Raw genomic sequence first — 55,714 nt, 5'->3', positions numbered from 1 at the left:
AACATTTGCATCTGCTCAATATTTGCGTCTAGTATTTGCTATGACCAAAGCCGAAATTGAAGCCGTCTTAAAAGCAGCTTTTGGCGAGTGTGAGGCTGCCGGATACCCACTTGAGGCTGAACAAAAGCAAATTCTTTTGGCGGCAGCGATCGCCCTGAGCCAAAGTCAGTCAGCAGGGACAGCTTCACAGAACGGTAGTAGCGAAATAGACTCCCCCCCAATTGAGCCCGAGAATCCGCTAAATGAGCTAACGCCTGAGCAGCGAACAGCTTTGTTGCAATTCATCCAGATGCAAGAGCAAGAGGGAATTCCTTGGAAGGTGCAACTGCTAAACGACTGGCTGGAGGGGCGTGAGTCAGGGGCAATTCAATTTATCCGCGATTTGTATGGACCGCAATGGTTAGAGCAAGTGCAGCCTTTCCACGTCGCGGAGTATGCAGAAACCGCTGTATCGCTGAAACTGGGCGATCGCATCGAAGTGTCTAACAATCTCTGGGAATGGGTGCAGGAAGAGGGACCTTGTAGCCGAGAGTGGTTTGGCTGCACAGTGATTCACGTCAGCCAAGCTTCCGATAGCAACGGCATCATGCCTGCAAGCTATAGCACCTACACAAACTGCATGATTCGCTTTGACAACGGCATGGAATACGAAATCCAGGGTGTTTACGAATGGAATCGATATAACTGGCGCTGGCTGAAATAGGAAAGACGAGGATAAACTCAGACCTCAAAACTCAAAACTTCTTTCAACGCTCGCCGCATCACCTCCACAGGAACAGGTTGACCGAGCCAAAGCTGGAGAGCAGCAGCCCCTTGCTGTATGAGCATTTCCAAACCATCAATGGCGATCGCTCCTTGTTTCTCAGCGAGCTGCAAGAAGGTTGTAGGGCGTGGTGTATAAATCAGGTCATAGGCGATCGTCTCTACTTTTAGCAGCTTCATCTCATCTAGCGTTAACGGAGAGGCATCGTTGTGTGGGTGCATTCCAATCGGCGTTGTGTTGATCAGCAGATCTGCCTGGGGCAGCAGTTGGGGCAGTTCCTCCCAGAGATGAACAGAAAGCGTAGGAGAAAGGGGAGAATTCGCCCAATCACGATGAAAGGCCTCGAGCTTTTGGCGATCGCGTCCCACCACCTGCACCTGGGTACAGCCAAGTTGGGCACAACCTGCAACAACGGCTCTGGCGGCTCCACCATTTCCCAAAACAACGGCAATATTTTGGTTCCAGTGCCGCTGGTGGATGTAGAGGGGAGCTAGAAATCCGGTTACGTCGGTGTTAGTGCCGCCCCAGCCTCGCTCAGTGCGGTAGACCGTATTAACAGCTCCGACTGCTTGAGCAATCTCAGAAATTTCTGACAGAAATGGTATAACTGCCTGCTTGTGGGGAATAGTGACGTTAAAGCCCTGTACCCCAGTTGCAGCAAAGCCTGCGATCGCCTGCTCTAGATATTCGGGCGGCACCGGAAAGGGTAAATAAGCATAGTCAGCTTCCAAATGGGCGATCGCGGCATTGTGCATGACGGGGGATAGCGAGTGAGCGATCGGGTAGCCAATTACCCCTAACAATTTCGTTGTTGCCGTGATCCTTGTATTTTTAGCCATAGGAAGATTAACCTAAAAGTTTAGGGTCTTGATGCCGATCTAAGATTCTGTGTAAGAATCATTAAACATGCACGTTGAGCTACCATGCTAGGGACGTTACTGGGTGGGCGATACAAACTCATCACCGCATTGGGAGCTGGCGGATTTGGTCAAACTTATCTCGCAGAGGACATTCAGCATCCCGGTGGTTTGCGCTGCGTCATTAAGCATTTTAAGCCTGCTAGTCGAGACAGCAAATTTCTTGAAGTAGCTCGTCGCCTGTTTGACACCGAAGTTGGGGCCCTTGGCAAACTGGGACAACACGACCAGATTCCTGAGCTATTGGGCTTTTTTGAGGAAAATCGAGAATTTTACCTGGTTCAAGAATTCATCGACGGACATCCGCTGAGCGAAGAAATTTCTCGTGCTAGCCGTTTGAATGAAGCAGAAGTCGTTGCTTTACTCAAAGATGTGCTGGGCGTGCTGGAGTTTATCCACAAAAATCAGGTCATCCATCGCGACATCAAACCTGGCAACCTGATTCGACGACGACAAGATGGCAAAATTGTCTTGATCGATTTTGGAGCCGTCAAGGAGATTCGCACTCAAATTCAGGGCGAGTCAGGACAGACAGGTTTCACGGTCGGCATTGGTACTCAAGGTTACACACCGGGCGAACAGCTTTTAGGTAAACCTCGTTTTAGCAGCGACATTTACGCATTGGGTGTCACCGCAATTCAGGCAGTAACGGGCTTGCAGCCCTCCCAACTGCCCGAAGACCCAGAAACTTCTGAACTGATTTGGGAAGATTACGCCAGCATTAGCCCCGGCTTAGCGTTTATTCTCAGTCAAATGGTGCGACACCACTTTAGCAAGCGCTACCAGTCTGCGAGTGAGGTGCTGTGGGCGCTAGATCGGCTATCTGAGTTGCCTACAGACCTGACTTCCACGCCACAAGCCTTACTGCCATCAATGCTCATGCCAGAAGCGATGATGCGTGAGCAAACGATGCTGGCACCAGCAGAAACTTTGACACAGCGAGTTAAGTTGGGGTTAAAAGTGGTGGCGATCGCTACCCTCGCTATCACCAGTATGGTTCTGGGTGCCCGAGAAATGGGTTGGCTCCAGAATCCAGAAATTGCGGCTTTTGACCAGATGACGCGGCTTCGCAAAGATGCCCCACCAGACCCTCGGCTGCTGGTCGTTGCCATTACTGAAGCTGATCTTCAAGCGCTAGGGCGGCCTACCCCTTCCGATGCCTCTGTAACTCAGGTGTTGCAAACCTTGCAGGGTTACCAACCTCGTGTGATAGGGCTTGATCTATATCGGGAGCTACCCCAAGAACCCGGACATCAAGAGCTATTGCAAGTACTTCAGCAGTCTGACGATATTGTCGCCATTACAAAACTGGGCACCTCTGAAGCAGATTACATTCCGCCTCCGCCGGGTGTGCCTGAAGAGCGAGTTGGATTTAATGATTTTGCGATCGACAACGATGATGTCATCCGTCGGCATCTGCTGATCGGCAGCAACGAGCAAGGAGTATATTACTCTTTTGGACTGCGATTAGCTTTTAAGTACTTAGCAGCAGAAAATGTCGAGCCTCGTCCAAGTGAAGCTAACTCTGACAATATGCAGTTGGGCGATACGGTATTTCTGCCCCTAGAACCGACGGCAGGTGGCTATCAGAAAGCAGACTGGGGTGGCTATCAGGTGATGCTGAACTACCGTGCTGCGACAAATGTAGCTAGACAAGTTTCTTTCACTGATGTGATGAACGGCAAAATTGAGCCGGACTGGGTTCGCGACAAAATTGTGTTAATCGGCACAACTGCTCCTAGCGGCAAAGATTTGTTTAATACGCCCTACAGTGCCGTCCGGCAGACTGACTATCGAATGCCAGGAGTCATCGTCCATGCTCAAATGGTCAGTCAAATTCTTAGTGCTGCGATGGACGGGCAACAGCCTTTTTGGTACTGGCCGGATTGGCTGGAGATGATCTGGGTAGCAGGTTGGGCGATCGCGGGTGGCTGTGTTGCCTGGATGGTTCGCCATCCCGTGAGTTTAGGCGTAAGCAGCGTCGGGATGCTGATCGTGCTCACCGGAACGGCACTGTTTATCTTTGTCATTGGTGGCTGGGTGCCCGTTGTAGCTCCTGCGATCGCCTTGGTGTCCACCATCAGCGTAGTAACTGTTTATCGCAGCTATAAACCTCAACCGCCGCTGATTCAAACTAAAGTAATGTGGCAAACGGTAGAGACAAGAACGTTGCCCCGGGGGAGGGGCTAAGCTCTATTTCCCATGCGTCGGGCAGGGAGGTGCTGAGATACTGCGATCGAGCCATCCGGCAGCTTGCTGTAGTCTGAGCAAGGATTCTTCGGACTGGTCGCTGAGCAAGTATACCAGAGCGATCGCCGTCTGTTCTGCGGCTCTCGCCTTGCGGTTTGACTTGAGCCGATGCCAGTCATTGGGGGCGATCGCCAGCCGTTCTGCTAGTGCTTGCGCCAGTTCTAACGTACTCAACTCCGACACGTTGCCCGTTTTGGCAGTGGATAGGGGAGAAAACTGAATCGAATGAAGCGGTGAGTCAGGCATACTATTCATGAGCTAACTGTCCCTACTCTACTACGCCAGCATGAAGCCGTCCCAAGATTCTCCTTCACCATCTCCCGATGAGACTGACGATCGGGAATTTGAGCAAACATTAGCTGAGGTGGAGCGATCGCTACAAGCTCTAAAAGCTCGCTATGCTCAGGTTAAAGCCGACCAACAGCGGCAGCTTCAGCTTCAGCAACGGCTCAGCCAAACACAGCGAGAACTCAAGCAAATCCGTTCACGAGAGCTAAAAGCTGAGCTTCAGCAAATCCAACAACAGCTAGAGGAATTAGAAGTTGCGCTAGAAAGCCAACTCTTTTCCTGGAACGGGCTAAAGGAGGTATTTTGGCAGGCAGTCCGATTTGGTGGGCTGGGAATTGTTGTAGGTTGGCTGCTTAGATACTTTGCTGAGTAAGTCTGGGGTTAAACAGCGATCGCCCGTCCCGCCAAAATTGCAACAGCGGCTGACAGGTTGTCGATATTCACAGGCTTTGGCAAATAACCGCTAAACCCTGCTTCTAGGGCACGGGCACGTTCTTCATGCCCTGCGAGTGCTGTGACGGCGATCGCTAAAGTTTGCTTGCCTCGACGTGCGTCTAGATCTTTAACCTGACGAAGCAGATCATAGCCCGTAGCACAAGGCATTAAAATATCGCTAACCACTACATCCGGCTGATGCTGCTCAACGGCATCCATCGCCTCATCTGCCGAAGCTGCCACAATTACCTCTGCTCCATCTTCTTCTAAGACAAGGGCAAACAGGCATCGGGTATCTGGATCGTCGTCTACAATCAATAACCGCAACCCATTAAGCAACGGCACATTTTGAGAGGTTGGTTCATGAACACTGAAATCGTCCCTGACAGGCAATGTCATTAGTTGCTCTACCCTTTTCAAGCTACATGGTTGAAAGGCTAGGTGGAACCAAAGCGTAAATTAGCAAACGCTAATAACTCGCTTGATTGTGGAGTTAACTTGCTTAGAGCGACACGCAGCAATATAGCCGATGAAAAGCTCTTTAATCCGGGTAGAAGTTTTCATCTGCACTGGATCTTAGAAACTGCACGATACACGTGCATAACCTTCGCATCAGTTTTCTATGACGGCTCTACTAACTCAAGTTGACTCACAAATCTCCCACCTGATGCATTAACGAACTTTCAGCTAGAACTTATTTAAGACAAGATGTAATAAAACTCGCAGCAGAAAAAATGCTTTCTACAAAGCTAACCCTACACTCACATCTGCTGACTTAGACAAATCTGGAGAAGAAAGAACAACTGAACTACTCTCTATTCCTACAGACCTCAACCGAAACGAGCAGAAGTAAGCACTAACGAGCCTAAGCAACTTTTTCAAATTTAGTATCGGTAATAAGATACTGTCCGACTCGGTATTTGTCTGTTCGTCTGCGTACATATAGCAGCCTAAGCAGAGGGTGCGATCGCCTCAACTAGACGAGCTTATTTAAGACCAATTCCTCTTGAGTCCTAATAGCCGATTAAACTCACCACTAATCACGTTGTAGCACTCGCAGGACTTCTCTCTAAGCCGTTCCCGATTGAGAATCGTGATCTTGCCTCGGCTATAGCTGATGATTCCCTGCTCTTGCAAACTTCCGGCAGCCACGGTAACGCTAGCTCGGCGGGTTCCCAGCATTTGCGAAATAAACTCCTGGGTCAGCGGTAGCTCATCGGCTTCCAAGGAATCTTGAACAGATAGCAGCCAGCGTCCCAACCGTTCATCTATAGTGTGCAAACGGTTGCAAACCGCATTCTGTGAAACTTGAGTGAGCAATGCCTGGGTGTAGAGCAACACCAGCCTTTGCAAATATTCGCCCCGTTCAAATTCGGCTTTAAAGATATCGGCATCTAGCCTCGTTCCAGTGCCAGGAAGCTGCACGATTGCTTGGTAGACAGTTGCTTTGCCGCCTAAAACAATAGGCAAACCAATTACGCCCTCAGCACCCACCAGCCCAACTTCAACGGTTGCTCCATCTTCCATCGTCGCAACGAGGGAAACCATCGCATTATTGGGAAAATAAACTGCACTAGGAGTTTCACCTGGCTCATAGAGGATTTTTCTCAACGGGAGCTGAACCTCCTCCAGGTGAGGTAAGAGGCGCTGGTAGTCTTCATCAGGCAGGGCAGCCAGTAAGTGATTCTTGGGTTTATTGAAAATTTCAGGCTTAGACATTGGGCGTTTCTAAACTAAGCCTTACTTAAGAAGAGAATGGCAGACAGTATACAGGGAGAAACATATATAGGGAAAAACATTACCGTTTTCTCATCTCTCAAGGTTAAGGGTCATTTTTCAGTCACTTCCGCTCAGCTAAACAGAGAACTACCACACTGACTCTGTACCCGAATTATTGGTTAGGGGCGTAAACCTGTCTGTTCGGTAACGTACTCTGAAACTCGGAGTAAAATCGCTCTTTAACGAGAGAATGCTTGCATTTCCTAGCTTTTTCATTTTTCACACCTGTCGCTCTTCCCAGGAAGCAGTTCTTTTTGCCACAGAACTCTAGCTCTCTGAGGCAATATGAGAAAAGGAATTTGCGTTCTTTTCCAAATTCACCATTCTTCTAACCTTGTGATTTCCGCTATGACGACTCAACGCATTGCAACACTTTTAAAGACCGGACAGCCTGACGAAGCGGTCAAAATTCAGGGCTGGGTGCGAACTAAGCGGGAATTGAAAGGGTTTTCCTTTGTTGAGGTGAATGATGGCTCCTCTCTGGCTAGCCTTCAAGTCGTGATCAATCAAGATTTGCCGGATTATGCCGAAGTAGTTCGGCGGTTGAATACGGGCGCTGCTTTAGAAATATCGGGAGTGTTGGTGCCATCTCCGGGCAAAGGTCAACGGATTGAGATGAAGGCAGAAAGCGTCACCGTTCAAGGGGAAGCCGATCCAGAAACCTATCCGTTGCAGAAGAAGCGCCATTCGTTTGAGTTTTTGCGAACAATGGGACATTTGCGATCGCGCACCAACACGATTGGAGCTGTACTGCGGGTTCGCAATGCCTGTGCTGCCGCCATTCACCAGTTCTTTCAAGAGCGAGGCTTTCTGTGGATTCACACGCCAATCATTACTGCAAATGACTGTGAAGGGGCAGGAGAACTGTTTACCGTTACCAGCTTAGATTTACAGAAAATTCCTTTAACTAAAGACCAGAAGGTAGATTACAGTCAAGATTTCTTTGGCAGACAGGCTTACCTTACCGTTAGCGGACAGCTTCAGGTCGAGGCAATGGCGCTGGCGTTCTCCAATGTTTACACGTTTGGCCCAACTTTCCGAGCCGAAAACTCGAATACATCACGCCACCTGGCAGAGTTTTGGATGGTTGAGCCGGAGATGGCTTTCTGCGACCTGGAAGGCAACATGAACCTGGCAGAAGACTTTCTCAAACACATCTTTAAGCATGTGCTAGAAGCCTGCCCAGAAGATATGGAGTTCTTTAACCAGCGGATTGATGACTCGGTGCTGGCAACAGCAGACAACATTATCAATAACGAGTTTGAGCGAATTACTTATACAGAGGCGATCGCCCTATTGGAGAAGAGCGATCGCACCTTTGAGTATCCCGTTTCCTGGGGCTTAGACTTGCAGTCCGAACACGAGCGCTACCTGGCAGAAGAGCTATTCAAAAAGCCGCTAATCGTGACGGACTACCCAACTGAGATCAAAGCCTTTTACATGCGCCTCAGCGACGATGAGAAAACCGTTAGAGCAATGGATGTGCTAGCTCCTAAAATCGGTGAAATCATTGGTGGTTCCCAACGGGAAGAGCGTTTTGACGTGCTGGAACGGAGGATTCGAGCACAGGGCATGAATCCTGAAGACCTCTGGTGGTATCTTGACCTACGCCGCTATGGCACAGTGCCCCATGCCGGATTTGGCTTAGGCTTTGAGCGGGTTGTGCAGTTCATGACGGGGATGAGCAACATCCGTGACGTGATTCCTTTTCCCAGAACTCCGCTTAGCGCCGAATTTTAGACACATTTCGCTGGTACTCAAGTTAGCAAAAAAAGGCTTAACCCTCTCCCATTTTTTCCTAACTCTCGTGATACCCAATAGCAAAGGGGCGCACTGTGTGCGCCCCTTTGCTATTGATGAATTGTTAACTAAACTTGGCAGGAATAATTACATCAAGCCCAGTTGAGAGAGGATGCCCTGACCAGTCACATATTCGGTAGCCAAACCCACGACGAAACCAATCATTGCCAAGCGACCGTTCCAAGTTTCAGCAAACCGGGTAAATCCAAACTTAGGCTCTTGAGCTTCCATGACAGCAATCCTCAGTTAAGTCAACTCTTGTAAATAGAAGTTAACACGGAAGTTCTTGGAGTTGCAATATTTCTTTACAAAAGGGATTGTTAAGTAAGGGATTAGGGACTGGGGGCTAGGGCATATTTCCTTCTACTTACCTTTGTTGCCGAGTCTTTGCAAGTTTTTACCTGTTCCTAAGCTGGGCTTGGGAACTACGGAGGCAGAGTCTTCAGAAGGGGCTTTAGCGCTCCCCTAGCCCCTAGCCCCTGCCCCCTAACCCTTTAGCTCAACACCCAATTCACCAACGTCCGAACCGGGAAACCCGTAGCTCCGGGGTTGTTGTAGCCATTTTCCTTTTCCTTCCACACAGGCCCAGCGATGTCTAGATGAGCCCAGGGGGTTTCTTTAACGAATTGTTTGAGGAAGAGGGCGGCTGTGATTGCGCCTCCAGCACGCGGGCCGGTATTCTTCATATCGGCTACAACGGACTTTAAGCCGTCGAAGTATTTTTCTTCCATAGGCATTCGCCAAAACTTTTCGCCAGAACGTTCGGCAGCTTGGGTAAGCTGGGTGGCGATCGCCTCATCTTCGCTCCACAACCCGCCAATATCATCCCCTAGTGCAACAATGCAGGCTCCGGTTAGGGTTGCCAGATCGATAATGGCATCTACGCCTAGCTTTTCGGCAAACACCAGCGCATCTGCCAGGGTCAAACGGCCCTCAGCGTCAGTGTTATTGACTTCAATGGTTTTGCCATTAGAGGCAGTGAGAATGTCGCCGGGGCGCATAGCCCGACCACTGATCATGTTCTCGGTTACAGCACTGATGAAGTGAACTTCAACATCGGGCTTGATCTGCCCGATCGCCTTTGCAGCACCGAGCGTTGCGGCAGCCCCACCCATGTCGGTCTTCATCATTTCAACGCCGCTGCCTGGCCCTTTGATGTTAAGTCCACCAGAGTCAAAGGTTAGCCCCTTACCGACGATCGCCAATTTCCGTCGAGGTGTCCCCTCAGGACGATAGGTGAGGTGGATAAATTTAGGCGGCAGGTCAGAAGCTTGAGCAACGCCCAAAAAAGAACCCATTCCCAACTTCTCGCAGTCTTCTCGCTCCAGAATCTGTAGCTCTAAACCATATTCATTGGCGATCGCCTCTGCGGTTTCTGCCATGACGATGGGGTTAACGATATTGGCTGGAGCTGCCACCAGTTCCCTGGCGAGAATCACTCCCAAAGCAATCTGGCGGGCGCGGGTAATCGCCTCATCCTGACCGTTAAAGCCAAGCAGATCGATTTGCTCAAGCGGAGGGGCTTTGTCTTTATCTTCGTCTGACTTAAAGCGATTGTCCTGGTGCAGGGTGAGCTCGATGCCCTCGGCGATCGCCTGAGCACTTACCGCTGCATCGCTATTCCACAGAGGCAGACTTAACCCCACCGTTTTACTCTTTTCTTTCTTCGCTAGGCGAACGGCGGCTGCGGCAGCTCGACGCAGACTTTCTAGCTTCAATGATTCGGGTTTACCTAAACCCAATACTGCAATCTTGCGAATGGGGCTACCTGCGCCGACTCGGGTCACTGCGCTGCTGCCTTCTTTTCCTTTAAACTCGGCTTCTCCGATCAGTTCGGTTAATGTGCCGGACAGCTTGGTATCTAGCTCTGCCAGATCGCCTGTCAAATCTACAGCATCTTCAAATAAACCAATGACCAGCAAATCCCCAGACCAACTTAAGCGTGGCGTATCTGTCCCTAGAAGATTCATTTCTCCCGCTACCTGAAAGCATCAATACGTCCAGTATTGCTCAATTTTGATTTGACCTGAGTTTGGGCTGCATCAGGAGAAGGGCGATCGCTGTCTAAAGACGGTCACAATCAATTAAGGATTGTTATCATGCTGTGAAAGACAGAACGATCCTTGGGACGCTAGCAGTCATTCAATCTAGGAATTGCAGGTTTAGCCAGACTTCATGCTAAAGCAACGTAAGAATCAGGTTTTCTTAGCTGTTGGCGCAGGGCTGGCAGCTTTAACTATGGGTGCCACTTTCTCTGCATCCAGATTGAGCGATTTAGTCTTAGAGCAACCCCTGGTCAAGCAATGGTTTGTCACCGAGCAGGCAACCGGTGAACTGGATTTGAGCCAGGATACAACCTCCGCTGTGTTGCCCCTGGTGTCAGTATCAGTGACAGAACGGGCCGTTCAACTAGAGGAAATTGCGAGCGGTTCCCCTTCGCCCGATCGCAATCGAGCACGGTATCTTCTCGCCAGTGACTTGATTCAGCAGGGACAGGCAGGGTCTGCGCTTCCTTGGCTGGAAGATCTGGAGCAAGACTATGCTGCTCTGGCACCGCAGATTCTCTACAAGCGGGCGCAAGCACACACGGCAAGCGGCAATCCGGCAGCAGCAACAGCAATGTGGCAGCAGCTTTGGACGGAATATCCTGATGATCCGGTTACAGCGGAGGCGTTATTTGCGCTGGGGCAGAGTGACCCGCAGTACTGGGATCAGGCGATCGCCAAATTCCCCGCCCATCCCCGCAGCATTGAAATTGCTAAAACTCGCCTCAGCCAAGACCCAAACCAGCTTTCAATGCTGTTGGTTCTGGCGAAGCATGGGCATTACTTACCCGAAATTACTTCCATTTTGGATCGGTTGGTGAATGAGTACGGTAGCCAGCTTCAACCTGAAGACTGGGAGGCGATCGCCTTTGCCTACTGGGAAAATGGTTATTACGGCAGTGCTGGCTCAGCCTACGCCAAAGCGCCTCGCACTTCCCTAAATGCCTACCGTACCGGGCGGGGTGCTCAGTTAGGAGAACGCTACTCTGATGCACTCAGAGCTTACTACCAGCTAACGCAAGAATTTCCTGATGCTGACGAAACCGCAACCGCTCTGATTAAAATGGCAGAGCTAACTGACAAGCCACAGGATGCCTTAATTTACCTGGATACTGTGATTGAGCGTTTTCCCGACCGCGCTGCTGAAGCACTCGCAGAAAGGGCAGACGTGTTGGAGGCAATGCAAAGCCCTGAGTCTGCAAGTCAGGCACGGCAGTCTATCTTGACTCAGTACAGCAATTCTGAGGCAGCCGCAGAACTGCGCTGGAAGCAGGCAGAACGAGCGGCGACAGCAGGCGATGCCCGAACAGCATGGGAATGGGCACGGCAAATTGTCACCGAAAATGGCGACAGCGAATTAGCCCCTGAAGCTGCTTACTGGGTAGGCAAATGGGCAATTCAGATGGGTCAGCAGGCAGAAGCAAACAAAGCTTTTGAGTATGTCCTGACGCACTATCCCGGGTCTTATTATGCGTGGCGAGCGGCATCCACACTGGGTTGGGATGTGGGCAACTTCACTACCGTGCGGCAACAGATTCCGCAGGTGGTCAAACCGATTAGCCAACCTGTCCCACCTGCCGGGTCAGCCGCACTACAGGAGCTTTATCGTCTGGGACAATACCGCGATGCCTGGTCCATTTGGCAAGTTGAATTTGACAACCCGGTACAGCCTACCGTTGCTCAACAATTCACTGATGGGTTAATGCGTCTTGGCGTGGGAGACAATCTAGACGGCATTTTCATGGTTTCTAGCCTGGAGTGGCGCGAAAAGCCAGAGGAAGAGCTTGAATATCAGGCACTCAAGCGTCAGACAGGCTACTGGCAAGCACTTTACCCTTTTCCATTTTTAGAACCGATCAATTCCTGGTCACAGCAGCGGCAGCTTAATCCGATGCTGGTGACCGCTTTAATTCGGCAAGAGTCTCGATTTGAGCCCAAAATTGAATCCGTGGCGGGTGCAGTTGGGCTAATGCAGGTGATGCCAGATACGGCAGACTGGGTTGCCTCGCAAATTGGCTTGCAAGATTACACGATGAGTGACCCCAACGACAACATCTCTCTGGGCACCTGGTATCTGGACTATACCCATCGGGAGTACGACAACAATTCCCTATTTGCGGTTGCTAGCTACAATGCTGGACCAGGAAGCGTTGCCGATTGGATCGATCGCTTTGGCTTTAGCGACCCTGATGTATTTGTTGAACAGATTCCCTTCCCCGAAACGAAGGGCTATGTCGAGTCTGTGTTTGAAAACTACTGGAACTATTTACGCCTCTATAACCCAGAGGTTTCCCAACGTTTGGCTCAGTATTCTGAAGAACACGCCGAGACAGTCGGCTTTCTGCCCGAGTAGCCCGATCGCAGTTTTCAACCATTGGGTTCAACTATTGGGCTAGTTACCAAAATTAGGCGAGAAGGCAAGGCTTCACCCTGCCTTCTCTCTTAACTCTTATGAATAACTCCGTTACGTGGGGGACAAAACATAGGGTTCACCGTAAGGAAAGAGAGGATAAATCAGGACAGGTTGAAGATGCCCGATCGGTATAGATGCAGTCAAAAAAGACTAGAGCGTCTGAGCCTGTTTGAAAGCCGCCTAACCTCACTGTCCACCCTTCAGGGCGAACTCTTTGTCGCAACTCTCGAACTGTCAGATAGTACCTGATCTCGTCATCATGGTTCAAGGTTCTCCAGAGTTCATAGACATAATTATCTTCTCGCCCATTGGCGACCTGAAAGTCATCTGAGGTTTGTAGGCTAGGCAGAGATTCACAAGCGACATCATTTCCGTCAAAATCCAACGTTTGCAATCCCGTTGACACGAAATAGGATTGAGCCGCTTCTTGAGTCAAAAAATTTCTACAAGTTACGTCTTGAGATTTGGCTGGAGAAACTCCAAATATGCATAAGACTGGAGCTAATAGTGCGATCGCCGAAATGCTGCTGAGCTTAAACATACAAACATACTCCTCCTAGCTACTGTTTAGAAAAGCTAGGCTATTCAGGGGTTACGTTCACTCTTCGCTAAAACAAGAATCACAAAAAACAGGTTAGTTAACATCACCTATCAAGGTGAAATCAACAATACCTATCTTCTGCTACTGCAAGTCTGAAGAGTCTTAAAGAAAATAATTTTGAGGAGGGCGATCGCTCAGAAAACTACCCTTCTATAGACATTGGATAGCGGAATCTGCAATGGAACTGTAACCAGACACAGTACTGCATCCAGTTGCTCATACTCAGTCATCAGCCATTGATTGTTTGCAGTTTTTGAGCAATGTTCCACATGCACTTTGTACTGATCCACCAAGACGTACTCTCGAAAGCTAGCTAAAGTCCTGTAAAACTCAAATTTTTCGCCTCGATCGTAATTTTTCGTGGAATCGGACAAAACTTCGACAATTAGCAAGGGATTTGTAATAGTGTCTTTGCGTCCTTCTACAAAGGACAATTCTCCTTCAACGACCATGACATCTGGATAGGTATACAGTCCTTTGCGAGGAATCCAGAGCCTCATATCGCTTATAAAAATGTCATAGTCTTGCTCAGTTAAGGCAAGGCTTAAAGCAGAACCAAAATTAACCGTGATGCGATTGTGATTTGGTGTTCCCCCTGCCATCGGAAAAATTTGCCCATTACAATATTCGCTCCTGAACTCAGCAGTTTCCTCAAGCGCTAAATATTCTTCCGGCGAATAGTGAGGCTGTTCTTTCGCTTGCATAAAGTATAGAAGCGTCGTTCGCACCCAGTTTATCTTTTAGTCCAAACTAGCTGTTGCAAAAAAAGGTGAGACAGAAACAAGCGCATCCGACCTATATCAATTTATTGGTTGCTGTAGTGCTGACCTTTACCACGAGCAAGATGAAACTTGCTTTTAGGCTGAGCGTAGTAGCGGAGCTTGTAGCCCGTGGCGTTGCTGAAGCTGATGCATGTGGTTAAACAACTGCCAGCAATATTGCTCTGGCAGACCGCAAGTGACAGCGCCCCGTAGCACCACGTTGAAATACCAGTCATTTGGAGCAAGCTCTTCAGTTAGCTTCTCTAAAACAACGTAGGTGCGAACATTCTCATATTGCTGACCTTGATGATGAATGGTCACAATTTCGTGCTGATAGCCTTCTTCACGTAAATCTAGGCGATCGCTCAACCGCTGCGGCAATCGGTACAAAACGCCTTCGACAAATGCAGTCGGGTCTTTAACTACATCTAAAACGCCGCAGTTTCTTAAACGCGATTGGCGAAAAAAGCCCAACCGATAGCCTCTTAGCGTGGCAGCCCCAATCACATGAGCGTGAACATTTTCACCGAGCGATCGCTTCAAATCTACCGGACACATGCAGGAGCCGTAGGCAAAATAATAGAACATTGGCTCTCGGAATGGTTCTGAAATCGTTGCCTGAACAAAACGGGTCTGAGCAGGTACTCCTGTCATGGTTACAAATCTCATGGGTTAACCACTTTTAACCTGTGATTGTAACAGAGCAAATTCTAAATTACCACCTATCCCGACGTGCAAACCGTAGATTGAAGTTCTAACAGATTGGGTGATTGCCAAGCGCTATCTCTGTAAGAACAGCTATCGAACTATGATTTTTTCACAGTTCGATGAGCATAAAGAGGTTAAGAGCAATTTCTCTACCGAGTGGGTCGTCGTCTCTGCAAAAACTCAGGAATATCCAAACCGGGTTTGTTCTTGGGTTCAGAAAGCGTGGTTGGAGGTGCAGGGGTGATGGGGGGAGCGCTAACACTCCGTTTTAGAGTTGTCACTCTAGATGTAGGTGCAGCTTGTGGCTCAGCTGAGAAACCCGTCGCAATCACCGTAATTCGAACCTCACCCTGAAGGCGATCGTCAATCACCGCCCCAAAAATGATGTTTGCGTTGGGATCAACTGCCTCGTAAATAATTTCCGCTGCCGAATTGACCTCGTGCAGCGTCAAATCAGAGCCGCCCGTGATATTAAACACAACCCCGCGCGCCCCATCAATTGAGGATTCGAGCAGTGGCGAGGAAATTGCGGTCATTGCGGCCTCTCTAGCCCTAGACTTGCCAGAGCCAACCCCAATACCCATTAGCGCAGAGCCTGCATCCGCCATCACTGCCCGCACATCGGCAAAGTCAACGTTGACTAACCCCGGAACCGTGATGATGTCTGAGATGCCTTGAACACCTTGACGCAAAATGTCATCCGCAACCCGAAACGCTTCCTGCACGGGGGTCTGCTCTGAGATCACCGACAGCAGCTTATCGTTGGGGATCATGATCAGCGTATCGACTCTGCTCTGCAAAGCTGCAATCCCTTCGTCTGCCTGACTGGTACGCCGTCTACCCTCAAAAGTAAAGGGACGGGTCACCACGCCGACGGTCAAAGCTCCAATCTCTTTTGCGACTTCTGCAACAATGGGGGCTGCGCCGGTGCCTGTTCCGCCACCCATGCCAGCCGTAATAAACACCAAGTCAGCATGTTCTAGCGCCGAAGCAACTTCATCTCGTGATTCTTCGGCTGCCTTTTGCCCAATTGCCGGATTGCCGCCAGCACCCAATCCACGAGTTAACTTTTGCCCAACTTGAAGTCGATTGTGGGTAGATGCATTGACCAATGCCTGAGCATCTGTATTAATCGACCAAAACTCTACACCCGCGACCTCACTGGCAATCATTCGGTTTACGGCGTTACAGCCACCACCGCCGACCCCGATCACTTTGATTCTGGCTATGCTGCTCGGCACGATCTCATCGCTCCTGGATTCCTCTCCCAGCACGGCTCTGGCATCGCGGACCTGACTTAAGTGTAGCCCAGAGTTGGTAAAAGGATTTGAAGTGTTCATTGATACTGGAAGAGTAAATTGATTTCATTTACTAAAAACTGCATGGGTGACAAATCACTAACTGCTAAAGCGATAGGGCTTAAGAATAAGCAATTCAGTGACCTTCTACCCGTAAACTTATGAGCCTAGATGGGCAGAACTCAAAAGACTCAGTAATTTAATCTATTTGAGAAGCGCTTCAACCGTGTATGGCTGAAGCTCAACTTTACCTACTCGCCAACTCTAGTCAACTATAGGGTAAGTTGCTTGAAAAACCAATAATACACAATAGCTGGAGTAAATAGGAGTTTAACTAAATCCAAAAGTTAGAAATCTACTTCTGGGTGCATTCGCCAGAGGAATATGCAAGCATCAATGGGTCAATCCATTCATTTCAACCCGTTGTGAAATTGCTCTAGCGAAAAGTTTGAGATTACTGCTTTACAAGAATAGGTTGGGGGGAAGCGCGATCGCCCAAAGCTCAAGCTGTTGAATGAATCAGCCGCTGCCAAAATAGCAATAATCTCAGAATGAGCAACCACAAAAACTAGGGAGAACTAGATGTTGTTGTGTCCTCTGGCACAGCGCTAGTTTCAATCATGTGGAGAGAAGGATTATCAGGATTTCTCAGGTCAATATAATCAATCTGACTAGTATTTACAGTTTCTGGAAGTTCACGCATTTGGTTTAAGGCATTCAGTTGCTTTGGAAACTGGGAACTGTATGAACCCAAATGCACCATTCCTAGATCTGTCTTGAGAATCAAGTTAGCTGGATCTCGCCAATCAATTTCAAGAACAGCAACTGGGCTACGGCTGACCTGCTGATAAAGTTTTGACCACTCAGCAAGATACTGGCGGGGCATTCCTACAACTCTCAAGCTTGGCAGCGGTGATTGGTTTGATCCGCTGTAGTTTGCTAGGGGCATAGATACCCCCGTTTCATCGAGTAGTTTGATCTGGGTTGCCCCTGGCAAAACGGTTGACTGTGCGGATTGCTCAGGGGAGTTGGCTAAACCAGCAGTACCCGAATCGGGTTCTAAAAAAACTGCAACAGGACGACGCTCCTGAACTTGCACAGTCAGTCCGGGAGGAAACAGATGGCGAGTTATCGTCGCATCGGCAATGAATGCCTGAGACTTTAGCTGAGCTGCTAGTGCCTGTGGCTGTAACTGCAAGAGATGTTGAGGATAGGCAACCGGTAAGAGCGCCTGAACTGCCTCTTCAGAGAGAAACTCGTTACCATCGATCGCAATTTGTTCAGGTACTCGAATTGTCCAGGCAGGTAAGGTGACTCCCCAAACTAATCCGCTTGCCAATCCGCTGACTGCCAGTGTCCGCCAGCCAGCCTGCACAACCTTCAAACGGCGCTGACGGCGTAGTTTTTGCCGTCGTTCTGTTAATTCTGTTCGAGAAACGGATGCAATGTTAGTCATCGCTATCGGGCAAGGGAATAAAGTAGAAGACCAATTTTTTTATGAATGCATGATACCAACTCCTTCTGAAGAATCAATTCCCGTCGATTGGTTCGGCTTGAAGCTGGCGTAAGTTTTGCTGAAGGTGATTCCCCCATTGAATTGCCAGGGACAGATCGGTGAAAGGAATGCGAATTGGCTCAGCGTCATCCGATCGCTCGAATTCCAAAGCAACTTTGCGGCTCTTTTGAGGCGGTGTTTCTAAATCGACAGACTGGTTGTCTACCCAGAGTCGAACGCGGCGAATTTGCTTCAGCGAAAAGGTTTGCAGGTTAACAGGAGCTTTGCGAGTCGGCTTACCCCAGGTCAAGGTGCTGCCATTTTGCCCTAGCACTGAATAGATATCGTATTTGGCACGCTCAAACTGCTCTGCCCAAACTCGATAAGCTTCTAATTTCTGATATTCATTCCAGCCCGCCCAGGCTAACCCGATAAAAACTGCCAGTAAGGGCAGCCAAAGAAGTCCTCTTGTCATAACTTTTTACCTGATTCAACACGATACTGAAAGCAACTTTTAGCAACGTTTTTTAGCAATGTTCAACCTCTATTAGAGGGGGCTTGAGCTATCTTGGTGGATAACTGATGCTGCGGCGAAGCGGATTCTATGAAAAGGCTTTTTCTAACTGGATTGTTTTTGGTGGGGCTGTTTTTTGCGCTGGCGAGTTTTCCTGGTCTAGCAAACAAGGGTGAATACGAGTCCATTGTGCTGGATTTCCGGGATGATTTTCAGGCAGGGCAAATTGAGCGTGAGTTGGGGGCGATCGCCCAACAGCTCAACGTTACTCCTCGCCTCAACAGCATTTTCTCAGAGCAGGATAATGTCTATGTCGTGGAGGGCGATCGCCAACTGCTAAAGCGGCTAAGACGCTCGGAGCTAAAGCAATACACTGAGTCGATTGAGCCAAACTATATCTACTCCACTCAAGACATTCCTAACGATCCCGATTACGCCAAGCAGTGGAATTTCCTCAACATCAACATCGAATCCGCTTGGGATGAAACCAAAGGGGCAGGCGTAACGGTCGCTGTAATTGACACTGGAGTTAGCCAGGTTCCCGATCTTCGCAGCACGAAGTTTGTCGCGGGCTACGATTTTGTCAACGACAGAGCAGAAGCCGCAGACGATAACGGTCATGGCACCCATGTGGCTGGCACGATCGCCCAGTCCACCAACAACGGCTATGGCGTAGCCGGGATCGCTTACGAAGCCAACATCATGCCGCTAAAAGTGCTGGCAGCCTCTGGCGGCGGCACAGTTGCCGATATTGCTGAAGCGATTCGATTTGCCGCAGATCACAACGCCGACGTAATTAATATGAGCTTGGGCGGCGGTGGTGACACTGACTTGATGCGAGAGGCGATCGACTATGCCCACGGTAAAGGCGTTGTGATTGTTGCTGCCGCAGGTAATGCAAGCAGTAACTCTGCCTCGTATCCAGCTCGTTACCCCAACGTGATTGCCGTTTCGGCGCTAGATTCCACTGGAGTCAAAGCGCCCTATTCCAACTTCGGTGCTGGGGTAGACATCTCTGCTCCCGGTGGTTCTACAGGTGGCAGCAATCCAGCGGGCGGAGTGCTTCAACAAACGATTGACCCTGAAACTGGAGAAGCTGTTTTTCGAGCCTTCCAGGGAACTAGCATGGCTTCCCCTCACGTTGCTGGCGTTGCGGCACTCGTCAAAGCATCTGGAGTTGAAAGTCCCAATGAGATCGCTCAAGTCTTGAAGCAGTCTGCCCGGGTGATTCAGGGAGACGAGCTAAACCACTTTGGTGCGGGACAGCTTGATGCTGCTGCTGCTGTGAAGCTGGCGCAAAAAGGACAAATTAACTTCCGCGACTTTTTCCGCTGGCTACGCGATAATGGCTACCTTAACCTGCGCTTCTGGTTTGATGGCGGTGTAGTAGCGCTGTTGCCCAAGATCGGGATGGTGTTAGGGTCTTACTTACTGGCGTGGTTCCTGAGAAACTATCTGCCGATTTTTAGCTTCTCGCTAGGAAGTGGACTGGTTGCCGGTAGTGCTGGTCTGTTCTTTTTGCGCGGATTGTACGTGTTTGACGCGCCGCAGTTCCCCTTCCGTATTCTGGGTAGCTCGATCCCCGAACTGGGCGGAGCAATTCAGGGCAGCAGTTTGCTAAACCCGATTTTTGCCAGTGTGCTAATTCCGCTGGTGCTGGTAGCTCTGCTGTTAGGTAACGCACAGTGGAAATGGTTTGCTGTAGGTTCTGCCCTTGGGGTGGCATCTTGTCTTGCTATCAGTGCTATTGTTTCGCCAGAAGTCCTTTGGCTGGGAAGTGGAGCGATCGCCCGTAGCTATCTGATCGTGAACGCTCTCCTCTGCTTTGGACTGGCATACCTGGGATCAAAAGCGGAGACGCAGTCAGCATGAGCATTACAGTAGAAGGAATTATGCAAAAGTCGGAAATGGGTACAGGCACCTGGGCTTTGGTGACGGGAGATGGAGATTCCTACGAAATTCACCAAGGCGCACCCAAAGACCTCTTGCAACCTGGCTTACAGGTCAAAGTCGAAGGACAGGTGCGAAATGATGTCATGACGACCGCCATGATCGGACCTGTTTTAGAAGTGAAAAGTTTTGAAGTGGTGAGCTAGAGGATACGCAGTCTGCGCTAACCGTTCAGTTCTTACAAAAAGGGCTTGGCATTGCCAAGCCCTTAAGATTTAGCGAATTGGGAAAGTCACGAAAATATCTCGTCTCACCAAAACTTCTGCTGGTGCTTCGGGATCATAGTAGGATGCGCCAAGCCCAAAGGGATTGTAGAGAACTGGCTGAGCAGTTGAGCCGCAGGCAGGAGAAAGGAAATTGAACGGTGATTCTGCAACAGAGGGTACTGCCGCAAGTTCTACTCCCATGGCTGTGGCGATCGCCGTTGCTCGATTTCGAGCATCACCGATTGCGTCTTGATAAACATCCTGCTCTAGTTCTGTGCAGTCATTGACGGAATATTGAACACTCAGATTTTGCAGGAAAATTTCTTCACTGTCAGCGATCGCCTCGTTTACCCCATCCACTGCTTGCTTAATCTGTTCTTGACTAGGCGCGTCCAAATCAAAAGATACAGAGCCTCGATCGGTGGTGTAAGGATAAACATTCGGGCTACCAGGTACGATCGAGACCTCAATAGATTCAGATGGAATGCCTGCTGCAACCAACGCATCTACAACGGGTTGGAGTTGGGCCTCGGTAAGGGTAGGTGGGTCTCCTGGTGTAGCCTGTGCTTGCAGTGAAGGGGGGGCTTGAGCAGAAGTATCGTTAAACAGCAGCAACCCTTCATCTGGAACAGCGTAGGGATCATAGTTCGTGAAAGAAAACTCAACTTCAGCTACCTCCGCTGGAGCGCTTGCCTCTCCCTGACCTAAAACCATAAGCGCCTGCTGGTCTTCATTGACAGGAGGGTAGAAAAGCTGGGCTACTTGGTCATCTGCTGTCCCAGGTTCCTGTTCCACGTTGGGTGGCAAGGACTGGGTAGCAGCCTGACTCAGAGCAGGTGTTGCAATCCAGGTGAGCGTGGCGATCGCCATTGATACTAGCGGCGAGGGGGCTATTTTTTTGCTCAAAGCTAAGTCTCCTTAGGGAGTAACACTGCTGGACATCGCAAAATTCGCACTGTCTGACGATACACCGTTAATCAGCCGCTCTTCGAAAATTTGTGGCTCGAAAGAGTGCTTTTCCATCGGTAGCCCTAATTTTTGGAATCAGTAGAACAACTCACTCTAGAAAGATTTATGTCAAGCAATCCTGGATCTGCAATCTTCAATAAGACCGATTGCTTTGAGAACTTCAATCCAGACAATAGGAGCAACCGTTAAGAAATATTAATTGGAGCTGATTCATGACAGAGAATTTTAAGAAAGGCGATCACGTCGAGTGGAAAACTTCCCAAGGGAAAACAACGGGTGAGGTGAAGAAAAAGCTGACCTCAGAAACCGATATTAAAGGGCATCACGTTGCTGCTTCTAAAGACAGTCCTGAGTACCTGGTTGAGAGCGATAAATCTGGCAAAGAGGCGGCTCATAAACCCGAATCGCTGAAAAAGATTGACGACTAGGAGCAGGATGATGGCAGGCGATCGCAAAGCAACCGTCGACGAATTTCAGTCCGTCGTGAACATGTCTCCTAAAGAGCTTGAGTCTTGGCTTAAGACAGAGGACTCCAAGGCAGTAGGGCAAAAAGATGGCAACGAAGAGTCGACTGGACACAAATCAGGTCGGCACATCGTTGAACTGCTGAAAGTGAAGCAGGCTGACTACACAGAGGACGATCTAGCACAAATGAAGCGAGTGATCAGCTATGTTCACCGCCATTCCGCTCAGCGACCATCCGGCGATGTGACGGATACACGTTGGCGCTATTCCTTGATGAACTGGGGACACGATCCGTTGAAATGAATCTGCTGGGACGCGATGTATCGCGTCTCTTTGAGTTCTACGGCGATCGCCCCAAAAATCGCTCTAGCCCTCCGCCCTGCATCTCAAACATACTCCTCATCGTGATAATAAGAATGCTGTTAACGTGCAGATATTGAGCTTGAAGCAGTGCCATTTCCCAACTTAATGAACTAATTCTGCAAACTAATTCTGCAAATGTTTGAATGAATTTTGAATTAGCATAATTGTTGGTGAATATGAAAATATTAGCTTTCTCTAAAACCAATCTAAATTAAAGCTTCTAATAGGCTGCTCCCTAAATAGATGTAAGCTGCAACGATCGCCGCACCACTTATCAGTAATGCAATTAAAAAATATCTATATCTGACTTTAGTTAAACCTACAGCATAGCTCATAATATCTTGTGAGAGAGGCATGATTAAAATTATGTAGAAGATGCTTTGGCGACTTTTAAGTCGCCTCATAAATTTATCCAGTTCCTCTAGATTCTTCTTACCAATGAAACGGCTTGCAACTCCACGACCGAGTTTTCTAGAGATCCAATAATTAATGCTGCACCCAATCAGAGTAGCGACATAACTTAGAATAAAGCCAGTTTCCTTGCCAAATAAAGCTCCCCCTACAACAAAGAGAGAGCTTCCACTAAAAGGGGCAAGAATTAAACTCAGTGAACATAGAACAATAAAAATTAAAGGTGCCCAGGCTCCTGTTTCTTTAATAAAATGTTGGGCGTTTTCTAAGCCTATTGCTCGTAGAGCCAAAGCCATCAAAGCATAGACAATTGCAATAAATAACAAGGCTAAGAAAACTTTTTTAAGCTGCAGCTTAATTTGCATGGTAAAGACCTAATCTAACGAAGAGTTTGAAGTTGCTTTATGGATGAATGCCCTCAAAAAAATGCTTCAGGTTCAATTCATTAACAGAGAACTCTTGATCAACTTAGTAATAGAATCTACGAATCGTCAAGTTAAGATAAAGACTTTGGAAGTCAAGACAAAGGACTCAATTGATTGCGTGGAGCCAGTTGTGTATCTGGCATATTCCTTTGTGGCAAATAATTTAATTAATGGGATACCAGAAACATCGGCTCAAATCATCCTTGGGGGCGGTGCAAGATGGTGTCAGATAAGTTTCGGCGGCAGCTTCGGCAAGAAGCGGTAGGTTGGCTGGCGAATGGCGTGATTGATCAAGCTCAGCATCAGCGGTTGTCAGAGCTTTACGAATTTGACCGTCTGGATACAGCCGCCCGCGATCGCTTCATTGTCATCCTGGTTGGTCTGGGCAGCATCTTGCTGGGGCTAGGGATCATCACCTTTGTGGCAGCAAACTGGCAAGCTATTCCACGTGAACTAAAAGTAGCAATGCTGTTGGTTCTATTTGTTGGCATCAATGCGCTGGGATTTTATCTGTGGAAGCAGCCTTTGAGCCTGTCCCCTGGTAGAGAACAGGCACAGCAGCGTGTTGGGCAGGGGCTATTGCTCCTGGGGGCGCTGATTTTAGGCGCGAATATGGCGCTGATGGGACAAATTTTTCATCATAGCGGTTCAGCCTACGCCCTATGCCTGATTTGGGGATTGGGTGTAGTCGCGATGGCCTATAGTCTGCGCCTTGTTTCCCTTGGAATTCTGGCAATTTTGCTGATGGGAATTGGCTACTGGCTGGGCATCCAGGAATTGTTTAGTGTAGGTGTGCTACCTGCATTGGGATTGGTGATGCAAAACATGCCGATCATTGCTGGGGTGCTGTTTGTGCCGCTGGCTTATCGGTGCCGCTCTGGAGTCTTATTTGGGTTGGCAGCGATCGCCGTCATCTCTTCTTTTCTAGTCATCCTTATGGATCTGAGTTGGCTGTTTCCTAATGCACAGGGTGCTATGGGAGCGATCGCCTTCACTTTACCGGCTGCGTTGCTGTGGAGCTATGACGACGCAATCTGGCAGCGTCCCTGGCAAAGACTAGCTTCCTTGCCACGTCCTAAGCCGTTTCGAGCGATCGCCCAACCCATGGCGCTGATTTATCTGAGTGGCTTGGTTTACCTGATGTCTTACCACTTCTGGTGGACTGAAGGTGGCAATCAGGCTGCTGCCTCGCCCCAGTCTCAACTAACTGGTAATGGACTACCGCTATTGCTTAACCCTAATCTGCTCTTTCTAATTGGACTAACACTGGTGCAGTGGTTCTACCGAGGCAAGCCAGAGCAACGTACTAACTACTGGCGGCTGACTCAGAATGACGGGGTGATGCTGGTATTTTTGCTCGTCATTGCTTGTATATCGTTATGGCATTGGAATGTTTCGCCGATCATGGCGATCGCTACCCTCGCCTTTAACCTCCTACTGTTTTTGCTAGCTGCCGGATGCCTGCGCGAAGGCTTAGCGGAGGGGCAACGTCGCCTATTTTGGAGCGGCATCGTGCTGCTGACACTGCAAGTTCTTAGCCGCACATTGGAATACAACACCGGGCTATTGCTGAAATCGCTGGTATTTTTGCTCTGCGGCGTTGCCGTCATCCTGGTTGGGCTGTGGTTTGAGCGGCATATGCGTGTGTTGAAACGTCCAATCCTCCCCGACACTTCATCATCGGAGCAAGCGTCATGACTACTCACAACGTTCCAGGTTGGCGGTTTTGGTTGCCATTAGCGGCTCAGGTCGCTCTGATTTTGGCAGTTCCAGCGCAGGCAGTTTACACGCAGTTCGCAGGCAGAACGGCAATTCTACAAACGGTTCCGGTTGATCCTTATGATTTGCTACGTGGCTATTATATAACGCTGAGCTACGACATCTCCAGGCTTGAAACCCTACAAAACTTGCCTGGTGGAGAAATTTTAGCTACTCCAAATTGGTCAGCCCAAACTCCCTCTTTATTTGAATCTGGGTTGCCCTTTTATATCGTGTTGCAGCCTGCTCCAGACTCCGATTCGCAATCTGCGGCAACCAGTTCATTGCCCCAACCCTGGCAGCCTGTGCGGATTAGTGGCGATCGCCCCACCAACTTACCCTCCAACCAAATTGCCCTACAGGGAAACTATCGACGCGGCAGCATTTCCTATGGACTAGAGGCGTACTATATTCCTGAAGACCAGCGGATTGAAATTAATGAACGAATCAACCAGTCTGGGCAATCAGGCGAAGCACAAGCCTTTGTGGTAGAGGTAAAAGTAGATGCCCAGGGGCAAGCAGTGCCCATCAGCTTGTGGGTAGGCGATCAGAATTATAAGTTTTGAGTCTTCCTCACCCAAAGCTGATCACTCAAAACTCAAAACCACCCTCTTTGCTTTGCTTCTAGTTACTCTGGTTCTAACGGTCTACGCAGTGGGTTTGCTATCATTAATCTTCTTTTATCTCTCCCAATGGGGAGGATTGGTTAATGGAGGACGTTAAAAAAGCGAAGGACCAAATTCTGCATGTGCTGAAGCTACAGGGCGCACAAACAGCGACTGCTCTGGCTGATGAGCTACAGGTATCACCGATGGCAATTCGGCAGCACCTTCAGACCTTAAAAGCAGAACAGTGGGTGACTTATCGCGAGGAACGTCGTCCAATGGGGCGACCCGTCAAGCTATGGCAATTAACCGAGCAGTCAGCCGATCGCTTTCCTAATCGGCACGCTGACCTGATGGTAGATTTGCTCCGCAGCATTCAAACGGTGTTTGGCTCTGATGGGGTGGATAGGCTAGTGACAGAGCGCAGCCAGCGGCAAATTCAAACTTACCAATCTAAGCTGACTGATTTGGTCGCTGAGCAGAATTGGCAACACCAGGTGAAAGCGATCGCCCAGCTTCGTACCCAGGAAGGCTACATGGCAGAAGTGATCGATCAACCCGATGGAAGCCTGTTGCTAGTTGAAAACCATTGCCCCATCTGCACTGCTGCCCAAACCTGCCAAAAGCTGTGTGGAGCAGAATTAGAGGTATTTAAGGCAATTTTGGGAGAAGCGATCGCCATTGAGCGAGTTGAGCATATTTTGCAGGGCGATCGCCGCTGTGCCTATTGGGTAGGGCTGAGGGATCAAGGACGAGGAAATACCTCTTTCCCTAATCCTTAGCCCCTCATCAGTTCACCCTTGGTAAAAACGGCAGACGCATATACGCTCCTAGCGGATCGTTGAGTGCTTTTAGGGTTTCCAGGTCGGCTCTTAGCTTTTGAAGTTCTAGAGAAAGCGGGTCGCTTGGTGTTGCAGCACGAGTTATCTGGTCGTTGATTCGACTGCTGAACAGTTGACCAAAGAATTGCTCGCCAAAGCTGGGATATTTGGGATATTCCTCTAGCCGCCAGTCATCTCCCAAGTCGGCTTCTTCAACGGCCGCCTGAATTGCGGCATCTAGCCCACCCAATTCATCTACCAGTCCTAACCGCTCTGCGGCAACACCAGACCAGACTCGTCCTTGAGCAATTTCGGCAAGCTGCTGTCGAGGAATGGGGCGAGATTCTTCAATTTTGTCGAGGAAGCGATCGTAGAGCCGATCGACAATTTGCTGCCCAATTGCCAGTTCTGCTTCTGTTTTAGGACGGGCGATCGTCTCGTAATCGGCATACTGTCCGGTCTTCACTACGTCCCAGGTGATACCGTTTTGGTTAGCAAGTTCCTGCACGTTAGGCAATAGTCCAAACACGCCGATCGAGCCGGTAATCGTATTGGGTGAGGCAAAAATTTGACCGCCATAGGTAGCAATCATGTAGCCACCAGAGGCAGCAAAGCTACCCATTGAGACAATGACGGGTTTTGCTTCTTGCGCCAAAAATACTTCTCGCGCAATCTGTTCAGAGGCAGTGGCACTTCCACCCGGACTGTTAATCCGCAATACGATCGCTTTTACTTCGTCGTCTTTACGCAGTTCTCGAAGCTGTCTGGAAAGGCGATCGCCCCCCACCTGACCTGCACTCCCTTCACCGCTGACGATATCGCCCTCTGCAACTACAAGCGCCACTTGGTTGTCGCCTCCAGCATCCTCGTCGGCCGCAAGCACATCAGCATAAGTGGGTAGAGCAATGTGGCGGAATGTTTCTCCTTCCCCTTCCCCTTCTCCCTCTGATTCACCCGTTAGTTTTCGTAACTCTGTCACAATTTCATCGAAATAGCTGACCCGGTCAACCAAGCCTGCCTCTTGAGCCTCATCGGCTAGCAGTAGCCCTTGATTGTTGGCGATCGCCTGAAGCTGCTGAGAAGTAATTCCCTGACTTTCGGAGGTAGCAGCAAGAAACTCACTCCACAAATCAGCCAGCAGTTGTTGGGTTTGTTCCCGCTCTTCAGGGCTTCTGCTAGTGCGGATAAACGGCTCCACTGCCGACTTATAGCGCCCCACGCGCAAGACCTGAATGCCAACACCGTATTTTTCCAAAGCTCCTGCAAAAAATGTAGTTTCTGCCCTGAACCCGTTTAGCTCCATCAGTCCACTGGGACTAAGGGCAACCGTATCTGCTACAGAGCCAAGATAATAGTCTTGTTCTGCCCAAGCTTCTGAATAGGCAAAAATTGGTTTTCCAGACTCGTGAAATGTTTGCAGTGCCTCTCGCACTTCTCGCAATGTGGCGAACCCAGAGCCAAGCCCAGTGGCATTCACATTGCCCGTAAGATATAGTCCGACGATGCGGTCATCTGTAGCAGCCTTCTCCAACGCATTCAAAACATTGCGGAGTGACACCGTTTCTGGAGTACCGTCTGATAAAACCCCTTGAATAACCGTGTTGGCATCAGAAACCGGGCTGGAATCTGTGATCTCCGTAGACAGGTCGAGAACTAAGATGGAATCTTTTTCTACAGTCGGTCCAGCACTTCGAGAGGCAGTGGCGATCGCACTGATGATAAATAGGAGTCCTCCAAGTCCCAGCGTCACAAACAGAATTAGTCCAACGAAACTAGCAAAAGTGTATTTGAGAAAGTCGCGCATGAGGGGAGTGGGAATTAGGGATTAGGGGTTGGGGATTGTGGAGTTGGAATTTTGATGGGTATTTGAGGGTTAGTACAAACGCAATTCCATCACGTCTCCATGGAGGGTAGTCAACCAAAACGGAATTGAGGCTAGATCTAGTTTAGAGTTTGGATTTAGAACTGTTGGAAATTCAACTAAATTCCCTAACCTCCAAACCTAAACCCTCATTCCCAAACTTTGCAGAACACCAGGATTCCCTAAATCTCTCACTGTAGAATTGCCTGTGCAAAAGAGAACGGTAGTGAGTTCTGCAATTAACAGCCTGACTAGCTCATGCAGTGCATCTTCTGATTCTGAGGCGGCTTGCAAAAAAGGCAGGGCTAGCCCAGCTAAGTCTGCTCCAAGGGCGATCGCCTTAGCTGCATCCAGTCCATTCCGCAATCCGCCAGAGGCAATCAAGGGAATGGTGGGGGCGATCGCCCGAATTCCAACAATGCACTCTGCCGTTGGCAGTCCCCAATTGGCGAATGTTTCTCCTAGTCGTCGCTGCTGAGCATCCTTTGCCCGCTCACTTTCCACCTTTGCCCAGGATGTTCCTCCAGCTCCGGCTACATCAATTGCACTAATCCCTGCATCAATCAATCTTTCTGCCATTTTTGCCGAGATGCCGTTGCCGACTTCTTTCGCAATCACAGGCACAGGCAGCTTTTGACAAAGTTGCGCAATTTTGGCAAACAGTCCGCGAAAGTTAGTATCTCCATTGGTTTGGACTGCCTCCTGAAGCGGATTGAGATGCAGTACCAAGGCATCGGCTTCTAGCCAGTCGATCGCCCGCTGGCATTCCTCCAAACCGTAGCTGTAGTTGAGCTGAACGGCTCCCAGATTGGCAAATAGGAGAATGTCAGGGGCAAGCGATCGCACCGCAAAGGTTGGCTTCACTTGCGGATTTTCGATCGCCACTCGTTGCGACCCCACTCCCATTGCCAGTTTGTAATGCTGCGCCACTTCTGCCAATCGATAGTTAATTCGTTGGGCTAACTCAGTTCCCCCCGTCATGGAGGAGATCAGTAGGGGCGCACCCAGCGACTTTCCTAAGAAAGTAGTTGTCAGGTCAATTTCATTCAGATCTAGCTCTGGTAAACAACAGTGAGTAAACCGATAGCGCTCTAGCCCAGTCGTAGTTTGGTGAAACTGCACATCCTCTTCCAGGCAAACCCTTAAGTGGTCTGCTTTGCGTCCCTGAGTTAAAGCTGCATCCTCTAAGATGTTTCCGTTGTGATGCGCTGTTTGATTGATTGAAGAATTTATAGTTGAACTCACAGTGCTTGAACCAGCCGCTAATATGCCACTGATATTTTGCTAAAAAGTGGCACCATGACTTTTAGTAATTTGCATAACTTTGCTTAACAGTACAGCTAATCGAAAGAATTTGCGGCACAAGCGGTGGCGCTCGCCCATACTAACAACGCCATGGCTGTAGGGACGTTTCGCGATTCGCGAAACGTCCCTACAGCCATTGAAATGCCCTGAATGTTTAGTCTGCTGGCATCAGCTTATGCAAACCAAGGTTGAGTTTTGATCGGCAAGGAGAAGTCTGCTTCAGGCAGGCTTTTTGACAAACTCAAGATAGTCAAAGCGAGCATACTCACCCCCATCTCGAATACCTTCCAGCTTAAATGTCTCTCCCTCCTTTAGTTGCACAGAACCTAAATTACGTCGCACAAAGCTAGACGAGCTTGCTTTATTGCTAGACAAATTCTGGTCAAAGCTCAGAGTAAAATCCTTTGCGGCAAAGTCTAGCTTGAGAGTAGAACGACCATCATTTTCGTCGAAATAGCCCATCACAACGTCATAGGTACCAGAACTGCCCTTAAACGTTTGGCTCAAGCTGCCTTTTGTCCCGGTTAGTTTAACTAGTTTTTGAGCGGAAGCCGAAGACAAGCTTTCAGCTGAGTAGCCTGATTTGGACATATTCTCAGCCTCATAGCGCAAGCTACTTGATGGGGAAGGACTGGGAACTGGACTAGGTGTTGGATTGGGTACTGGTGTAGGAATTGGCAGGGGTGTAGGAATTGGCAGGGGTGCAGGCGCAGGGGTGTTGCCAGGACGCGTCTGTAGGCTCTCAGCGCGACGAGCATCTTTCCACACTTGCTGTCCAAACCAGCTTAAATTATCTGGCATTGAACCACTAGAACTAAAGTTAGCTTTGTGTCCCCCACCACCAGTGGTCAGGTCAAAGGCATCGCCTCCCTGCCAAGCCCAGGCAAAGCGTCCCACCTCTCGCTTTTGAACAACCGGCAAAACACCACTCACTGTCTCCTTAAATCTGCCTGAGCTACCGTTTTCAGCACCATATTCCCCCACAACCAGGGCAAGTCCTTTGGCGTGAACTCGGTCAATGAAATCATCCATTTTTGCTTGAGTGTTCGTCTTCCACTGGTCGTATGTGTGCAGGGAAAAAACTGTGTTTTTGTCTGGATCGACAGATAACAGTTTTTGACCTAAAGAAAGAATGGCAGACTTACTTTCACTCACAGGGCTGCTGTTCCAGGAACCGCTGTCCTGCCCCCAAGACCAACCATCTACGACGATCGGGTTGTCAAAACCAGTAGAGCGAATCGCTTTAATTACGGAAGTGTTTTGCTGTACATATTTGCTCACTGCGCTGGAGCTGCCGCTGTCAGAGCCTCCAGGTTCATTAGAAACGTTGAGCCAGACATAGGGATTGTCTTTGTATTTGCTGGCTAATCCTTTGTGCCAATTGACCAGCTTGTTCAATTCATCTGAGCTGTACCATTTCCCGGTGCGTTCGTGCGGTTCAATCATCACCACAATACGCTGACTGGTGAATTTCTCGACGATCGCATCAATGGTGCCGTTTTCAGCATAGGTTTGTTTGTTGTCCAAACCGAGCTGACGAACATTTAATCGAATTGAGTTAAATCCCCAACGTTTAATGTTGTCTACCTGTTCAGGTGTTTTGCCAGGCCATCCATAGCCTGGGCCGTTAATGTTGACCCCTTTGGCAATAAACTCACGTCCGTTTGGGTCATAGATTTTGGTGCCAACCACCCTAAAGTCATTTGAGGAGTCTGACCTACCGACTGGAGTGGTTGCAGCAGCAGCAAATCTTTGAGATGAGGTTTGGCTCGTAGAAGCCATCAAAGAATCGCTGGAACGTTGTCTGTGTATTGATGGTGAGTATCTTGGAGTACTCAAAGGGGATGCTGTAATGTCTGGTGATGCAGTTCCTAAAGGTTGCTGGTTCTTTTGTCCAAAACCTTTGCTGGATTGCATGTTGAGCTCCTATTGATGATTAGATTGCTGGAATGTTGTGCAATGAGCAGGCTAAAGCTGAGCGACCGAGGTTAAGCTCGGTACTCAAAACATCTGCAAAACATGTGTCTTTACAGACTGCTGCAACAAAGCGCAGCAAATTTAGCCGTGAAATATCGGGTTCAGCACTGTTTTTGGTAGATGGGCTGAACAGAGTTGGAGGTGTTGGAAGTGTAAGGAGGAATGGCGATCGCCACCTCCCTTATTTCCACCCTCACTAAAGCTGAATTAGACGCAAAACACCGGCCCCTGAAACCTTAATTTCAGGTAGATTCCCCATCAGGAGCCACTGATAGATGAGTGATGAATGTGCTGAAAACTTTCGCAGAATCGCCGTTTGGGTTCAGAGTATAGAACTCAAGTACAGGACTGGTTAGAATTTGCTCGAATCTTTCTTGGACAAGCAATCCTTGAACTTGCAAAGATGTGATACATGCCATCTCCACAAAAGCTATTGAGCATTAGTCATGTTTAACCAAGAAGTATTGGTTGGTAAACGATTGTGCCTAGACCTGGCGGATGCATTGAAAGAATGGGTATTCAATTTCACCCTTAGAGGTTAGATGCGTTATACACGTCTAACGTTATATTCTACCCGTGTAAATAATGTCAAGGATTGCCAAAAATGAGTGATATTTAGAGTTAGCAGGAACTTTGCTGATGCTCCGTTCGTCTAACTAATTGATATGATCCGTTCGGCAACAAAATGATGTGAACGGGTTGCCAAAACTTTTTGTTTTTTGGGAACAATTATCTTGTTAATTTAGACAGACGAGATAGCTTCTCACACTCACCTATTCGAGCGGTAATTAGCTGCGAGTGATTAATTCCACTGCATCGCGCCCATCAATTTCTTGTAGATAAACTTTCACCTGTTCTTCTTTGGCGGTAGGCAATTTTTTTCCAGTGAAATCAGGGTGAATTGGTAGCTCTCGATGCCCGCGATCAACCAGTACTGCCAGCCAAATTGCTTCTGGTCTACCGTAATCGTTTACTGCATTTAACGCCGCCCGAATGGTTCGCCCTTTGAAGATCACGTCATCAACTAACACAACGGTTTTGCCCGACAAATCAAAGGGAAGCTCCGTTTTTGCAGGTGTGCGTACTCCAATGGTGTCTAAGTCATCCCGATAGAAGGTAATATCTATTGCACCAACGGGAACTTCCACTTGTTCCAGGACTTCAATTTGTCGAGCTAGCGTTTCTGCCAGTGGTACGCCTTTAGTGTGGATACCTAACAGCATGAGTCTCGACAAATCTCCAGCCCGTTCAACGATTTGAGAGGCTAGCCGAGTCAGGGTACGACGCAGTTCGTCGGCGGAGAGAATTTCAACAACTTCTGGGGACATGGGGTCAGGGGTTAGGAGTTGGGAAGGCTGATTATTTTAGCAATCTTCTGACAGCCAAGCTCCTGCTTCTGACAGCCAAGTTTGCTCGTTGCAGATGCCAATCGAGATTATCGTGGGATTGGCTAAAGGCGATCGCCCCCAAATCCACTCAGTTATTCCAAGAAATATTAAGATAAGATCATTACGGCTTCTTTACAGCACCCGATCCCGATCGACTAGGAAAACTTTGTTAAGAAGCTATTAAGCGCAGCTTATCTCTTATTCAATCTCTCTGGAATTCTCTTATGACTCTGCCGATTCGCAATGTCGCCATCATTGCTCACGTTGATCATGGCAAAACAACTCTAGTTGATGCGCTGCTCAAGCAGTCTGGCACATTTCGCGAAGGGGAAGAGGTTCCAGACTGCGTCATGGACTCCAACACCCTAGAACGGGAGCGGGGCATCACGATTCTGTCAAAAAATACAGCCGTTCGTTTCAAGGAAACGCTGATCAACATTGTAGACACCCCTGGTCACGCTGACTTTGGTGGCGAAGTGGAGCGGGTGTTGGGCATGGTAGACGGCTGCATCCTGATCGTGGATGCCAACGAAGGCCCGATGCCTCAAACCCGATTTGTGTTGAAAAAGGCTCTGGAAAAGGGCTTGCGTCCAATTGTGGTGGTGAATAAAATTGACCGTCCCCAAGCTGACCCGCATGGGGCGATCGACAAAGTGCTGGATCTGTTCCTGGAATTGGGTGCAGATGATGACCAGTGCGATTTCCCTTACCTATTTGCTTCTGGGCTAGAAGGCTACGCCAAAAACACTCTGGAAGAAGAAGGCGTAGACATGCAGCCCATGTTTGAGGCAATTTTGCAGTATGTCCCCGCTCCGGTTGGCGATCCGGCGAAGCCTTTACAGCTTCAGGTGACGACGCTGGACTATTCAGAATATCTGGGTCGAATCATCATCGGCAAAATTCACAACGGCACCATCCAGGCAGGTCAGCAGGCGGCACTCGTGACTGAAACGGGTGAAGTCGTCAAGGCAAAAGTAACGAAGCTGCTGGGTTTTGATGGACTCAAGCGAATCGAATTGCAAGAAGCTTCGGCAGGCAACATCGTCGCGGTCGCTGGGTTTGCCAATGCCAACATCGGCGAAACAATTACCTGCCCGAATGAGCCGCAGGCTTTGCCGCTGATCAAAGTGGATGAGCCAACTCTGCAAATGACTTTCTCAGTGAACGATTCGCCGTTTGCAGGACAAGAGGGGACTTACGTTACGTCTCGTCAGGTGCGCGATCGCCTCTTCCGAGAACTGGAAACCAACGTTGCGCTGCGGGTTGAAGAAACTGACTCTCCCGACAAAATTGCGGTTGCGGGTCGGGGTGAACTTCACCTGGGCATCTTGATCGAAACCATGCGGCGAGAAGGCTACGAGTTCCAGGTTTCTCAGCCACAGGTCATTTACCGCGAGGTCAACGGCCAGCCCTGTGAGCCATTTGAGCTACTTGTGCTAGACGTTCCTGAAGATGGAGTTGGTGGCTGCATCGAGCGTTTGGGTCAGCGTCGAGGCGAAATGCAGGACATGCAGGTGGGCGGCAACGGTCGCACTCAGCTAGAATTTGTCATTCCGGCGCGAGGCTTAATTGGCTTCCGGGGTGAATTTATGCGCCTGACTCGTGGCGATGGCATCATGAGCCACAGTTTCCTGGATTATCGTCCGCTCTCCGGCGATGTGGATACTCGTCGCAACGGTGTGCTGATTTCCTTCGAGGAAGGCGTCTCCACCTTCTACGCGATGAAAAACGCTGAGGATCGGGGCGTATTCTTCATCTCACCCGGAACCAAGGTCTACAAAGGCATGATTATCGGTGAGAACAATCGTCCTCAAGATCTGGAAATCAACGTTTGTAAAACCAAACAGCTCACCAACCACCGCGCCTCTGGCGGTGAAGAACTGGTGCAGCTTCAGACTCCGGTCGACATGAGCCTGGAACGCGCGCTGGAATACATCGGTCCCGACGAACTGCTGGAAGTTACTCCAGAGTCGATTCGTCTGCGGAAGATGTCTAAGAAACTAGCGAAGCGCTAAAAGCTAGGTCATTAAACTTAGTGAGGCGGGCATTTTGCCCGCTTTTTATTTGGCGCTGTTCCTACAAGATTTGGCAGCAGGTTGAAGAGGCGATCGCGGTTGGAGGGTTCTACCTAAGCAATTCGTCGAGTAATCAATGAAGTACTAGAGCACTCGTACCTTTCCCTGTTTAGTCTAAACTGTCTGTGTTCGGAACCGTGCTTTAAGATGCTGGATCACGAAGCGTAGGTTTGACAATAGAGAGCAATGGTAAATCAAGAATATCGCGACCGACTGAGGCACGGAGTAGAAGAGTGGAATAAGTGGAGAAAGCAGAACCCAAAGGTAAGGATTGACTTCAGCGGTTCTAACCTTAGCTTTGCTAACCTTTGTTTTGCCGACCTTAGCTTTACCGACCTCAGTTTTGCTGACCTCAGATATGCCAACCTCGCAGGTGCCGATCTCGCCTATACAGATCTCACCCATGCTTACCTGACTGATGCCTACTTAATTGATGCTGACCTTAGCTTTGCACCTCTACAAGGCTAACCTCTACAAGGCTAACCTCCACAAGGCTAATCTCAGTGATGCCAACCTCACCGGTGCTAACCTCATCGGTGTTAATCTCAGTGATGCCAATCTCAGCGCTGTCAAAGCTTTAGGCACGAATTTCCATACTGCTACACTAACAGGAATTTGTACCGAAAACTGGAATATTAACTCTCAAACCAACTTGCAAGAGGTTACTTGTAAGTACGTTTTTACTAAGCATGATGATGAGCAATTTCAGTTTACCGATCGCCGTCCCCACGCCTCAACCAAATATTTGCTCCAGGCGAATTCACCAAACGCTATCAAATCGTTCTGGAGTCAGTAGAGCTGTTCTTCAACGACGGCATTGACTGGAAGGCTTTTCTTGCTTCACTGGAAAACGCAAAAGCAAAATATGGGGATGATCTCAATATTCAGAGCATTGAGAAAAAGTTAGGTAGCTCACTTGTAGTGCGACTGGAAGTACCCTCTGACACGGATAAAGGTTTATTTGAGCGAGGGTTTAAAGAGCTATATGAAACCGCTTGTCAAATTGCTGAAACACAATACCGTGTTCAACTGCAAGCGAAGGATCGTGAAATTGAGATCTATAAGCAGCAAAATGCAAACCTTTTTGAATTGGTTAAGCTAGGGGCAAGTAGACCTATCACAGTTGAGGCAAAAGCTGTGGCAGAGAACCATTCGAGTTCAGCAACCTACAATACGACCGTACATGGCAACGTTGGAAATCTTGCCAACAAAATGCAAGACCAAGCATCGCAGCAAACTAACCAATACATCGGTGCGAACCTGAACGAGATCACTGCTCTGATTCACTCCCTCCGAGGCAAGGCAGAGTCCTTCCCAGAAGCGCAACGGACTGACGCAATTAGATCATCTGGAGGACCTAGAAGCTGACCTGGAGCAATCCTCAGAGAAGCGCAAACAGAGCCGAATGAAAGCTACGCTACTGGCACTTATCGGGATTGCCACAGCCATTAGTAGTGCAGTTGCCGGAGCCAATGAGTTTGCAACGCAAGTACAGGAACTCTCAGACAAACTAGGTATTCCTCTTCCCATCGAACAGGTTGAACCTCAATTCCAACAGAAGGATACGATCGCTGTGAAGGCAACTGGCTCAGATTGAAGAAAGCCATTAGCCCTTATATCCCTTTGAGGAATTCCTTGAACCAGCGATTTCGTCGGAGGTAGAGGAATAGAGCGATCGCCGCTCCCAAAACAACAATCAAAATAATGGGTTGCCAGTCAGGTTGGGGTTGCTCAGCGGTGGAGTAACTGCTGTTCTGCTCGTTTAGGATAAAAGGTCTGATAAACAAAACAGAGAGGAATCCAATCAGAATCGAAACCGCAAACGAGAATGAAGCCGATGGTTTTCGGGGCGATCGCTGGGGTGCTTGGGGAGATATTAATGGAACAGGCTCAGTAGGTATTTGACTGGGGAGTGGTGGAATCGAAGGACTAACTGATGGTGGCAAAGGAACTGGAGGAATGCGTTCTGATGGTAAAGTCGTCTCTTGCTGCGATCGCTCCAACTTCTGTTTCAGCTCCTCTATAGTTTGCTTGAACTCCTGATTACTAGCCTGAAGTTCTTCTCGCTCCCGCTGAATTTGATCGCGTTCCTTCTCGACTTCCTCCAATTCCTTTTGCGCCTTGGCGGTGTCCTTCAAGACGGTGGTGAGCAGCACCGGGGCAGTTAACCCAGAGTAGAAGGCAGCCCATCGAGTCGATGGCTCCAGCACCCAGGCGATGAATCCACCCACGATCAGAAAAGGGATGGAAAAGATTAGATAGCCCCACGACCAGCGAAATACGGGCTGCGATCGCAGATTATAGAGCCTCAAAGCTTCTGGAGCGGCTGCCCCAACGCAACCAATCCAAAAATTGGGGTCAATGTTCATGAGTTTGGGCGGCAGGTAACTGAATTGCCCTGATCATATTCTTTGACAACAAAAAGACCTAGCATCGCTGCCAGGTCGAGAGTGTAGTTCTTGCAAGGAATTTCCAATGACACATCGAAAACGTGAGTTTATGGTTCCCAGACTGCAAGGCTAACTCACAGCGATCGCCCACAAAAAAACCTGACATTGCTGCCAGGTCTAGAGAGAAAACCCATGACAAATCAAAAACGTAAGCTTATGGTTCCCAACCCGTGTTGCGCCTAACATTGTCAAAGCAGAAGAATAGTCGTCTCTAAATTGAGAAACGGCTTCGATTTGCGTCAACGATCATTTGCTCAAACTCGAATAGATTGGGGTTGGAGGCGTTTACGGTGGCGCGTAGCCAGTGAACGTTGGGGGAGCCGAAGGTTTCGACGCGGGTGAAGTTTTCCAATGGCGGAATTCCTTCGTGGGTGAAGTGCAGCAGCGGTTTGTCAATCCGAAAGTAGTGGCTGTCTCCGTGAACTAGAACCACTTGCCCCCGAAAGTTAAAGGTTTCAGTTTCTAAAGCGCCAAGGAAATCGTTGAAGCCGGTGCGTTCGGCTGGCTCTAGCTCAAAGTTTGGGTTTGCCTGGATGATTAACATAATGCCGCGATCGCCATTTTGCTTGGCCAACGTAAAAGCCTCCTGCATCCAGGCTAAATTGGCTATGTTCCGTTCCCGATATTCAGCATCGCCCTCGGGTGTGCGTCCAAAGCCGTTGTTGCTTCCTGTCACATTCAGCCCGACAAACAGCACGTCACCATAGCTCCAGCGCACATTTTCTCGGAACTTTGCAAATCGGGAGTTTTCGCTTTGTCGGCTCAGAGACAGCGTTCGTTTGCCCAAACTCTGGTTGCCTTGGGTAAACAGGTCGCGAAATTTTTCCAGTCGCTCAAGTGGGTCATAGCTGCCATTGCTTTCGCGGTAGCAGTCCGTCCACTCGTTGTCACCAGGGACGTAAATCAAAGGCAGTTCAAACCGATCAAATAGTTGCTTACGTTGGGCAAATACTTCATCACTGCACAAATCAGTACCGCTCTTGAAGTCACCATCATGCACCACAAATCTGGAATCTGATTGGTTAATCTGGTCAGTCAAATTGCCAAATTTCTCAATCTGGTCATTGTCATAAGGCAAATCGCCAATCAACGCAAAAGAAAATCCCTCACCTTTCTGGCTAAACGATGGGTGAGCAACTGCCCACAGCCCCAAACTGATCACCAAAGTAGACAAAAAAGCAATTAGAAAAGCCTGTGGGCGCATTTAACCTCCTAAAGCCATATGACAAGCTGCATGAATTCCTATTTAGTCATAGCCAAAGAACTTTAGGGAAAGAGTAATAAATTGCGGATGCAGAACTTGAGGGACTTAAACCTTGAGAGACTTAGCCAACGCAAAACCCAACGTCAGATGCGCTAGTGTAAAAACAGAGCCTCAAATTAGAAGCTTTGAATCATAGATAAAAAGCCTTGAACGATATAGAGGAGTCCCATGAGTCAGACGATTACCCCACCTCCCACAGAACTGAGTAATCCTGAGCTTCGCCCATCGAGTGCGAAAGTGGCAATCGCCCCTCCTCCTGGTTTTTTCTCTGGCGAGTTTGTGCAGGAAACGCTGGCACTCACGCGGCGGCTATTCATTCAACTTCAGCGACGACCCAGCACCCTGATTGCCGGAATCATTCAACCTTTGATGTGGCTGGTGCTATTTGGCGCACTGTTCCAAAACGTTCCTCAAGGATTATTTGGTGAAAGTGCCAATTATGGGCAGTTCTTGGGCGCAGGAATCATTGTCTTTACCGCCTTTGGTGGAGCGCTAAACGCCGGACTGCCAGTCATGTTCGACCGCGAGTTTGGTTTCCTTAATCGGCTGCTGGTTGCTCCCTTGGCTTCGCGTTTTTCCATCGTTTTGGCATCGGCAATCTTTATTGCGACGCTAAGCATGGTGCAGACGGTTTCGATCGTTGCCCTTAGCGCATTTCTCGGTGCAGGCTTGCCAAATCCGCTGGGTCTAGGACTGGTAGTGGCGATCGTGCTGATGCTGGTGCTGGGTGTAACGGCATTGAGCTTAGGGCTGGCGTTTGCGCTACCGGGGCACATTGAGCTAATTGCCGTGATTTTTGTCACGAACTTGCCGCTACTGTTTGCCAGTACTGCTTTAGCACCGATAGAGTTTATGCCAGGTTGGTTACAGACGGTGGCTAGCCTAAATCCACTCACTTACGCGATTGAACCAATCCGCTATATCTATGTTCACAGCGATTGGTCGTTAAATAGCATCATTCTTCATGCTCCATTTGCAGAGGTGACCTTGGGAATGGCGCTGATTGTGCTGCTGGGTTTTGATGCGATCGCCCTCCTCAGCATCCGTTCCCTGCTTCGCCGTTCCTTTGCTTGATTGTCCTGACTTTCCTCAAATTGGGCGATCGAATTTGGGCAAGTTGCCAGAGTGAATTATCCAATTGGGAGCAAGTTCTCATCAATTTCCGTCTTGAATAGTGTTGACCAAACAATTTGGTATTTGAGCTTAGTTCTATGAAGACTGCATTTCTGATAACACTCCTGCGTTCTACTTCTGCTGTGCTGATGGCTGTGGGAGTTTTGGCTACAGCATCCCTCCAACCGAGTGTGGCTCAAACGGTTGACCAGTTAGACAACTCTCTGAGTGGAGATGGCGACAGTTCTGATCCTTTCTCAGGCAGGGGCAACCAGTCTGGTAGTCTGCTTGACCTGATCCACCGGGTCACACTAGGGAATGATCGCACTCCATCTGAATACAACTCGACGCAGCAAGAAAACCTGGGGACTGCAGCTACAGACTTTCGCACTCGACAACTAGAACTTTTGCGCGAGCAAAACCAAAATCAGCCTGAAACCCAAGAATCTAGCGAGATTCCAGCAGAAAGTAACTAGGGCTCAACGCTCCTATACTTACTGTCGCCGTCTCCCACCTTCCACCCTTGCATCTCCCCTTTTATGGCACAGATAGATGACGTGCTGAACTTTTGGTTTGCCGACCCTCAAACGGGATTGGCTAACTATGCTCAATGGCGCAAGGTCTGGTTTATTAAGAATGCGGCGTTTGATCAACAGGTGCGCGATCGCTTCCTCACCACCTACGAACAAGCAGCAGCAGGCAAACTTGACCATTGGCAAGATTCCCCCGCTGGTTGTCTAGCATTAATCCTAGTGCTAGATCAGTTTCCCCGAAATATGTTTCGCCGCGATCCCAGGGCTTTTGCAACTGATCTAAAAGCTGTGGAGACAACGCAAAGGGCGATCGCCAGAGAGTTTCACCAGCAGCTAAAGCCGCTCCAACAGCTTTTTCTCTACCTGCCGCTAGAACACAGCGAAAACTTAGATCCCCAAAACCATTGCGTTGCTCTGTTTCACAAACTCGTCACAGACCAGCCGGAGCTGGGCAAAGAGTTTGAAGATACCTATTCTTACGCAGTCCGGCATCAGGCAATAGTCAAACGCTTCGGACGGTTTCCCCACCGCAACGAAATTTTGGGACGAGAAACCACACCCGAAGAAGCAGAGTTTCTGAAAGAACCAGGTTCTTCTTTCTGAGCTAGACGGACCTAAATCCTGAATTCTTCCACTTCATACGCAAACGCGTTGGTTTTGATGTGTTGTACCACACAATCTCGCTAACCCGTATGGAGGAGGGCAAAGAGAGCATTCAGTGAGACGGTAATAAATGTCGCTAAATGCGATTCGCTCTTCCCACAGGACACATCTCAAACTGTCCCACACTTAGCCATTTGATTAAGCTATTTTTCCAGTTCTCCAAAACGCTGAAATGATTGTTATCACCCGATCTCCGGTCTATCTATTAGAATCAGGTGGGATGAAGCTCACTGGCACAATCACAGAACTTCAACCACCTTCTCCTCAGAACTGAGGTTTCCGAAGAATAATAGTTTTATACCCAACAGGGAGTTTGCACAGTCTCTCTGGAGATTCCAAGCTAATCAGAATCCTCGTAGGTAATTCATGAAATCCTCCATCCGCCGTTCTATTGCTGCCCTTGCCATTGCTGCATCTACTGCAATGGGTAGCATCGCGATTCCCTCTAGCCCAGCGATCGCCGTCACCTTTGAGCAGCAAGAAGTTAACCAAACAGAATTCCTCGCAGTCGCCGCCCCCCGCACTTCTGCTGGCACTTCCCACTACCTCGTCGTCATGCGGCAGAGAAGCAATGCCCGTCCTTGCTGGGGTGTGTCAGGCTCAAACCCAACAATTGTTGACCCACTCTGGCTTAACTTTGACTTCACCGGAATCTGCGGTCGTAGCCTGGATAGCAACGGCTACTCTCTTCGTGCCGCAGGTGAAGATTTGGGCTTGCAGTACAGCCTTCGCGTCGTCAACCGAGGCGGTGATCTGACCCTGGTCGCTGCACCCAACCGCCCAGGTGGACAGCAAATCGAAATCGCTAAAGCAAACGGCACAACTACTGGCTTTGCCAAGCTTAACCTCAACCCAGGCTGGCGTTTTGCTGAGCGCTCGTTCCAGGGAAGAGGCACAGGACACATCTACATTGCCACAGATACCCCACTTGCTCAGCTGACTACTCCTGGCACGGGCACTCCGGGCACAGGTACTCCCGGTACAGGTACCCCAGGCACAGGTACTCCGGGCACAGGTACTCCCGGTACAGGTACAACATTCCGTGACGTTGCGGGTGACACCTATGCCAACGAGATTCAGCGAGCTGTTAACGTTGGCTTTATCTCAGGCTTCTCTGAAGACAACACCTTCCGACCACGTTCTCCTCTAACCCGTGAGCAGCTTGTCTCACTGGTTCTAGAATCGCTGGATCGAGTACCTAATCTTAATCTGACCATTCCTACCCAAACCAGCAGCAGACCTTATCCAGATGTAGATGCGTCTCGTTGGAGTGCCGCTAAGATTCAGTTTGCTCGTGCTAACAACATCATCAGCGGCTACGAAGACGGTACTTTCCGTCCTACCCAACCTGTTACACGGGCTGAAATGATTGCAGTACTGAGCAGAGCCGCTCAATACGGTCAAAACCTGCAAGGACGCGGTACTCAGCTCCAATCGCAGCAACCCAGAACCTTCTCTGATACTTCTGGTCACTGGGCTGCTCAAGTGATCAGCCAGATGTCGGGTTACTGCGGCGTTGCCTCTCCAGTGAATGAGACGGGAACTGCCTTTAGTCCCAATAGTCAAGCACTGCGTAACTACGCTGCTGCTGCCACCTTGCGGATGTACAACTGTCTCTCTGGACAGCAGCCTCAAACACAGCCACCTCAAGGCGGAACTGGACAGCAAACCCAGCCACAGCCAACCCCAGGTGGAACTGGACAGCAAACCCAGCCGACGCCGACCCCAGGCGGAACCCGACAGTAAGTGAGCTGGCGTTAGGTAGCGTCCTCTAAATGCTACCTTGCAGAGTTCAAATTGCTCCGGATGGCGGAGTCGAGCTCAGGAAAAGGAAAAATTAGGGGCAAAGCATTTTGCCCCTCTGATTCTCTTAAAACTTACACAATCATCCATAGAACAAGGGCTTAAAACTCTTGTTAGTATGGCGATCGCTTGACTTTTGCTTGTGTAAGTCCTCTCTCTTAATCTGCATTGGTTTTCAGCATCCAGACGATGTCCCTCAACCTTCTGCTTAGCAAAGGCACAAAATCTACCTGGATGTCGTCATTCTGATAGATCGGCCTTTGGTTCTCCCCTCACTCAATTCACCTAAATTAAAACAACCAAGGAAACTTAAATGAAAAAGTGCATCCCAGTTCTATTGCTTGGTGTCGCCCTTGCGGCTGGTGCTCTTCCTGCTCAGGCTCAGGATGCTGTGCCTGCTGCACCTCTGTCTGTTGAACAATCGCAAGATTTGACAACGACTGCGCAGGATTTTGTCGATAACCTGGTAGCAGGTGACTACAACGCTGCGCTTCAGATGTATGACCCTGCTGTGAGAACGAGCATCACCACCGACACTCTGCGTCAGGGTTGGGAAGAAGCCATTGCTGCAAATGGAGCATTCCAGCGCGTTGTTGGTGTTGAAACCCAGGCACTAGAAGAGTCCGCAGACGGTTCTTACATTGCGATCGTCACGACCGAATTTGAGAACGGCACGGTTGATTTTCTCGTAAACTTCACGGGTCAAAATCAAATTGTTAGCATTTTCCCAGTGGCTGAATAGAGCGTTCTAGACGAGCCAGAATCTATCTAAAATGGGGTGTTGGAATGACCTTTACGGATTCCAGCACCCCGTTTTAATAGCTGCTTTAATCAAAATTCGTTAGGATGCCATCAGTAGATATTCACAAAAACTCAATAATTTCTCAGTTGGCTGGTGTTTCTTTAGGAATGGCTGCTGAAACTCTTTATGGAATTTCAAATTAAGGCTCCGTTTGAACCAACAGGCGACCAACCGACGGCGATCGCCCAACTCGTATCAAGCATCAATGCAGGGCACCGCTTCCAAACCCTGCGTGGCGCAACTGGAACAGGCAAAACCCATACGATGGCAAGGGTGATTGAAAAAGTGGGTCGCCCGACGCTCGTGTTGGCGCACAACAAAACGCTGGCAGCGCAGCTCTGTAATGAGTTGCGCGAGTTTTTCCCAGACAACGCAGTTGAGTACTTCATCAGCTATTACGACTACTATCAGCCCGAAGCCTACATTCCCGTTACTGACACCTACATTGCCAAGACTGCTTCAATCAACGACGAGATTGATATGCTGCGGCACTCGGCAACGCGATCGCTGTTTGAACGGCAAGATGTGATTGTCGTCGCTTCGATTAGCTGCATTTACGGTTTGGGAATTCCCTCGGAATACCTCAAGGCCTCGATTCCGTTTCGAGTGGGCATGGAGGTTGATCAGCGGCAGGTTTTGCGCGACCTAGCATCGGTGCAGTACGAGCGAAATGACTTGGACGTGGGGCGCGGCAAGTTTCGGGTGAAGGGTGACGTGCTAGAAATTGGCCCAGCCTATGAAGATCGCCTGATCCGGATTGAGTTTTTTGGCGACGAAATTGACGCAATTCGCTACATCGACCCCATCACGGGCGAAACGTTGCAAAGCATGGAAGCGCTGAACGTCTATCCAGCTCGTCACTTTGTCACGCCGGATGAGCGGCTGGAAGTGGCCTGTGACGCGATTCAGCAGGAATTGCGCGATCGCCTGGAAGAACTAGAAAAAGACAACAAGTTGCTAGAAGCACAGCGGCTCGAACAGCGCACCCGTTATGACCTGGAAATGCTGCGTGAGGTCGGCTACTGCAACGGCGTTGAAAACTATGCTCGTCATTTGGCAGGACGCATTCCGGGGTCGCCGCCAGAGTGTTTGCTCGACTATTTTCCTGATGATTGGTTGCTGGTGATCGATGAGTCTCACGTCTCAATTCCGCAAATTCGAGCGATGTACAATGGCGATCGCGCCCGCAAACTCGTCCTGATTGAACACGGATTTCGCCTGCCTAGTGCCGCCGATAACCGTCCACTCAAAGCTGAGGAATTCTGGGACAAGGTCAAGCAGTGCGTATTCGTTTCCGCAACTCCTGGCGATTGGGAAGTAGAAATCTCTGAAGATCGCGTGATCGAGCAGGTAATTCGCCCAACTGGAGTAGTCGATCCCGAAATCTTTGTACGCCCTAGCGAAGGGCAAATTGACGATCTGCTGGGTGAAATCCAGACGCGCATCAGCCGCTCAGAGCGCACCCTGGTGACGACTCTGACTAAGCGAATGGCGGAAGACCTAACCGAATACCTCCAGGAACGGGGCATTCGAGTTCGTTACCTGCACTCTGAGATTAACTCGATTGAGCGCATCGAGATTCTGCAAGACTTGCGCGAGGGAGTCTTTGACGTGCTGATCGGAGTGAACCTGCTGCGGGAAGGTCTGGACTTACCGGAGGTGTCGCTGGTAGCGATCCTTGATGCTGACAAGGAAGGATTTTTGCGGGCAGAGCGATCGCTTATTCAAACCATCGGTCGCGCCGCTCGTCACGTTCAAGGGCAGGCTATTCTTTACGCTGACAATCTTACAGACAGCATGGCCAAGGCAATTAGCACGACAGAACGTCGCCGCGAAATCCAGATAGAGTACAACATCAAGCACAACATCACGCCGCAGCCCATCGTCAAAAGGCAGCGAAATTCGATTCTCTCTTTCCTGGAAGTCTCCCGACGGCTGAATGCTCAAGAGCTAGAGGTTGCCTACGAACATGCTGACGATCTACCGCTAGAAAACATTCCGGAACTGATTACCCAGCTTGAAAGTCAAATGAAAGATGCAGCCAAGCGGCTGGAGTTTGAAGAAGCAGCTAAGTTGCGCGATCGCATCAAGCACCTGCGCGATAAACTCTTGGGCAAACACTGAAGCCACTCCCGACTGAAATTGATATCTTGTTCGAGGTTGATATTTTCTACGTGGTGCTTGCCAGGTCTAAAAGCATGGTCGATTTGACAGTAGCCATTCCCACCTACAACGGTGCCCAGCGTTTGCCAGATGTACTAGAAGCACTGAAATCCCAAACGGGCACTGAGGCTTTTACCTGGGAAGTCCTCGTCGTTGACAACAACAGTCGCGACACAACAGCCGAAGTCGTCAAAGCCTATCAACAAGACAGCCCTTACCCAGTCCGCTACTGTCTTGAAGCCATGCAGGGAGCTGGCTTCGCCCGCAAACGCGCCATCCAGGAAGCCCAAAGTGGACTGATCGGCTTCCTGGATGACGATAATATTCCCCATGCAAACTGGATTGCTGCCGCCTACGCTTTCGCTCAAGAACATCCAAACGCAGGAGCGATCGCCAGTCGAATTCAAGGAGAGTTTGAGGTCGAACCACCCGAAGAGTTCAACCGCCTTTTGTCCTTCTTGGCGCTAACCGAACGCGGCCCTGATCCGCTAATTTATGAACCTGCCAAAAAAGTGCTGCCCCCCTCGGCTGGGCTAGTTATCCGCAAACAGGCATGGATAGAAAACGTGCCCGATCGCCTGATCCTAAACGGCAGAGTTGATGGCAACATGCTGACTGCCGAAGATTTAGAAATGCTTTCCTACATACAGCGATCAGGCTGGGAAATTTGGTATAACCCAGCAATGCAGGTGCGCCACAAAATTCCCAAACAGCGATTAGAACGGGAATACCTGATTCCCTTCTTTCGCGGCATTGGACTGAGCCGCTACGTTACCCGAATGCTCAGCGTTCAACCCTGGCAGCGATCGCCCGCCCTGATTGCCTACACACTCAACGACATTCGCAAAATCACCTTACATCTGCTCAAACACCGCACGAAAGTCAAAACTGACCTCGTTGCAGCCTGCGAATTAGAGCTATTTACTAGCAGCTTAATCAGTCCTTTTTATTTGTGGAGAAAAGGCTATTTAAGCTCTAAGAAAACCTAAACTTTAGCAAAGATAGAATAGTGCTTAGCGTTTACAAACACTTATCTTGGACTTTAGCCATACAAGGCTAGCAACTGGCGAAGAGAATGCTCTAATGCAAAAGGTCTGCTTGAATTGTTTGCCAGATGATAGATAAGTTCACCTGAAAATATTCGTGAATTACAATATTTCGTATTCCGCGCACGTCAAGCCAGGGAATTTCGGGCTGTAAATCTTCTATTTCAGGTGGAATACTGCGAACTGCCTCACCAATAATTGCAAGATTATATAAAACTGCTCTGACTGTTTTTCGATCCTCTTGAAATTCTTCAAATGTTAACTCGGCTGTGAATTCATGAATTTCTGCGATCGCCGCCAATATGTCTCTTACTCGGTTCTGCCAATCCCTAGAAGGCACGGATTGCCTCCCTAAAGACAGGTTCTCGCAGATAAGGTTTGATTGAGTCGGGCGTACCCAAATCAACCGAACTCTCTAGAATCTTCTCTAGGTAGCGTTTCAGACGCACAAAGGTAAACAAACCGACTGGATACTCAAACTCCACTAGCAGATCAATATCACTATCTGTCCGCGCTTCATCTCTTGCCACAGAACCAAACAGCATTAAAGACTTTACACCAAAAGTCTTTAGTGTGTTCTGGTGGTTTGCCAGTATCATGAGAGCTTCCTGTCGCCGCATCACCCAGTCGAGAACGAAGTAAAAATTTAATGAAATTGTATACCCTTCAATACTGAACTTTCAGATGACCTATAGTGTTGAAACTTTGTATTACGAGAGTTACTAAGTTAATATAACTACGAAGGTAGGCGGGGCTGGGGATGCGAGTCGATTTTACGGTGGCTATACCAACCTACAATGGCGCAAAGCGGTTGCCTATCTTGTTGGAACGACTGCGATCGCAAATCAATCCCGACCCAATCCACTGGGAAATCCTGATCGTTGACAACAACAGCACTGACGAAACCGCGCAAATTATTCAAAACTATCAATCAAACTGGAACCAAAATTTCCCCCTCAGATATTCCTTTGAACCGGAGCAGGGAGCCGCTTTTGCCAGACACCGCGCTGTACGCGAAGCAAAAGCAGACCTAATTGGCTTCCTGGATGACGACAATTTACCTGACCTGAATTGGCTTTCAGCCTCCTATTCCTTTAGCCAAGAATACCCGAAAGCAGGAGCCTACGGTGGTCAAATTCACGGTGAATTTGAAGTGGAGCCACCCGCAGATTTCAACCAGATTCAGGCTTTTCTGGCAATTCGAGAGCATGGTCCGAACCCTAGCCGTTTTGATCCCGATAAACTTCAACTCCCTCCGGCGGCCTCGTTAGTCGTCCGTAAGCAAGCCTGGAACGACGTTCCACCCCGCCCAAACTTAACAGGTAAGCTACCTGGCTTATTTATCCAGGGTGACGATTATGAGCCGTTGCTTTACATGCACAAAGCTGGCTGGGAGATTTGGTATAACCCCGACATGCACACCTATCACCAAATCCCGCGTCAGCGCCTCGAAAGAAGCTATCTGCTGATGCTGGCTCGTGGCTGCGGTTTGGCTACTTATCAATTGCGAATGATCAATGCTACGCCCCAGCAGGCACCGCTAATTTTCACCAAAACTTTGATTGGAAATCTGCGGCGAATGCTTATGCACCTGCTTAAATATCGGGGGAAACTTAAAACTGAGCTCATTCCAGCATTTGAAATGGCATTCTACCGAGGCAGTTTAGAAAGTACTTTCTTCTCTTTCAGAAAACCTCAAATTAAATAGCTATATGACATGCCTTTAATATCCGTTGTTATTCCAGCCTATAACGCTGAGAAAACCATTAAAAGCACCGTTGAATCAGTTCTAAATCAGAGCTTTTCAGATCTTGAGCTGATTGTGATTAACGATGGGTCTAAAGACTCAACGCTTGATATTCTTTCTAATATTAAAGATTCTCGCCTTAAAGTTTTTTCTCATTCAAATTCTGGTCCCCAAATCAGTCGTAATCGCGGCATCAAGGAAGCCACTGGTGAATATATTTCCTTCCTGGATGCGGATGACCTATGGACACCCGATAAGCTTGAGTCTCAATTCAACGCACTTCAGGCTAACCTCGAAGCGGCTGTTGCCTATAGCTGGACAGACTGGATAGATGAGGGCGATCGCTTCCTCCGTCGAGGCACTCATATCAGCGCTACAGGCGATGTATTTGCCAAATTACTGCTCATCGACTTTGTAGAAAGTGGGTCCAATCCTCTCATTCGCCGCCATGCTTTAGAGGCGGTTGGTAGTTTCGATGAAGCTCTTGTTGGAGGACAAGATTGGGACATGTGGCTGCGTCTATCGGCTAAATTTCCTTTCACCGTTGTCTCATCGCCTCAAATTTTGTATCGTAAATATCCCAACTCCAACTCATGGTCTAACAATGTAGAAAGACAAGAAATTGGTTTCAAGCGAGTAATCAAGAAAGCGCTTTCTGAAGCTCCTGATTCGGTAAAGCGCTATCAGAAAGATATCATTTCTAATCGCTACAAATGCCTGATTGTAGATGCTTTAGAAAGACCCGCAGGCAGAAAACGCGCTCTAACAACCGCTAGATTTCTTTGGATTGCTCTAAAGAATGATCCGTCTTTACTTCGTGCAAGAGTTTTAGCTAAAGTCGTTTTGAAAACTGCCTTGGTAGGAGTACTGTCCGATCGCCAAGCACAAGCTTTGTTCAATAAATTAGGCAACCTTTCTGATGTGAAAGCGCTGCATGGGTATTTGCGATTAGATCCGTCTTAAATCAGGGAAAAATGTCTGAGGAGTTAGCATCAGATGCCGCTTATATCCGTAGTGATTCCAGTGTACAACGGCGAGAAAACGATTAAAGAAACCGTAGGGTCGGTTTTAAATCAGACCTTCTCAAACTTTGAACTAATTGTCATTAATGACGGTTCTCAGGATTCAACTTTAGAAATTCTTTCCAATATTTCAGATTCACGCCTCAAAGTTCTCTCCTATTCCAATGCTGGGTTAGCGGCTAGTAGAAATCGTGGCATTGAACAGGCTTCTGGTGAATATATTTCTTTTATTGATGCAGACGATCTCTGGACAGCAGACAAGCTAGAGGCTCAACTCAAGGCACTACAAGCAAATCTTCAAGCGAGTGTTGCCTACAGCTGGACAAACTGGATTGATGAATCAAATCAATTTCTGCGATCGGGCGGACACATTCTGGCAAGCGGTCAGGTTTATACAAAATTATTAATTAGAGACTTTGTTGAAAGCGGCTCCAATCCATTAATTCGTAAGCGGGCTTTAGACACGGTAGGCGGGTTTGATGGCTCCGTTCCTGGCGTTGAAGATTGGGATATGTGGCTTCGTTTGGCTGCACGTTATGAGTTCGTCGCAGTTCCGTCTCCTCAAATTCTGTATCGAATTTCTGCAAATTCCATGTCTACAAACGTGTGGAAAATGGAGAAATCGAGTTTGCGGGTGATTGAAAAAGCTTTTGCTGAAGCAAGCCAATCTTCAGAACTGGATTCTTCAACTGCCTTAAAGCGAAAAGTTTTAGGGAGCCGCTATCAATACTTGACTTTGAAAGCTTTAGAAGGCAATTTAGAGCGACGCAAAGGGTTAACTTCGGTGAGATTTTTTGGGATGGCGATCGCCAACGATCCTACCTGGTTAAAAAGACCCAAACTAATGGCAATTATTCTATTCAAAATCATGGTAGCTACCCTGCTGCCTCAATACCAAACCAGAAGGCTGTTAACAGCTATCAGAGCCTTACGCCAAAATCAAGCGCCTGCTTGATTCTACTGTTTGGTGCTGGTTTCTACATGAAGCTGCGCAATTTGAAGTATGTCCCATATATGCGAGATACGCTTCAAACTGTGCAGCCTTAAAGAGAACGGGTATAAGCTTTAATACGCCTGGAAGACTCCGCGCAATTCACCTGCCCGGTTCATTTGAGTGTGGAGGTCTACGTATAAGTTGCCGCTTGATAAAGCCTGTAGTTGTTCCTGAGTGAGCGTATATTCACCGGAGAATCTACCCTTTAGCTGACTCGCATCAGGAGTAACATCTAGAGCGTACTGAAATGCTCCGTTGGTAGTAGATTCGCCCTGGTGAATGTGGACTCCAGAAGTGATGTTTGGATTGGGTGGATCAAGGGGATCTGTTGCATAATCCCTTAAAGCGCTGGACAGGTTGCTAAAGTCTCCTTTTACGATTAGGCGATCGCCTACCAAAACTGCCCCTGCTGCACCAAAAGCCGAAGAAGATGGAGCTGTTGGCGCAATCACATTGTTTTTATTCAAAACAGCAACGTAGCGCATAATTGGGCCAGCGGTTGTATTTTGAGCCATAAGGATATCATCGGTTTCACTCAGATTTGCCACTAGCTGCTGATTGATCAAATCAAGATTTGAAGCCTGGAATGCTTGAGGCACGCTAATAGCAGAATTGCTAAAAGATGGCGCTGAGGAAAGGTTGATCAGCAATACGCAAGCGGCTACACCAAGGAGAAAGTTAAATAGAATCTGTCTTTTCCTGTTCATTGTTTGCCTAGCTGAGAAGTGATGGATTCAGCTAGTAATACGAACTTAAAGACGAGATGGATGCATGGAGATTTAGGGCTTCATTAGTGCATGTCATAGCCAAACAGATTGGGATCAACATCGCCTAACTTCAAGTCCGCCAGTCCATATTCTGCCCAACGCCGCTCAACCATTGCCGCTGTGTCAGCGTCAGATTCCAGTGGAGCACCCCATGCATGATCGGTTTCTGGCGGAATTTTGGTTGTTGCATCAATGCCCATGCGTCCGCCCAGTCCAATTTTTTCGCTGGCAAAGTCTAGAGTATCAAAGGGCGTTTCAGGCAAAATGAATACGTCTCGCACCGGATCGACTTTTGAGGTAATTGCCCATACCACCTGTCGGGGATCGCGGATATTGATGTCTTTATCCACCACGATCACGAATTTGGTGTAAGTGAATTGGGGCAAAGCGCTCCAGAAGGCGAGTGCAGCGCGACGAGCCTGCCCCGGATAAGCTTTGTCAATGGAAATAATTGCCGCTTTGTAGCTCAATGCTTCCATTGGCAAGAAGAAATCTACGATCTCGGAGACTTGCTGCCGCAGAATAGGCGTGTAGATGCGGTTGAGGGCGATCGCCATCATTGCTTCTTCCTTAGGCGGGCGACCGCTAAACGTCGTCAGGTAAATCGGATCTTTGCGGTGAGTGACGCAGTGAAACCGCACCAGAGGCGAATCTTCAACGCCACCGTAGTAGCCCATGTGGTCGCCAAACGGACCATCTGGCAGCATTTCGCCAGGTGTAATCGTGCCTTCCAAAACAAACTCTGAATCAGCTGGCACTTCCAAATCAACAGTTTTACATTTCGCCAGATTTACGCCAGAGCCGCCATAGAGCCCTGCAAACAGCCACTCCGACAGGTCTACTGGAATCGGGGTGGCGGCTGCCATGATAATTAGGGGATCAACCCCGAGGGCGATCGCCACTTCCAGTTTTTTACCCCGTTCCGCTGCCTTTCGCAGATGCCTCGCCCCACCCCGCACCGATAGCCAGTGGACGGTCATCGTATTTTTAGACTGAAGCTGAAGTCGATACACACCGACATTAGGAATTCCCGTCTCGCAGTCTTTTGTAATCACCAGTCCCAGCGTGATGATCTTTCCCGCATCGCCAGAATAGGGACGAATCATTGGAATCTGATTCAAATCCAACTCTTCACCCTTGACCACAACCTGGTGGCAGGGGGGCAGAAAATCTCGCCCTGGCTTAGCTTTCACCACGTCAAATAGAACTTTGCCAAACTCGATCGCCTGAGAAATTTTCTTGGGTGGCTTAGGCTGCTGCAACATGCCGAGCTTTTTGCCTAAATCCTCCAACTCTTCAGGACGCTCCATCTTCATAGCCCAGCAGATGCGCTCGACCGTGCCCATCACATTGACCGCAACGGAGTAGGGAGAGCCTTTCACATTCTCAAACAGCAGTGCTGGGCCGCCCCGCTGCAACATGCGGTTGGCAATTTCAGCAATTTCTAAATCAGGATCGACTGACGCCTTGATCCGGCGCAGTTGCCCCCGCTGTTCAATCTGTTTGAGGAATTCCCGTAAGTCTCTCGCCATGATGAAGCAATGTAAAGCATCTGCTCCCATTATGGGGCTTCTAGCACCAGAGGGCAGTGAGACTTCTTAAAATAGAACGGCAAAGCTGTAAGCTATAAACCTTAAAAGCTGGCTGTCAAACAGTAATCTTGAAAGATTAGCCCAACTATTTCTCTAACCCCTAGCCAGTATGACGAGTGCCGAACCCCTGCTTCAGGTTGAGGATGTCTACGCCGGATACATTCAGGATCTCGACATCCTTCAGGGTGTGAATTTCAAAATTTATCCAGGTGAATTGGTCGCGGTGATTGGACCCAACGGGGCAGGAAAGTCTACGCTGGCGAAAACGATTTTTGGCTTACTGACTCCGCACCGAGGCAAGATCAACTTCAAAAGCGAAAATATTGCGGGTTTGAAGTCTAACCAAATTGTGCAACGCGGCATGTGCTACGTGCCCCAGATCGCCAATGTGTTCCCCTCGCTGACGGTTGAAGAAAACCTGGAAATGGGGGCATTCACTCGTAGCACATCGCTAAAACCGTTGAAACAGCAAATTTTTGACACGTTTCCAATTTTGGCTGAGCGGCGGCGACAGCGAGCTGGCACCCTTTCTGGTGGCGAACGGCAGCAGCTTGCAATGGGGCGGGCATTGATGCTGCAACCAGATCTACTATTGCTAGATGAACCGTCTGCGGCTCTTTCTCCCCTGCTGGTTAACAGCGTGTTTGAGCGGATTCAGCAGATTAACCAGACAGGAACGGCGATCGTACTGGTTGAGCAGAACGCTCGAAAAGCTTTGGCAATGGCAGATCGAGGTTATGTCCTTGATACAGGGCGCGATCGCTTTGAAGGACCTGGTCCTGACCTGCTCAATGATCCAAAAGTCGGTGAACTCTACCTGGGCGCAACGACTGCTCATTAAATTCCATTAATGTCGCGTACCGTGCTTCAGATCAACCCTGACCACTTGCAAACTATCTTTGCTCACGCCGAACGCACTTACCCTGAAGAGTGCTGTGGGTTGCTGTTGGGTCAGGTTGAGCCTCAAGCTTCGGCGAGTCAAACTGAAACTCATAGGCTGGTAGAAGTTTGGGCGACCGAGAACACCTGGAATGCTGAGGCGGAAGCTGAAATGCGGGCGATTGCCCCTGAAACCGCTACTCATCCCCTCACCAAAGACCGTCGCTACTGGATTGATCCCAAAGAAATGCTAGAGGCGCAGCGCTACGCCCGCAGCAAGAATTTAGATATCGTGGGAATCTATCATTCTCATACAGACCACGCAGCAGTGCCTTCAGAGTGCGATCGCCTCTGCGCCTGGCCACACTACTCGTATCTGATTGTTTCCGTCCAGCAAGGCAATGCCCAAGACGTTCTATCCTGGAGATTGGACGAGAAACGACAGTTTCAATCCGAAGAAATTTTGACGGTCGCCCCCGCAAGCCCGTAAAATTCCATTCTCTACAGTTCGCTAGTTCTAACAGTTCGCCCTTTTACTGACCACTACTGTCTTCTGCCATTGCCATGCTAAATCCCAATCTGGAGCAAATCCAGCTCGACCGAGACGAATATGAACGCTATTCCCGTCACCTTATCCTGCCGGAAGTAGGATTAGAGGGACAAAAGCGGTTAAAAGCTGCCAGCGTACTGTGCATCGGCACAGGCGGTTTAGGCTCACCACTGCTGCTGTACCTTGCCGCCGCCGGAATTGGACGCATCGGCATCGTCGATTTTGACGTAGTCGATCACTCCAACCTACAGCGTCAGGTGATTCACGGCACGTCCTGGGTCGGCAAGCCCAAGATTGAGTCCGCCAAAGCGCGAATTTTAGAAATTAACCCCGCTTGCCAGGTCGATCTTCACGAAGTTCGCCTCTCTTCTGAAAATGCGCTGGATATCGTTGCGCCCTACGACATTGTGGTAGATGGCACCGACAACTTCCCCACTCGCTACCTGGTCAACGATGCCTGCGTTTTGCTTAACAAGCCCAACGTCTACGGCTCGATCTTCCGCTTTGAGGGTCAGGCAACGGTGTTTAACTATGAGGGCGGACCCAACTACCGCGACCTCTATCCCGAACCACCCCCACCCGGACTGGTGCCCTCTTGCGCTGAGGGCGGCGTGTTAGGAATTTTGCCAGGAATTATCGGCGTAATTCAGGCAACTGAGACGGTCAAAATCATTCTAGGACAGGGTAAAACCCTGAGCGGACGGCTGTTGCTGTACAACTCACTGGATATGACCTTCCGGGAGCTAAAGCTGCGTCCCAATCCTGTGCGTCCTGTGATCGAAAAACTAATTGACTACGAAGAATTTTGCGGTATCCCCCAAGCACAAGCAGCAGAAGCGGAGGAAAAAGCAGGTATGTCAGAAATGAGCGTTACGGAGTTGAAGCAACTGCTCGACAGCGATGCAGACGACTTTGTGCTGCTGGATGTTCGTAATCCCCACGAATACGAGATTGCCAAAATTCCTGGTTCAGTCCTAGTTCCCCTGCCAGAGATCGAAAATGGTGACGGAGTCGCCAAGGTCAAAGAATTGCTCAACGGTCATCGGTTGATTGCTCATTGCAAGATGGGCGGTCGTTCCGCCAAGGCGCTGGCGATTCTCAAAGAATCTGGAATTGAAGGAACTAATGTTGCAGGAGGCATCACTGCTTGGAGCCGGGAAGTTGATCCTTCCGTGCCAGAGTATTAAGTAAATCTCTAAAGGCTCACCTTAACTATGGCGATCGCTCAGTCTCAGCCTCCGGTTTTTTGGAAGCTGCTGATTGTTGAGAATGGGCTGGCGATCGCCCTCAAACCTCTAATGGGTGGACCTTCTGGCCAGGTGCAGCACTGGGTGGAGACTCAGTTCCCCGTGATTGTAGTCGGGGTGGAGATCGCTTTCCTTACTGCTACCTTCCGTGTATTTATCAGCAGACCTCAAATCCATCAGTTGGTGAAACCATAAGAACCACCGGTTTAATTACTCCCTTCCTGGTTAAAGATTAGGTACTAAAAGATTCAGGGATGCCCCCTCGTTAAGCGAGGGGGCATCCCTGAATCTTTTAGTGGGAAAGAAGTAGGTTGCTTAAGTTATACCAATTCTCTAAAGTTCAGCTACAGATAAGGCATCTAAAATAGACCGTCGCCCTACAATCGAGAAGATTACTTCTGGTGTTAAAGCATCAAGTCTCTCTTTCACCTGC

At 49.1% G+C, this 55,714-nt stretch carries 55 protein-coding genes and 1 pseudogene; 31 read left to right on the top strand and 25 right to left on the bottom strand.

The window, feature by feature from the left end:
• The first annotated feature begins 40 nt into the window (after positions 1-40).
• Entirely contained in the window at positions 41-703 is a 663-nt protein-coding gene (locus H6G00_RS06125) for a hypothetical protein (protein WP_190796053.1), read from the top strand.
• Positions 704-720: 17 nt separating this feature from the next.
• Here H6G00_RS06125 and H6G00_RS06120 read toward each other — a convergent pair whose 3' ends face one another.
• Positions 721-1,602 (bottom strand): shikimate dehydrogenase, encoded by an 882-nt coding sequence (locus H6G00_RS06120; RefSeq protein ID WP_190796052.1) that lies wholly within the window; start codon positions 1,600-1,602, stop codon positions 721-723.
• Positions 1,603-1,686: 84 nt separating this feature from the next.
• On the opposite strand from H6G00_RS06120, the gene H6G00_RS06115 reads away from it, so the two are divergent.
• Positions 1,687-3,870, top strand: coding sequence for a CHASE2 domain-containing protein (locus H6G00_RS06115; RefSeq protein ID WP_190796051.1), 2,184 nt, complete (start codon positions 1,687-1,689; stop codon positions 3,868-3,870).
• 3 nt (positions 3,871-3,873) lie between these two features.
• Here the strand turns inward: H6G00_RS06115 and H6G00_RS06110 are convergent, their stop codons facing one another.
• Entirely contained in the window at positions 3,874-4,176 is a 303-nt protein-coding gene (locus tag H6G00_RS06110) for a DUF6439 family protein (protein WP_190796074.1), read from the bottom strand.
• A 40-nt stretch (positions 4,177-4,216) separates the two neighbouring features.
• Here H6G00_RS06110 and H6G00_RS06105 point away from each other — a divergent pair, with 40 nt between their 5' ends.
• Positions 4,217-4,591, top strand: a complete 375-nt coding sequence (locus H6G00_RS06105) for a DUF2203 domain-containing protein (RefSeq protein WP_190796050.1) — start codon at positions 4,217-4,219, stop codon at positions 4,589-4,591.
• An 8-nt stretch (positions 4,592-4,599) separates the two neighbouring features.
• Here H6G00_RS06105 and H6G00_RS06100 read toward each other — a convergent pair whose 3' ends face one another.
• Positions 4,600-5,052: a response regulator gene (locus tag H6G00_RS06100; RefSeq protein ID WP_190796049.1), complete on the bottom strand. Its 453-nt coding sequence runs from the start codon at positions 5,050-5,052 to the stop codon at positions 4,600-4,602.
• A 591-nt stretch (positions 5,053-5,643) separates the two neighbouring features.
• On the bottom strand, positions 5,644-6,372 hold the full coding sequence (locus H6G00_RS06095; RefSeq protein ID WP_190796048.1) for a Crp/Fnr family transcriptional regulator: 729 nt from the start codon (positions 6,370-6,372) through the stop codon (positions 5,644-5,646).
• Between the two features lie 408 nt (positions 6,373-6,780).
• Here H6G00_RS06095 and asnS point away from each other — a divergent pair, with 408 nt between their 5' ends.
• Entirely contained in the window at positions 6,781-8,172 is a 1,392-nt protein-coding gene (gene asnS, locus H6G00_RS06090) for an asparagine--tRNA ligase (protein ID WP_190796047.1), read from the top strand.
• 147 nt (positions 8,173-8,319) lie between these two features.
• On the opposite strand, the gene H6G00_RS06085 is transcribed toward asnS, so the two are convergent.
• Both H6G00_RS06085 and H6G00_RS06080 read right to left on the bottom strand, forming a co-directional pair.
• Positions 8,320-8,463, bottom strand: a complete 144-nt coding sequence (locus tag H6G00_RS06085; protein WP_190645209.1) for a chlorophyll a/b-binding protein — start codon at positions 8,461-8,463, stop codon at positions 8,320-8,322.
• Between the two features lie 263 nt (positions 8,464-8,726).
• Positions 8,727-10,202 carry a leucyl aminopeptidase gene (locus H6G00_RS06080; protein ID WP_190796046.1) on the bottom strand — a complete coding sequence of 492 codons (1,476 nt, stop codon included), beginning with the start codon at positions 10,200-10,202 and terminating at the stop codon, positions 8,727-8,729.
• A 205-nt stretch (positions 10,203-10,407) separates the two neighbouring features.
• Between H6G00_RS06080 and H6G00_RS06075 the strand changes: the two genes are divergently transcribed.
• A complete protein-coding gene (locus tag H6G00_RS06075; RefSeq protein ID WP_190796045.1) occupies positions 10,408-12,630 on the top strand; it encodes a transglycosylase SLT domain-containing protein in 2,223 nt (740 codons plus the stop codon).
• A gap of 136 nt (positions 12,631-12,766) precedes the next feature.
• On the opposite strand, the gene H6G00_RS06070 is transcribed toward H6G00_RS06075, so the two are convergent.
• The 7 genes and pseudogenes from H6G00_RS06070 to H6G00_RS06040 form a co-directional block, all read right to left on the bottom strand.
• Entirely contained in the window at positions 12,767-13,231 is a 465-nt protein-coding gene (locus tag H6G00_RS06070) for a hypothetical protein (RefSeq protein WP_190796044.1), read from the bottom strand.
• Between the two features lie 194 nt (positions 13,232-13,425).
• Entirely contained in the window at positions 13,426-13,995 is a 570-nt protein-coding gene (locus tag H6G00_RS06065) for a Uma2 family endonuclease (protein ID WP_190645205.1), read from the bottom strand.
• Between the two features lie 153 nt (positions 13,996-14,148).
• Positions 14,149-14,706 carry a gamma-glutamylcyclotransferase gene (locus H6G00_RS06060; RefSeq protein ID WP_199318340.1) on the bottom strand — a complete coding sequence of 186 codons (558 nt, stop codon included), beginning with the start codon at positions 14,704-14,706 and terminating at the stop codon, positions 14,149-14,151.
• A gap of 203 nt (positions 14,707-14,909) precedes the next feature.
• A pseudogene (gene ftsZ / locus H6G00_RS06055) lies at positions 14,910-16,109 on the bottom strand (cell division protein FtsZ); the annotation flags it as partial.
• Between the two features lie 359 nt (positions 16,110-16,468).
• Entirely contained in the window at positions 16,469-16,621 is a 153-nt protein-coding gene (locus H6G00_RS06050; RefSeq protein ID WP_190796042.1) for a hypothetical protein, read from the bottom strand.
• A gap of 5 nt (positions 16,622-16,626) precedes the next feature.
• The gene (locus tag H6G00_RS06045; protein WP_190796041.1) at positions 16,627-17,514 is read right to left on the bottom strand and encodes an FtsQ-type POTRA domain-containing protein; all 888 of its coding nucleotides are present in this window, start codon (positions 17,512-17,514) and stop codon (positions 16,627-16,629) included.
• A gap of 73 nt (positions 17,515-17,587) precedes the next feature.
• Positions 17,588-18,028: a hypothetical protein gene (locus tag H6G00_RS06040; protein WP_190796040.1), complete on the bottom strand. Its 441-nt coding sequence runs from the start codon at positions 18,026-18,028 to the stop codon at positions 17,588-17,590.
• Positions 18,029-18,157: 129 nt separating this feature from the next.
• Between H6G00_RS06040 and H6G00_RS06035 the strand changes: the two genes are divergently transcribed.
• On the top strand, positions 18,158-19,939 hold the full coding sequence (locus H6G00_RS06035) for a S8 family peptidase (protein WP_190796039.1): 1,782 nt from the start codon (positions 18,158-18,160) through the stop codon (positions 19,937-19,939).
• Complete coding sequence (locus tag H6G00_RS06030) at positions 19,936-20,163, top strand: hypothetical protein (RefSeq protein ID WP_190645200.1); 228 nt, start codon at positions 19,936-19,938, stop codon at positions 20,161-20,163. Before H6G00_RS06035 ends, H6G00_RS06030 begins: the two co-directional genes overlap by 4 nt.
• A gap of 69 nt (positions 20,164-20,232) precedes the next feature.
• Here the strand turns inward: H6G00_RS06030 and H6G00_RS06025 are convergent, their stop codons facing one another.
• Positions 20,233-21,129: an SIMPL domain-containing protein gene (locus H6G00_RS06025; protein ID WP_190796038.1), complete on the bottom strand. Its 897-nt coding sequence runs from the start codon at positions 21,127-21,129 to the stop codon at positions 20,233-20,235.
• A gap of 275 nt (positions 21,130-21,404) precedes the next feature.
• On the opposite strand from H6G00_RS06025, the gene H6G00_RS06020 reads away from it, so the two are divergent.
• A complete protein-coding gene (locus tag H6G00_RS06020; RefSeq protein ID WP_190796037.1) occupies positions 21,405-21,620 on the top strand; it encodes a DUF2945 domain-containing protein in 216 nt (71 codons plus the stop codon).
• Positions 21,621-21,630: 10 nt separating this feature from the next.
• Positions 21,631-21,960, top strand: coding sequence for a DUF3140 domain-containing protein (locus H6G00_RS06015; protein WP_190645286.1), 330 nt, complete (start codon positions 21,631-21,633; stop codon positions 21,958-21,960).
• Between the two features lie 266 nt (positions 21,961-22,226).
• On the opposite strand, the gene H6G00_RS06010 is transcribed toward H6G00_RS06015, so the two are convergent.
• The gene (locus tag H6G00_RS06010) at positions 22,227-22,796 is read right to left on the bottom strand and encodes a VTT domain-containing protein (RefSeq protein ID WP_190796036.1); all 570 of its coding nucleotides are present in this window, start codon (positions 22,794-22,796) and stop codon (positions 22,227-22,229) included.
• Between the two features lie 279 nt (positions 22,797-23,075).
• On the opposite strand from H6G00_RS06010, the gene H6G00_RS06005 reads away from it, so the two are divergent.
• From H6G00_RS06005 to H6G00_RS05995, 3 genes are all read left to right on the top strand, one after another.
• Positions 23,076-24,554 carry a DUF2157 domain-containing protein gene (locus tag H6G00_RS06005; RefSeq protein ID WP_190796035.1) on the top strand — a complete coding sequence of 493 codons (1,479 nt, stop codon included), beginning with the start codon at positions 23,076-23,078 and terminating at the stop codon, positions 24,552-24,554.
• A complete protein-coding gene (locus tag H6G00_RS06000) occupies positions 24,551-25,180 on the top strand; it encodes a GDYXXLXY domain-containing protein (protein WP_190796034.1) in 630 nt (209 codons plus the stop codon). Before H6G00_RS06005 ends, H6G00_RS06000 begins: the two co-directional genes overlap by 4 nt.
• A gap of 143 nt (positions 25,181-25,323) precedes the next feature.
• Positions 25,324-26,001, top strand: coding sequence for a metalloregulator ArsR/SmtB family transcription factor (locus H6G00_RS05995; RefSeq protein ID WP_190645194.1), 678 nt, complete (start codon positions 25,324-25,326; stop codon positions 25,999-26,001).
• A gap of 7 nt (positions 26,002-26,008) precedes the next feature.
• Here H6G00_RS05995 and sppA read toward each other — a convergent pair whose 3' ends face one another.
• The 4 genes from sppA to pyrR form a co-directional block, all read right to left on the bottom strand.
• Positions 26,009-27,844 carry a signal peptide peptidase SppA gene (gene sppA / locus H6G00_RS05990; RefSeq protein ID WP_190645193.1) on the bottom strand — a complete coding sequence of 612 codons (1,836 nt, stop codon included), beginning with the start codon at positions 27,842-27,844 and terminating at the stop codon, positions 26,009-26,011.
• Positions 27,845-28,042: 198 nt separating this feature from the next.
• Positions 28,043-29,092, bottom strand: coding sequence for a type 2 isopentenyl-diphosphate Delta-isomerase (gene fni / locus H6G00_RS05985; RefSeq protein WP_190796073.1), 1,050 nt, complete (start codon positions 29,090-29,092; stop codon positions 28,043-28,045).
• 333 nt (positions 29,093-29,425) lie between these two features.
• Positions 29,426-30,988 carry a glycoside hydrolase family 5 protein gene (locus H6G00_RS05980; RefSeq protein WP_190796033.1) on the bottom strand — a complete coding sequence of 521 codons (1,563 nt, stop codon included), beginning with the start codon at positions 30,986-30,988 and terminating at the stop codon, positions 29,426-29,428.
• Between the two features lie 983 nt (positions 30,989-31,971).
• The gene (gene pyrR / locus H6G00_RS05975) at positions 31,972-32,511 is read right to left on the bottom strand and encodes a bifunctional pyr operon transcriptional regulator/uracil phosphoribosyltransferase PyrR (RefSeq protein WP_190796032.1); all 540 of its coding nucleotides are present in this window, start codon (positions 32,509-32,511) and stop codon (positions 31,972-31,974) included.
• 284 nt (positions 32,512-32,795) lie between these two features.
• On the opposite strand from pyrR, the gene typA reads away from it, so the two are divergent.
• From typA to H6G00_RS05950, 5 genes are all read left to right on the top strand, one after another.
• Positions 32,796-34,586, top strand: a complete 1,791-nt coding sequence (typA, locus tag H6G00_RS05970; RefSeq protein ID WP_190645189.1) for a translational GTPase TypA — start codon at positions 32,796-32,798, stop codon at positions 34,584-34,586.
• A gap of 246 nt (positions 34,587-34,832) precedes the next feature.
• Positions 34,833-35,114: a pentapeptide repeat-containing protein gene (locus H6G00_RS35240; RefSeq protein ID WP_190645188.1), complete on the top strand. Its 282-nt coding sequence runs from the start codon at positions 34,833-34,835 to the stop codon at positions 35,112-35,114.
• The gene (locus tag H6G00_RS35235) at positions 35,080-35,442 is read left to right on the top strand and encodes a pentapeptide repeat-containing protein (protein ID WP_190796031.1); all 363 of its coding nucleotides are present in this window, start codon (positions 35,080-35,082) and stop codon (positions 35,440-35,442) included. The genes H6G00_RS35240 and H6G00_RS35235 overlap by 35 nt, the downstream gene beginning before the upstream one ends.
• 125 nt (positions 35,443-35,567) lie before the next feature.
• Positions 35,568-36,014 carry a hypothetical protein gene (locus tag H6G00_RS05955; protein ID WP_190796030.1) on the top strand — a complete coding sequence of 149 codons (447 nt, stop codon included), beginning with the start codon at positions 35,568-35,570 and terminating at the stop codon, positions 36,012-36,014.
• A gap of 37 nt (positions 36,015-36,051) precedes the next feature.
• Positions 36,052-36,243 (top strand): hypothetical protein, encoded by a 192-nt coding sequence (locus tag H6G00_RS05950; RefSeq protein WP_190645186.1) that lies wholly within the window; start codon positions 36,052-36,054, stop codon positions 36,241-36,243.
• Between the two features lie 16 nt (positions 36,244-36,259).
• On the opposite strand, the gene H6G00_RS05945 is transcribed toward H6G00_RS05950, so the two are convergent.
• Both H6G00_RS05945 and H6G00_RS05940 read right to left on the bottom strand, forming a co-directional pair.
• The gene (locus tag H6G00_RS05945) at positions 36,260-37,015 is read right to left on the bottom strand and encodes a hypothetical protein (protein ID WP_190796029.1); all 756 of its coding nucleotides are present in this window, start codon (positions 37,013-37,015) and stop codon (positions 36,260-36,262) included.
• A 292-nt stretch (positions 37,016-37,307) separates the two neighbouring features.
• Positions 37,308-38,300 carry a metallophosphoesterase gene (locus H6G00_RS05940; RefSeq protein WP_190796028.1) on the bottom strand — a complete coding sequence of 331 codons (993 nt, stop codon included), beginning with the start codon at positions 38,298-38,300 and terminating at the stop codon, positions 37,308-37,310.
• Positions 38,301-38,528: 228 nt separating this feature from the next.
• Here H6G00_RS05940 and H6G00_RS05935 point away from each other — a divergent pair, with 228 nt between their 5' ends.
• The 7 genes from H6G00_RS05935 to hpsE (H6G00_RS05905) all read left to right on the top strand — a co-directional run bounded on the left by H6G00_RS05935 (position 38,529) and on the right by hpsE (H6G00_RS05905) (position 46,426).
• Positions 38,529-39,434 carry an ABC transporter permease gene (locus H6G00_RS05935; protein WP_190687354.1) on the top strand — a complete coding sequence of 302 codons (906 nt, stop codon included), beginning with the start codon at positions 38,529-38,531 and terminating at the stop codon, positions 39,432-39,434.
• Between the two features lie 137 nt (positions 39,435-39,571).
• Positions 39,572-39,949, top strand: coding sequence for a hypothetical protein (locus H6G00_RS05930; protein WP_190796027.1), 378 nt, complete (start codon positions 39,572-39,574; stop codon positions 39,947-39,949).
• Positions 39,950-40,012: 63 nt separating this feature from the next.
• A complete protein-coding gene (locus tag H6G00_RS05925; RefSeq protein ID WP_190796026.1) occupies positions 40,013-40,609 on the top strand; it encodes a DUF924 family protein in 597 nt (198 codons plus the stop codon).
• A 426-nt stretch (positions 40,610-41,035) separates the two neighbouring features.
• Positions 41,036-42,415, top strand: a complete 1,380-nt coding sequence (locus H6G00_RS05920; protein ID WP_190796025.1) for a DUF3747 domain-containing protein — start codon at positions 41,036-41,038, stop codon at positions 42,413-42,415.
• A gap of 370 nt (positions 42,416-42,785) precedes the next feature.
• Positions 42,786-43,214, top strand: a complete 429-nt coding sequence (locus tag H6G00_RS05915) for a DUF3887 domain-containing protein (protein ID WP_190645179.1) — start codon at positions 42,786-42,788, stop codon at positions 43,212-43,214.
• A 186-nt stretch (positions 43,215-43,400) separates the two neighbouring features.
• Positions 43,401-45,398, top strand: a complete 1,998-nt coding sequence (gene uvrB / locus H6G00_RS05910; protein ID WP_190687368.1) for an excinuclease ABC subunit UvrB — start codon at positions 43,401-43,403, stop codon at positions 45,396-45,398.
• Between the two features lie 74 nt (positions 45,399-45,472).
• A complete protein-coding gene (gene hpsE, locus H6G00_RS05905; RefSeq protein WP_190796024.1) occupies positions 45,473-46,426 on the top strand; it encodes a hormogonium polysaccharide biosynthesis glycosyltransferase HpsE in 954 nt (317 codons plus the stop codon).
• A 91-nt stretch (positions 46,427-46,517) separates the two neighbouring features.
• Here the strand turns inward: hpsE (H6G00_RS05905) and H6G00_RS05900 are convergent, their stop codons facing one another.
• Together H6G00_RS05900 and H6G00_RS05895 are read right to left on the bottom strand one after the other, a co-directional pair.
• Positions 46,518-46,823, bottom strand: coding sequence for a HepT-like ribonuclease domain-containing protein (locus tag H6G00_RS05900; protein WP_190796023.1), 306 nt, complete (start codon positions 46,821-46,823; stop codon positions 46,518-46,520).
• The gene (locus tag H6G00_RS05895; protein WP_190796022.1) at positions 46,813-47,103 is read right to left on the bottom strand and encodes a nucleotidyltransferase family protein; all 291 of its coding nucleotides are present in this window, start codon (positions 47,101-47,103) and stop codon (positions 46,813-46,815) included. The genes H6G00_RS05900 and H6G00_RS05895 overlap by 11 nt, the downstream gene beginning before the upstream one ends.
• Before the next feature lie 140 nt (positions 47,104-47,243).
• Here H6G00_RS05895 and hpsE (H6G00_RS05890) point away from each other — a divergent pair, with 140 nt between their 5' ends.
• Genes hpsE (H6G00_RS05890) through H6G00_RS05880 form a run of 3 tightly spaced genes read left to right on the top strand, consistent with a single transcriptional unit; the run spans position 47,244 to position 50,207 of the window.
• Positions 47,244-48,191 carry a hormogonium polysaccharide biosynthesis glycosyltransferase HpsE gene (gene hpsE / locus H6G00_RS05890; protein ID WP_190796021.1) on the top strand — a complete coding sequence of 316 codons (948 nt, stop codon included), beginning with the start codon at positions 47,244-47,246 and terminating at the stop codon, positions 48,189-48,191.
• 9 nt (positions 48,192-48,200) lie between these two features.
• The gene (locus H6G00_RS05885) at positions 48,201-49,193 is read left to right on the top strand and encodes a glycosyltransferase (protein WP_190796020.1); all 993 of its coding nucleotides are present in this window, start codon (positions 48,201-48,203) and stop codon (positions 49,191-49,193) included.
• 33 nt (positions 49,194-49,226) lie between these two features.
• Complete coding sequence (locus H6G00_RS05880) at positions 49,227-50,207, top strand: glycosyltransferase (RefSeq protein ID WP_190796019.1); 981 nt, start codon at positions 49,227-49,229, stop codon at positions 50,205-50,207.
• A 110-nt stretch (positions 50,208-50,317) separates the two neighbouring features.
• On the opposite strand, the gene H6G00_RS05875 is transcribed toward H6G00_RS05880, so the two are convergent.
• Together H6G00_RS05875 and H6G00_RS05870 are read right to left on the bottom strand one after the other, a co-directional pair.
• Positions 50,318-50,953 carry a CHRD domain-containing protein gene (locus H6G00_RS05875; protein ID WP_190796018.1) on the bottom strand — a complete coding sequence of 212 codons (636 nt, stop codon included), beginning with the start codon at positions 50,951-50,953 and terminating at the stop codon, positions 50,318-50,320.
• Positions 50,954-51,036: 83 nt separating this feature from the next.
• Positions 51,037-52,545 (bottom strand): UbiD family decarboxylase, encoded by a 1,509-nt coding sequence (locus H6G00_RS05870; RefSeq protein WP_190645285.1) that lies wholly within the window; start codon positions 52,543-52,545, stop codon positions 51,037-51,039.
• A 169-nt stretch (positions 52,546-52,714) separates the two neighbouring features.
• On the opposite strand from H6G00_RS05870, the gene H6G00_RS05865 reads away from it, so the two are divergent.
• The 4 genes from H6G00_RS05865 to H6G00_RS05850 all read left to right on the top strand — a co-directional run bounded on the left by H6G00_RS05865 (position 52,715) and on the right by H6G00_RS05850 (position 55,476).
• Positions 52,715-53,446: an ABC transporter ATP-binding protein gene (locus H6G00_RS05865; RefSeq protein WP_190645172.1), complete on the top strand. Its 732-nt coding sequence runs from the start codon at positions 52,715-52,717 to the stop codon at positions 53,444-53,446.
• A 9-nt stretch (positions 53,447-53,455) separates the two neighbouring features.
• Positions 53,456-53,974, top strand: coding sequence for a M67 family metallopeptidase (locus tag H6G00_RS05860; RefSeq protein ID WP_190796017.1), 519 nt, complete (start codon positions 53,456-53,458; stop codon positions 53,972-53,974).
• A gap of 74 nt (positions 53,975-54,048) precedes the next feature.
• Positions 54,049-55,221: a molybdopterin-synthase adenylyltransferase MoeB gene (moeB, locus tag H6G00_RS05855; protein ID WP_190796016.1), complete on the top strand. Its 1,173-nt coding sequence runs from the start codon at positions 54,049-54,051 to the stop codon at positions 55,219-55,221.
• 27 nt (positions 55,222-55,248) lie between these two features.
• Positions 55,249-55,476: a hypothetical protein gene (locus H6G00_RS05850; RefSeq protein ID WP_190796015.1), complete on the top strand. Its 228-nt coding sequence runs from the start codon at positions 55,249-55,251 to the stop codon at positions 55,474-55,476.
• Positions 55,477-55,714 lie beyond the last annotated feature (238 nt).

Origin of the sequence: Leptolyngbya sp. FACHB-541 (genome assembly GCF_014695875.1) — a bacterium.
In the GTDB taxonomy this organism is placed as follows: Bacteria; Cyanobacteriota; Cyanobacteriia; order Elainellales; family Elainellaceae; genus JAAUTN01.
This window is presented reverse-complemented; position numbering and strand designations above follow the sequence as displayed.

Bases quoted from the DNA above. Each gene is read 5' to 3' on its own strand.
- H6G00_RS05870 (WP_190645285.1), bottom strand. From the start codon at position 52,545: ATGGCGAGAGACTTACGGGAATTCCTCAAACAGATTGAACAGCGGGGG.
- H6G00_RS05945 (WP_190796029.1), bottom strand. From the start codon at position 37,015: ATGAACATTGACCCCAATTTTTGGATTGGTTGCGTTGGGGCAGCCGCT.
- moeB (WP_190796016.1), top strand. From the start codon at position 54,049: ATGCTAAATCCCAATCTGGAGCAAATCCAGCTCGACCGAGACGAATAT.
- H6G00_RS06115 (WP_190796051.1), top strand. From the start codon at position 1,687: ATGCTAGGGACGTTACTGGGTGGGCGATACAAACTCATCACCGCATTG.
- H6G00_RS06030 (WP_190645200.1), top strand. From the start codon at position 19,936: ATGAGCATTACAGTAGAAGGAATTATGCAAAAGTCGGAAATGGGTACA.
- uvrB (WP_190687368.1), top strand. From the start codon at position 43,401: ATGGAATTTCAAATTAAGGCTCCGTTTGAACCAACAGGCGACCAACCG.
- H6G00_RS06100 (WP_190796049.1), bottom strand. From the start codon at position 5,052: ATGACATTGCCTGTCAGGGACGATTTCAGTGTTCATGAACCAACCTCT.
- H6G00_RS05895 (WP_190796022.1), bottom strand. From the start codon at position 47,103: ATGCGGCGACAGGAAGCTCTCATGATACTGGCAAACCACCAGAACACA.
- H6G00_RS06035 (WP_190796039.1), top strand. From the start codon at position 18,158: ATGAAAAGGCTTTTTCTAACTGGATTGTTTTTGGTGGGGCTGTTTTTT.
- H6G00_RS05850 (WP_190796015.1), top strand. From the start codon at position 55,249: ATGGCGATCGCTCAGTCTCAGCCTCCGGTTTTTTGGAAGCTGCTGATT.
- H6G00_RS05950 (WP_190645186.1), top strand. From the start codon at position 36,052: ATGAAAGCTACGCTACTGGCACTTATCGGGATTGCCACAGCCATTAGT.
- typA (WP_190645189.1), top strand. From the start codon at position 32,796: ATGACTCTGCCGATTCGCAATGTCGCCATCATTGCTCACGTTGATCAT.
- H6G00_RS06060 (WP_199318340.1), bottom strand. From the start codon at position 14,706: ATGACAGGAGTACCTGCTCAGACCCGTTTTGTTCAGGCAACGATTTCA.
- H6G00_RS05875 (WP_190796018.1), bottom strand. From the start codon at position 50,953: ATGAACAGGAAAAGACAGATTCTATTTAACTTTCTCCTTGGTGTAGCC.
- asnS (WP_190796047.1), top strand. From the start codon at position 6,781: ATGACGACTCAACGCATTGCAACACTTTTAAAGACCGGACAGCCTGAC.
- H6G00_RS06095 (WP_190796048.1), bottom strand. From the start codon at position 6,372: ATGTCTAAGCCTGAAATTTTCAATAAACCCAAGAATCACTTACTGGCT.
- H6G00_RS05880 (WP_190796019.1), top strand. From the start codon at position 49,227: ATGCCGCTTATATCCGTAGTGATTCCAGTGTACAACGGCGAGAAAACG.
- H6G00_RS06075 (WP_190796045.1), top strand. From the start codon at position 10,408: ATGCTAAAGCAACGTAAGAATCAGGTTTTCTTAGCTGTTGGCGCAGGG.
- H6G00_RS06065 (WP_190645205.1), bottom strand. From the start codon at position 13,995: ATGCAAGCGAAAGAACAGCCTCACTATTCGCCGGAAGAATATTTAGCG.
- H6G00_RS35240 (WP_190645188.1), top strand. From the start codon at position 34,833: ATGGTAAATCAAGAATATCGCGACCGACTGAGGCACGGAGTAGAAGAG.
- H6G00_RS05995 (WP_190645194.1), top strand. From the start codon at position 25,324: ATGGAGGACGTTAAAAAAGCGAAGGACCAAATTCTGCATGTGCTGAAG.
- H6G00_RS05930 (WP_190796027.1), top strand. From the start codon at position 39,572: ATGAAGACTGCATTTCTGATAACACTCCTGCGTTCTACTTCTGCTGTG.
- H6G00_RS06015 (WP_190645286.1), top strand. From the start codon at position 21,631: ATGGCAGGCGATCGCAAAGCAACCGTCGACGAATTTCAGTCCGTCGTG.
- H6G00_RS05865 (WP_190645172.1), top strand. From the start codon at position 52,715: ATGACGAGTGCCGAACCCCTGCTTCAGGTTGAGGATGTCTACGCCGGA.
- H6G00_RS06005 (WP_190796035.1), top strand. From the start codon at position 23,076: ATGGTGTCAGATAAGTTTCGGCGGCAGCTTCGGCAAGAAGCGGTAGGT.
- hpsE (WP_190796021.1), top strand. From the start codon at position 47,244: ATGCGAGTCGATTTTACGGTGGCTATACCAACCTACAATGGCGCAAAG.
- H6G00_RS06085 (WP_190645209.1), bottom strand. From the start codon at position 8,463: ATGGAAGCTCAAGAGCCTAAGTTTGGATTTACCCGGTTTGCTGAAACT.
- pyrR (WP_190796032.1), bottom strand. From the start codon at position 32,511: ATGTCCCCAGAAGTTGTTGAAATTCTCTCCGCCGACGAACTGCGTCGT.
- H6G00_RS06120 (WP_190796052.1), bottom strand. From the start codon at position 1,602: ATGGCTAAAAATACAAGGATCACGGCAACAACGAAATTGTTAGGGGTA.
- H6G00_RS06110 (WP_190796074.1), bottom strand. From the start codon at position 4,176: ATGCCTGACTCACCGCTTCATTCGATTCAGTTTTCTCCCCTATCCACT.
- hpsE (WP_190796024.1), top strand. From the start codon at position 45,473: ATGGTCGATTTGACAGTAGCCATTCCCACCTACAACGGTGCCCAGCGT.
- H6G00_RS06125 (WP_190796053.1), top strand. From the start codon at position 41: ATGACCAAAGCCGAAATTGAAGCCGTCTTAAAAGCAGCTTTTGGCGAG.
- H6G00_RS06070 (WP_190796044.1), bottom strand. From the start codon at position 13,231: ATGTTTAAGCTCAGCAGCATTTCGGCGATCGCACTATTAGCTCCAGTC.
- H6G00_RS05885 (WP_190796020.1), top strand. From the start codon at position 48,201: ATGCCTTTAATATCCGTTGTTATTCCAGCCTATAACGCTGAGAAAACC.
- H6G00_RS05860 (WP_190796017.1), top strand. From the start codon at position 53,456: ATGTCGCGTACCGTGCTTCAGATCAACCCTGACCACTTGCAAACTATC.
- H6G00_RS06000 (WP_190796034.1), top strand. From the start codon at position 24,551: ATGACTACTCACAACGTTCCAGGTTGGCGGTTTTGGTTGCCATTAGCG.
- H6G00_RS05940 (WP_190796028.1), bottom strand. From the start codon at position 38,300: ATGCGCCCACAGGCTTTTCTAATTGCTTTTTTGTCTACTTTGGTGATC.
- H6G00_RS06020 (WP_190796037.1), top strand. From the start codon at position 21,405: ATGACAGAGAATTTTAAGAAAGGCGATCACGTCGAGTGGAAAACTTCC.
- H6G00_RS05915 (WP_190645179.1), top strand. From the start codon at position 42,786: ATGAAAAAGTGCATCCCAGTTCTATTGCTTGGTGTCGCCCTTGCGGCT.
- H6G00_RS35235 (WP_190796031.1), top strand. From the start codon at position 35,080: ATGCTGACCTTAGCTTTGCACCTCTACAAGGCTAACCTCTACAAGGCT.
- H6G00_RS06080 (WP_190796046.1), bottom strand. From the start codon at position 10,202: ATGAATCTTCTAGGGACAGATACGCCACGCTTAAGTTGGTCTGGGGAT.
- H6G00_RS05935 (WP_190687354.1), top strand. From the start codon at position 38,529: ATGAGTCAGACGATTACCCCACCTCCCACAGAACTGAGTAATCCTGAG.
- H6G00_RS05980 (WP_190796033.1), bottom strand. From the start codon at position 30,988: ATGGCTTCTACGAGCCAAACCTCATCTCAAAGATTTGCTGCTGCTGCA.
- sppA (WP_190645193.1), bottom strand. From the start codon at position 27,844: ATGCGCGACTTTCTCAAATACACTTTTGCTAGTTTCGTTGGACTAATT.
- H6G00_RS05925 (WP_190796026.1), top strand. From the start codon at position 40,013: ATGGCACAGATAGATGACGTGCTGAACTTTTGGTTTGCCGACCCTCAA.
- H6G00_RS05920 (WP_190796025.1), top strand. From the start codon at position 41,036: ATGAAATCCTCCATCCGCCGTTCTATTGCTGCCCTTGCCATTGCTGCA.
- H6G00_RS06010 (WP_190796036.1), bottom strand. From the start codon at position 22,796: ATGCAAATTAAGCTGCAGCTTAAAAAAGTTTTCTTAGCCTTGTTATTT.
- H6G00_RS06045 (WP_190796041.1), bottom strand. From the start codon at position 17,514: ATGACTAACATTGCATCCGTTTCTCGAACAGAATTAACAGAACGACGG.
- H6G00_RS06105 (WP_190796050.1), top strand. From the start codon at position 4,217: ATGAAGCCGTCCCAAGATTCTCCTTCACCATCTCCCGATGAGACTGAC.
- H6G00_RS06040 (WP_190796040.1), bottom strand. From the start codon at position 18,028: ATGACAAGAGGACTTCTTTGGCTGCCCTTACTGGCAGTTTTTATCGGG.